The sequence below is a fragment of the Serpentinicella alkaliphila genome (assembly GCF_018141405.1).
GTDB classification, from domain to species: domain Bacteria; phylum Bacillota; class Clostridia; order Peptostreptococcales; family Natronincolaceae; genus Serpentinicella; species Serpentinicella alkaliphila.
This window is the reverse complement of the sequence record NZ_CP058648.1, coordinates 72,672-130,342: the sequence shown is the minus strand read 5'-3', so window position 1 is coordinate 130,342 and position 57,671 is coordinate 72,672. Positions and strand designations below refer to the sequence as shown.

The 57,671-nt window shown below is 31.7% G+C and carries 61 protein-coding genes, 1 pseudogene, 1 riboswitch and 2 other annotated features (2 of these 65 cut by a window edge); of the genes and pseudogenes, 50 read left to right on the top strand and 12 right to left on the bottom strand.

The annotated features are described in order from the left end of the window. A protein-coding gene (locus HZR23_RS00825) for a hypothetical protein (protein ID WP_165913628.1) crosses the window boundary here: on the bottom strand, positions 1-52 show its beginning. 119 nt of this gene lie to the left of the window's left edge; the window shows 52 of its 171 coding nt (coding positions 1-52); the start codon lies at positions 50-52; its stop codon lies off the left edge, out of view. Between the two features lie 45 nt (positions 53-97). On the opposite strand from HZR23_RS00825, the pseudogene HZR23_RS17940 reads away from it, so the two are divergent. Beyond that, a pseudogene (locus tag HZR23_RS17940) lies at positions 98-262 on the top strand (TetR/AcrR family transcriptional regulator); the annotation flags it as partial. Positions 263-308: 46 nt separating this feature from the next. Here the strand turns inward: HZR23_RS17940 and HZR23_RS00815 are convergent. Continuing rightward, positions 309-572, bottom strand: coding sequence for a hypothetical protein (locus HZR23_RS00815; protein WP_207667846.1), 264 nt, complete (start codon positions 570-572; stop codon positions 309-311). Between the two features lie 733 nt (positions 573-1,305). Between HZR23_RS00815 and HZR23_RS00810 the strand changes: the two genes are divergently transcribed. From HZR23_RS00810 to HZR23_RS00790, 5 genes are all read left to right on the top strand, one after another. Beyond that, on the top strand, positions 1,306-1,866 hold the full coding sequence (locus HZR23_RS00810) for a DUF6609 family protein (RefSeq protein ID WP_132847823.1): 561 nt from the start codon (positions 1,306-1,308) through the stop codon (positions 1,864-1,866). Positions 1,867-2,451: 585 nt separating this feature from the next. Then, a complete protein-coding gene (locus tag HZR23_RS00805) occupies positions 2,452-2,694 on the top strand; it encodes a hypothetical protein (RefSeq protein ID WP_207667847.1) in 243 nt (80 codons plus the stop codon). Between the two features lie 286 nt (positions 2,695-2,980). Next, on the top strand, positions 2,981-3,202 hold the full coding sequence (locus HZR23_RS00800) for a helix-turn-helix transcriptional regulator (RefSeq protein ID WP_330571388.1): 222 nt from the start codon (positions 2,981-2,983) through the stop codon (positions 3,200-3,202). Beyond that, positions 3,192-3,614 (top strand): hypothetical protein, encoded by a 423-nt coding sequence (locus tag HZR23_RS00795; protein WP_132847824.1) that lies wholly within the window; start codon positions 3,192-3,194, stop codon positions 3,612-3,614. The genes HZR23_RS00800 and HZR23_RS00795 overlap by 11 nt, the downstream gene beginning before the upstream one ends. A 120-nt stretch (positions 3,615-3,734) precedes the next feature. Next, a complete protein-coding gene (locus HZR23_RS00790; RefSeq protein ID WP_213050291.1) occupies positions 3,735-3,905 on the top strand; it encodes a hypothetical protein in 171 nt (56 codons plus the stop codon). A 233-nt stretch (positions 3,906-4,138) separates the two neighbouring features. Here the strand turns inward: HZR23_RS00790 and HZR23_RS00785 are convergent, their stop codons facing one another. Next, complete coding sequence (locus HZR23_RS00785) at positions 4,139-5,149, bottom strand: ABC transporter substrate-binding protein (RefSeq protein WP_132847825.1); 1,011 nt, start codon at positions 5,147-5,149, stop codon at positions 4,139-4,141. A 135-nt stretch (positions 5,150-5,284) separates the two neighbouring features. Here HZR23_RS00785 and HZR23_RS00780 point away from each other — a divergent pair, with 135 nt between their 5' ends. From HZR23_RS00780 to HZR23_RS00765, 4 genes are all read left to right on the top strand, one after another. Then, positions 5,285-5,605 carry a hypothetical protein gene (locus tag HZR23_RS00780; protein WP_132847826.1) on the top strand — a complete coding sequence of 107 codons (321 nt, stop codon included), beginning with the start codon at positions 5,285-5,287 and terminating at the stop codon, positions 5,603-5,605. A gap of 113 nt (positions 5,606-5,718) precedes the next feature. Then, positions 5,719-6,252 (top strand): CDP-alcohol phosphatidyltransferase family protein, encoded by a 534-nt coding sequence (locus HZR23_RS00775; protein ID WP_132847827.1) that lies wholly within the window; start codon positions 5,719-5,721, stop codon positions 6,250-6,252. A 40-nt stretch (positions 6,253-6,292) separates the two neighbouring features. Beyond that, on the top strand, positions 6,293-8,941 hold the full coding sequence (locus HZR23_RS00770; protein WP_132847828.1) for a valine--tRNA ligase: 2,649 nt from the start codon (positions 6,293-6,295) through the stop codon (positions 8,939-8,941). Positions 8,942-9,011: 70 nt separating this feature from the next. After that, complete coding sequence (locus HZR23_RS00765) at positions 9,012-10,316, top strand: bifunctional folylpolyglutamate synthase/dihydrofolate synthase (protein WP_132847829.1); 1,305 nt, start codon at positions 9,012-9,014, stop codon at positions 10,314-10,316. Position 10,317: 1 nt separating this feature from the next. Here the strand turns inward: HZR23_RS00765 and HZR23_RS00760 are convergent, their stop codons facing one another. After that, positions 10,318-10,860: a DUF4364 family protein gene (locus HZR23_RS00760; RefSeq protein ID WP_132847830.1), complete on the bottom strand. Its 543-nt coding sequence runs from the start codon at positions 10,858-10,860 to the stop codon at positions 10,318-10,320. A gap of 277 nt (positions 10,861-11,137) precedes the next feature. Here HZR23_RS00760 and HZR23_RS00755 point away from each other — a divergent pair, with 277 nt between their 5' ends. Beyond that, positions 11,138-12,745, top strand: coding sequence for a protease complex subunit PrcB family protein (locus HZR23_RS00755; RefSeq protein WP_132847831.1), 1,608 nt, complete (start codon positions 11,138-11,140; stop codon positions 12,743-12,745). Between the two features lie 62 nt (positions 12,746-12,807). Here the strand turns inward: HZR23_RS00755 and HZR23_RS00750 are convergent, their stop codons facing one another. Further along, positions 12,808-13,011, bottom strand: a complete 204-nt coding sequence (locus HZR23_RS00750) for an alpha/beta-type small acid-soluble spore protein (protein ID WP_132847832.1) — start codon at positions 13,009-13,011, stop codon at positions 12,808-12,810. 181 nt (positions 13,012-13,192) lie between these two features. Between HZR23_RS00750 and HZR23_RS00745 the strand changes: the two genes are divergently transcribed. Beyond that, on the top strand, positions 13,193-13,879 hold the full coding sequence (locus HZR23_RS00745) for a 4Fe-4S double cluster binding domain-containing protein (RefSeq protein WP_132847833.1): 687 nt from the start codon (positions 13,193-13,195) through the stop codon (positions 13,877-13,879). A gap of 10 nt (positions 13,880-13,889) precedes the next feature. Here HZR23_RS00745 and HZR23_RS00740 read toward each other — a convergent pair whose 3' ends face one another. Next, the gene (locus HZR23_RS00740) at positions 13,890-14,075 is read right to left on the bottom strand and encodes a hypothetical protein (RefSeq protein WP_132847834.1); all 186 of its coding nucleotides are present in this window, start codon (positions 14,073-14,075) and stop codon (positions 13,890-13,892) included. Positions 14,076-14,193: 118 nt separating this feature from the next. Continuing rightward, entirely contained in the window at positions 14,194-15,123 is a 930-nt protein-coding gene (locus tag HZR23_RS00735; protein ID WP_243098175.1) for a Na/Pi cotransporter family protein, read from the bottom strand. A gap of 172 nt (positions 15,124-15,295) precedes the next feature. Between HZR23_RS00735 and HZR23_RS00730 the strand changes: the two genes are divergently transcribed. The 3 genes from HZR23_RS00730 to HZR23_RS00720 all read left to right on the top strand — a co-directional run bounded on the left by HZR23_RS00730 (position 15,296) and on the right by HZR23_RS00720 (position 18,440). Further along, a complete protein-coding gene (locus tag HZR23_RS00730) occupies positions 15,296-16,063 on the top strand; it encodes a polysaccharide deacetylase family protein (protein ID WP_132847835.1) in 768 nt (255 codons plus the stop codon). A gap of 89 nt (positions 16,064-16,152) precedes the next feature. Further along, complete coding sequence (locus HZR23_RS00725) at positions 16,153-17,658, top strand: Mur ligase family protein (protein ID WP_132847836.1); 1,506 nt, start codon at positions 16,153-16,155, stop codon at positions 17,656-17,658. Between the two features lie 131 nt (positions 17,659-17,789). After that, the gene (locus HZR23_RS00720) at positions 17,790-18,440 is read left to right on the top strand and encodes a single-stranded DNA-binding protein (RefSeq protein ID WP_132847837.1); all 651 of its coding nucleotides are present in this window, start codon (positions 17,790-17,792) and stop codon (positions 18,438-18,440) included. 130 nt (positions 18,441-18,570) lie between these two features. Here HZR23_RS00720 and HZR23_RS00715 read toward each other — a convergent pair whose 3' ends face one another. Continuing rightward, positions 18,571-18,738 carry a hypothetical protein gene (locus HZR23_RS00715; protein WP_165913630.1) on the bottom strand — a complete coding sequence of 56 codons (168 nt, stop codon included), beginning with the start codon at positions 18,736-18,738 and terminating at the stop codon, positions 18,571-18,573. 209 nt (positions 18,739-18,947) lie between these two features. Between HZR23_RS00715 and HZR23_RS00710 the strand changes: the two genes are divergently transcribed. The 3 genes from HZR23_RS00710 (at position 18,948) to hpt (ending at position 21,693) form a co-directional block, all read left to right on the top strand. Beyond that, on the top strand, positions 18,948-20,921 hold the full coding sequence (locus HZR23_RS00710; RefSeq protein WP_165913631.1) for a sensor histidine kinase: 1,974 nt from the start codon (positions 18,948-18,950) through the stop codon (positions 20,919-20,921). 13 nt (positions 20,922-20,934) lie between these two features. After that, complete coding sequence (locus tag HZR23_RS00705; RefSeq protein ID WP_165913627.1) at positions 20,935-21,087, top strand: hypothetical protein; 153 nt, start codon at positions 20,935-20,937, stop codon at positions 21,085-21,087. 63 nt (positions 21,088-21,150) lie between these two features. After that, the gene (hpt, locus tag HZR23_RS00700) at positions 21,151-21,693 is read left to right on the top strand and encodes a hypoxanthine phosphoribosyltransferase (RefSeq protein ID WP_132847839.1); all 543 of its coding nucleotides are present in this window, start codon (positions 21,151-21,153) and stop codon (positions 21,691-21,693) included. A 56-nt stretch (positions 21,694-21,749) separates the two neighbouring features. Here hpt and dapD read toward each other — a convergent pair whose 3' ends face one another. Then, on the bottom strand, positions 21,750-22,460 hold the full coding sequence (gene dapD, locus HZR23_RS00695; protein ID WP_132847840.1) for a 2,3,4,5-tetrahydropyridine-2,6-dicarboxylate N-acetyltransferase: 711 nt from the start codon (positions 22,458-22,460) through the stop codon (positions 21,750-21,752). Positions 22,461-22,599: 139 nt separating this feature from the next. Here dapD and HZR23_RS00690 point away from each other — a divergent pair, with 139 nt between their 5' ends. From HZR23_RS00690 to HZR23_RS00620, 15 genes are all read left to right on the top strand, one after another. After that, complete coding sequence (locus HZR23_RS00690) at positions 22,600-23,823, top strand: M20 metallopeptidase family protein (protein WP_249536716.1); 1,224 nt, start codon at positions 22,600-22,602, stop codon at positions 23,821-23,823. A 37-nt stretch (positions 23,824-23,860) separates the two neighbouring features. Then, positions 23,861-24,841 (top strand): type II CAAX endopeptidase family protein, encoded by a 981-nt coding sequence (locus HZR23_RS00685; RefSeq protein WP_132847842.1) that lies wholly within the window; start codon positions 23,861-23,863, stop codon positions 24,839-24,841. A 54-nt stretch (positions 24,842-24,895) separates the two neighbouring features. Then, positions 24,896-25,072 carry a small, acid-soluble spore protein, alpha/beta type gene (locus HZR23_RS00680; protein WP_132847843.1) on the top strand — a complete coding sequence of 59 codons (177 nt, stop codon included), beginning with the start codon at positions 24,896-24,898 and terminating at the stop codon, positions 25,070-25,072. Positions 25,073-25,167: 95 nt separating this feature from the next. Continuing rightward, on the top strand, positions 25,168-25,368 hold the full coding sequence (locus HZR23_RS00675) for a cold-shock protein (protein WP_132847844.1): 201 nt from the start codon (positions 25,168-25,170) through the stop codon (positions 25,366-25,368). A gap of 296 nt (positions 25,369-25,664) precedes the next feature. After that, positions 25,665-26,540: an Hsp33 family molecular chaperone HslO gene (gene hslO / locus HZR23_RS00670; protein WP_132847845.1), complete on the top strand. Its 876-nt coding sequence runs from the start codon at positions 25,665-25,667 to the stop codon at positions 26,538-26,540. Between the two features lie 140 nt (positions 26,541-26,680). Then, positions 26,681-26,917, top strand: a binding site (T-box leader). 89 nt (positions 26,918-27,006) lie between these two features. Continuing rightward, complete coding sequence (gene ilvN / locus HZR23_RS00665) at positions 27,007-27,489, top strand: acetolactate synthase small subunit (protein ID WP_132847846.1); 483 nt, start codon at positions 27,007-27,009, stop codon at positions 27,487-27,489. A 26-nt stretch (positions 27,490-27,515) separates the two neighbouring features. Further along, on the top strand, positions 27,516-28,508 hold the full coding sequence (ilvC, locus tag HZR23_RS00660; RefSeq protein WP_132847847.1) for a ketol-acid reductoisomerase: 993 nt from the start codon (positions 27,516-27,518) through the stop codon (positions 28,506-28,508). A 15-nt stretch (positions 28,509-28,523) separates the two neighbouring features. Further along, positions 28,524-30,047, top strand: a complete 1,524-nt coding sequence (locus tag HZR23_RS00655; protein WP_132847848.1) for a 2-isopropylmalate synthase — start codon at positions 28,524-28,526, stop codon at positions 30,045-30,047. A gap of 4 nt (positions 30,048-30,051) precedes the next feature. Beyond that, entirely contained in the window at positions 30,052-31,644 is a 1,593-nt protein-coding gene (cimA, locus tag HZR23_RS00650; protein WP_132847849.1) for a citramalate synthase, read from the top strand. 49 nt (positions 31,645-31,693) lie between these two features. Further along, on the top strand, positions 31,694-32,767 hold the full coding sequence (leuB, locus tag HZR23_RS00645) for a 3-isopropylmalate dehydrogenase (RefSeq protein WP_132847850.1): 1,074 nt from the start codon (positions 31,694-31,696) through the stop codon (positions 32,765-32,767). A gap of 29 nt (positions 32,768-32,796) precedes the next feature. Further along, positions 32,797-34,458 carry a dihydroxy-acid dehydratase gene (ilvD, locus tag HZR23_RS00640; protein WP_132847851.1) on the top strand — a complete coding sequence of 554 codons (1,662 nt, stop codon included), beginning with the start codon at positions 32,797-32,799 and terminating at the stop codon, positions 34,456-34,458. A gap of 16 nt (positions 34,459-34,474) precedes the next feature. Beyond that, positions 34,475-36,142: a biosynthetic-type acetolactate synthase large subunit gene (gene ilvB / locus HZR23_RS00635; RefSeq protein ID WP_132847852.1), complete on the top strand. Its 1,668-nt coding sequence runs from the start codon at positions 34,475-34,477 to the stop codon at positions 36,140-36,142. A 109-nt stretch (positions 36,143-36,251) separates the two neighbouring features. Next, a complete protein-coding gene (locus HZR23_RS00630; RefSeq protein WP_132847853.1) occupies positions 36,252-36,464 on the top strand; it encodes a hypothetical protein in 213 nt (70 codons plus the stop codon). 127 nt (positions 36,465-36,591) lie between these two features. Continuing rightward, positions 36,592-38,232: a hydroxylamine reductase gene (gene hcp, locus HZR23_RS00625; protein ID WP_132847854.1), complete on the top strand. Its 1,641-nt coding sequence runs from the start codon at positions 36,592-36,594 to the stop codon at positions 38,230-38,232. 197 nt (positions 38,233-38,429) lie between these two features. Further along, the gene (locus HZR23_RS00620) at positions 38,430-39,002 is read left to right on the top strand and encodes a nitroreductase family protein (RefSeq protein ID WP_132847855.1); all 573 of its coding nucleotides are present in this window, start codon (positions 38,430-38,432) and stop codon (positions 39,000-39,002) included. A 107-nt stretch (positions 39,003-39,109) separates the two neighbouring features. Here the strand turns inward: HZR23_RS00620 and HZR23_RS00615 are convergent, their stop codons facing one another. Then, positions 39,110-39,556 (bottom strand): hypothetical protein, encoded by a 447-nt coding sequence (locus HZR23_RS00615; protein ID WP_132847856.1) that lies wholly within the window; start codon positions 39,554-39,556, stop codon positions 39,110-39,112. Positions 39,557-39,753: 197 nt separating this feature from the next. Between HZR23_RS00615 and HZR23_RS00610 the strand changes: the two genes are divergently transcribed. Together HZR23_RS00610 and HZR23_RS00605 are read left to right on the top strand one after the other, a co-directional pair. After that, positions 39,754-40,878 (top strand): ParM/StbA family protein, encoded by a 1,125-nt coding sequence (locus HZR23_RS00610; protein WP_132847857.1) that lies wholly within the window; start codon positions 39,754-39,756, stop codon positions 40,876-40,878. A gap of 15 nt (positions 40,879-40,893) precedes the next feature. Beyond that, complete coding sequence (locus tag HZR23_RS00605) at positions 40,894-41,715, top strand: PRC-barrel domain-containing protein (RefSeq protein WP_132847858.1); 822 nt, start codon at positions 40,894-40,896, stop codon at positions 41,713-41,715. A gap of 49 nt (positions 41,716-41,764) precedes the next feature. Here the strand turns inward: HZR23_RS00605 and HZR23_RS00600 are convergent, their stop codons facing one another. Together HZR23_RS00600 and HZR23_RS00595 are read right to left on the bottom strand one after the other, a co-directional pair. Then, on the bottom strand, positions 41,765-42,418 hold the full coding sequence (locus HZR23_RS00600) for an endonuclease III domain-containing protein (protein ID WP_132847859.1): 654 nt from the start codon (positions 42,416-42,418) through the stop codon (positions 41,765-41,767). Positions 42,419-42,435: 17 nt separating this feature from the next. Continuing rightward, positions 42,436-42,813, bottom strand: a complete 378-nt coding sequence (locus tag HZR23_RS00595; RefSeq protein ID WP_213050290.1) for an RrF2 family transcriptional regulator — start codon at positions 42,811-42,813, stop codon at positions 42,436-42,438. A gap of 180 nt (positions 42,814-42,993) precedes the next feature. Between HZR23_RS00595 and ytxC the strand changes: the two genes are divergently transcribed. The 15 genes from ytxC to thrS form a co-directional block, all read left to right on the top strand. Continuing rightward, a complete protein-coding gene (gene ytxC / locus HZR23_RS00590) occupies positions 42,994-43,887 on the top strand; it encodes a putative sporulation protein YtxC (RefSeq protein ID WP_165913632.1) in 894 nt (297 codons plus the stop codon). Between the two features lie 51 nt (positions 43,888-43,938). After that, positions 43,939-44,544 carry a DUF445 domain-containing protein gene (locus HZR23_RS00585; protein ID WP_132847862.1) on the top strand — a complete coding sequence of 202 codons (606 nt, stop codon included), beginning with the start codon at positions 43,939-43,941 and terminating at the stop codon, positions 44,542-44,544. Positions 44,545-44,607: 63 nt separating this feature from the next. Further along, positions 44,608-44,780, top strand: a riboswitch (cobalamin riboswitch). A gap of 113 nt (positions 44,781-44,893) precedes the next feature. Further along, a complete protein-coding gene (cobT, locus tag HZR23_RS00580) occupies positions 44,894-45,958 on the top strand; it encodes a nicotinate-nucleotide--dimethylbenzimidazole phosphoribosyltransferase (RefSeq protein ID WP_132847863.1) in 1,065 nt (354 codons plus the stop codon). Between the two features lie 6 nt (positions 45,959-45,964). Beyond that, positions 45,965-46,525 (top strand): bifunctional adenosylcobinamide kinase/adenosylcobinamide-phosphate guanylyltransferase, encoded by a 561-nt coding sequence (gene cobU / locus HZR23_RS00575; RefSeq protein WP_132847864.1) that lies wholly within the window; start codon positions 45,965-45,967, stop codon positions 46,523-46,525. A gap of 25 nt (positions 46,526-46,550) precedes the next feature. After that, positions 46,551-47,297, top strand: coding sequence for an adenosylcobinamide-GDP ribazoletransferase (gene cobS / locus HZR23_RS00570; RefSeq protein WP_132847865.1), 747 nt, complete (start codon positions 46,551-46,553; stop codon positions 47,295-47,297). Beyond that, positions 47,294-47,890: an alpha-ribazole phosphatase gene (gene cobC, locus HZR23_RS00565; RefSeq protein ID WP_132847866.1), complete on the top strand. Its 597-nt coding sequence runs from the start codon at positions 47,294-47,296 to the stop codon at positions 47,888-47,890. The genes cobS and cobC overlap by 4 nt, the downstream gene beginning before the upstream one ends. A gap of 11 nt (positions 47,891-47,901) precedes the next feature. After that, positions 47,902-49,407 carry a cobyric acid synthase gene (locus HZR23_RS00560; RefSeq protein WP_132847867.1) on the top strand — a complete coding sequence of 502 codons (1,506 nt, stop codon included), beginning with the start codon at positions 47,902-47,904 and terminating at the stop codon, positions 49,405-49,407. Further along, positions 49,407-50,354: an adenosylcobinamide-phosphate synthase CbiB gene (cbiB, locus tag HZR23_RS00555; protein WP_132847868.1), complete on the top strand. Its 948-nt coding sequence runs from the start codon at positions 49,407-49,409 to the stop codon at positions 50,352-50,354. Before HZR23_RS00560 ends, cbiB begins: the two co-directional genes overlap by 1 nt. A gap of 15 nt (positions 50,355-50,369) precedes the next feature. After that, on the top strand, positions 50,370-51,428 hold the full coding sequence (locus HZR23_RS00550) for a pyridoxal phosphate-dependent aminotransferase (protein ID WP_132847869.1): 1,059 nt from the start codon (positions 50,370-50,372) through the stop codon (positions 51,426-51,428). A gap of 20 nt (positions 51,429-51,448) precedes the next feature. Beyond that, positions 51,449-52,378: an ABC transporter substrate-binding protein gene (locus tag HZR23_RS00545; RefSeq protein WP_132847870.1), complete on the top strand. Its 930-nt coding sequence runs from the start codon at positions 51,449-51,451 to the stop codon at positions 52,376-52,378. Between the two features lie 79 nt (positions 52,379-52,457). After that, positions 52,458-53,423, top strand: coding sequence for a FecCD family ABC transporter permease (locus HZR23_RS00540; protein ID WP_330615935.1), 966 nt, complete (start codon positions 52,458-52,460; stop codon positions 53,421-53,423). Continuing rightward, positions 53,420-54,256 carry an ABC transporter ATP-binding protein gene (locus tag HZR23_RS00535; protein ID WP_132847872.1) on the top strand — a complete coding sequence of 279 codons (837 nt, stop codon included), beginning with the start codon at positions 53,420-53,422 and terminating at the stop codon, positions 54,254-54,256. Before HZR23_RS00540 ends, HZR23_RS00535 begins: the two co-directional genes overlap by 4 nt. Beyond that, positions 54,234-55,622 carry a cobyrinate a,c-diamide synthase gene (locus HZR23_RS00530; RefSeq protein ID WP_243098179.1) on the top strand — a complete coding sequence of 463 codons (1,389 nt, stop codon included), beginning with the start codon at positions 54,234-54,236 and terminating at the stop codon, positions 55,620-55,622. Before HZR23_RS00535 ends, HZR23_RS00530 begins: the two co-directional genes overlap by 23 nt. A gap of 1 nt (position 55,623) precedes the next feature. Further along, positions 55,624-56,151, top strand: coding sequence for a cob(I)yrinic acid a,c-diamide adenosyltransferase (locus HZR23_RS00525; protein ID WP_243098177.1), 528 nt, complete (start codon positions 55,624-55,626; stop codon positions 56,149-56,151). 56 nt (positions 56,152-56,207) lie between these two features. Next, positions 56,208-56,432 (top strand) — a binding site (T-box leader). A 54-nt stretch (positions 56,433-56,486) separates the two neighbouring features. Then, a protein-coding gene (gene thrS, locus HZR23_RS00520; protein WP_132847875.1) for a threonine--tRNA ligase crosses the window boundary here: on the top strand, positions 56,487-57,671 show its 5' portion. It continues 729 nt past the right edge of the window; 1,185 of the gene's 1,914 nt are visible here — the first part of the coding sequence; its start codon is at positions 56,487-56,489; the stop codon falls past the right edge of the window.

The window sequence follows — 57,671 nt, the reverse complement described above, 5'->3', positions numbered from 1 at the left end:
AAAAGTTTGTTGTATAATTGTTTTCTTCAAAGTATATAATTATATTCTTCATAAAGGAGCTCTACATTCTCATCTTTATACTTAACAAGGATATTCAGAAGCAAGTTTATCACAAATTGCTAAACAAGTTGAAATCAAAAAACGGTCTATATTTTCTCATTTTAAAAGTAAGGATGAGATCTTTATGGAAGTCTTAGACCAAATGATAAAGAAATTCGAAATCTATCTAGATTCTATTTTTATACAATTTGTTCTTGAGTAAAAAAACAACAATAGGAGTATGGTTCTACATACCCCTATTGTTGTTTTTATTTATATTTCATAGCTTTTTTAGCAAACTCAGTATTTACTATAACACTATGAGGTACTCTTTTCTCTAATACCCCAGCTTCTGTCATGATATCTTGAAGTCTAGTTAACCCTTCTTCGGTCAGAACTGGGTTTGGTGCCCATGTTCCAATTGATCTATATCTTTCTACTACGTTAGTTAAAATTCCTAGGTCTGCATCTGGGAAGTGTGGAGCTAAGGATTTAGCAACTTCCTCTGCACTATGATCTTCTACCCAAAGCATTGCTTTGTAGATAGCATTTGTAAAGCTTTGAATAATTTCAGGATTTTGTTCTAAATAGCTCTTTCTTGTAGAGTAAACTGTATAAGGAATATATCCACCTTCTGCTCCAACAGAAGCTACTACGAAGCCCTTACCTTCTTTTTCAAGAACTGATGCTGTAGGCTCAAATAATGTCGTATAGTCATCCTCTTTATACCACCTAAAAATACAAATGATAATCTTTTAAAAATACATATATTGAAGAAGATGTAGTTATGTGTATAATCAAAATCACGATATATATTTAGTTATTATGCACCAAGTTCTGTAAAAGTCAAATTACAATATATAGTATAATATAGTTAAAGTTGAAAACTAATGATGCTTTAACAATAGTTACTTATTTTTTGTTCTAGACTCAATCTAGGGACGTTATGTAGTGTTATAAGTATTAAAATCTACATTCAATGAGGGGAGTACAACTATTATCTGAGCATTCAAGCTAGGGTAATAAATGATACTAAGGTATATGAAGTTGTTAAGATGAATTTTTTAACTAGTAACGAGTTAAGTAAGAATAACTTAAGAGGGTAGCAAAATGAATAAATACGAGTATAAGTGTGTTTTGATTTTACGACTTGGAGAGAAAACGACCAGGGTATTAAACACCTAGGGCAAAGAGGGTTGGGAATTAGTAAGTGTATGTTGGGCATGTCATTATTTAAAAAGAGAAAAAAGAAGGAGAGATGATTAGATGCTAGAGAGATTAGGGTATGATAAAAATGTAAAGCTAGAATTTAATGCGAATCGCTTGAGCGGACTTTGGCTGCTCATTATTGGCTCAGTGATTATAATAGCTACAATAGTAGGTGGAAAATTTGTTTTAAATCCAATTATTTTTATGACTGGCTTTGGAGTTGGCTTTTATCTAACAAATTTCAATAAAGCGATAGTTTCCAAATTTATGGATGGCGAGCTTTCAAAGTTTCAAGAGAAAATGGCTAATATTGGGGTGCTATCTTTATTTCCACTAATTTTTGTTTTAGGAGGTTCTTTTATCCCAAGAAGCGATTGGAGAATGATGTGGCTTGGGGCATTACTTGCAACAGGTATTCATTTCTTGCCTTTTTATTTTTCACATGGAAAATCAATGATTTATCTTGCCACAATCTGTTCAGTCTTAGCGATCATTGGTATGTTTAATAAAGAAGTTCCCTTTATTTACTTTGGTGTAGCCGATGGGATTGTTAAGATTTTATTTGGAGTTAATTTATTATTTTTTCAAAAAAGGAATAGAGTTTATAAATTATGCTAAAGAAATATTAAAACATGAATTAAACTTATTACATGATTGTATTCAAACTCAATTGACCGAAGACTTATCATTTATAAAAAACAAACAGCCTTAGTTAGTTAATGCTTTGTATGAATATGAAAGTTAGTATGATAATGGGAGAAAAAGATTAAAAGTAATATCTTGGTATTTGTTTTGCATCACATTTTCTTTATAAGTGGTCACAGATGAAATGTGACGGAAATGAAGGAGGGGTAATAATACAACCAAAGGGAGTGAATTTCATTTAAAAAAGAAAGAAAACAAAGATAACCTACAAAAATGAGTGCGATTATGATAGTATTAAAATTAAAACATGGTAAATTATGTTTATAAAGGGTGATTTATATTATGATGCATATAAAAAACTTATAGATTTAGCCTTTGAAATCGGTGATGAGTTATTTTAGTAGTAAGAAGTAGTTGGATACTAGATAACACAGTTAATACTGTCATTGAAAGATTAACGCTTTCTCTAAAAAATGTTAAAGAGCAATATGAATGGGCAGGTATAATTTTTGGAGGTAGTGAGCCTGCTAAATTATATTATTATGGGTGCAACCCGAATTGACAGAGGATTTAAGTTTCATAAAAAATGGAACTGATTGGTTGGTGAATATAACTCATGAAAATGAGACATATATCAGAACTGATAGTAAAGAAGAATTGGATGCAATATACAAGATTAAGGGGCTGTTATTGATTAGGAAAAAAACTACCCCACTAGGGGAATTAATTAAAATGTTGCATGAAAATATTATAGGTTTGAAAAGTTTGTTCAGAATATTAATTATAGAAATACCAATGTGAGATTTGTAAAATTAACAATGTACATATGTTCCCTCAGAATAAGAGTTTGGGGGATTTGTTTTTATAGGGGTGAGGAAATTAAGCGGAATGTATGATTTGATAAATTGCAAATGTGTTCAGATGCTTAAATAGATTGGAAATATGACCATACTAAAGGTATTAAGCTATTTATAATTTCATAGAAGAAAGTAAAAATTACATTTATTTATGTTCTTTTTCTTGACTGAATGCAATATATATATTACGATAAAAAAGGAATATATATATTGCATTTTTATTGATTGAGGTGATATTTATAATTAAGAACAGTGTTAAGCAAAGCCGTAATGAGAATCAACTAACTCAAGAAGAACTTGCTGAGAAAGTAGGGGTAACAAGGCAAACAATAGGGCTTATAGAGAAAGAGAAATATAATCCCACCATAGCCTTAGGACTTAAGTTATGCCAAGTTCTAAATAAGTCTCTGGATCAACTATTTTGGTTAGAGGAGGATGTAGATGAAAAATGATGAAAGAGTAAACGCAGATGTTAAAATAGCAAAAAGTATTGGCTATACGATTTTTTGGTTTGGTATATTTGCAGTAATACTGTATAGGTGGTTTATTTTGAATCAAACTCTTATGGATACCTTAGATTTTTTCTTGGTCTGGTTTATTGCGTCATTAGCACAATTTTTTGCTTTAGCTATTAAAGGTATCCCCATCACCTATCCTGTTACAATGAATAAAAAAGAGCAGTTGTACTTTGTGTTTTTAGTTCCATTATCTACAGGAATACTATCAGCTCTTATTGTTTTTTTTAAGATAGGTTCGGATATTAGACGTTTATTATGCGGTTTTACAGTGAGTTTTTTCGGTACTCTTTTTCTATTTTTTCTATATAGGATTATTCTTCATATGTGGGAAAAAAGAAATACGTAGAACACCATGAATAAGAAATAAATATATGGATTTTTCCATTAAGGGTTGATTCTTTAACATATTATAACCATTTCAAATACATGTGTTTGGATATTTTTGCACTACAAATTAAAAAAAAGGATGATTTTCGTGTTAGGTGCTAGTGCATTGCTTATTTTGTTTTTGGTAGGACTTAAGCTTCAGGAAAAAGAACAGAAAAATGTTCAAACTGCAGGGATAGTTATTCAGGCAGGAGTTGTGATTTTATTTTTAATTCAAACTGCAATAAAATTAGGATATTTGCCGCTATAAAAAGCTTTTCATCCGTCTGTTGTGACATAACCAAATATATTTAGGATAAGCCCGTTTTAAGGAGAAATTAATGAGAGTGTATGTAAATTCGTGTTAAAATTGAGATGTAAGTATTTACAGATACATATTATTAAACCCTTCATTGTGCCATTAGTAAACATTTATTATAAAACCAAAATAAACAGCAATAGAAGTATGGCTAAACATATCCCTATTGCTGTTTTTGATTAACATTATTCCATAGCTCTCTTAGCAAACTCAGTGTTTACAATAGCTTCATGAGGCACTCTTTTTTCTAATACACCAGCTTCTGTCATGATATCTTGAAGTCTAGTTAATCCTTCCTCTGTTAAAACTGGGTTTGGTGCCCATGCTCCAATGGATCTATATCTTTCTACTACGTTAGTTAAAATTCCTAAGTCTGCATCTGGGAAGTGTGGAGCTAAGGACTTAGCAACTTCTTCTGCACTATGCTCTTCTACCCAAAGCATAGCTTTATAGATTGCATTAGTAAAGCTTTGAATAATTTCAGGATTTTGTTCTATATAACTTTTTCTAGCTGAGTAAACTGTATAAGGAATATATCCACCTTCTGCTCCAACAGAAGCTACTACGAAGCCCTTACCTTCTTTTTCAAGAACTGATGCTGTAGGCTCAAATAATGTCGTGTAGTCACCTTCTCCACCAACAAATGCCCCAGCCATTACTGCAAATTGAATATCTGTACGAACATCAATATCTGTCCCAGGTACTAAGCCTTTGTTTTTAAGTACGTATTCTAGTGTCATATTAGGCATTCCACCTTTTCTTCCACCTAGAATAGAAGTTCCTCTTAGGTCTTCAAAAGTGAAATCAGAATTAGGTTCTCTAGCAACGATGAAAGAACCATCCCTTTGAGTTAACTGTGCAAAGTTAATTGCATAGTCAGCAGCTCCTTGGTTATAGACATAAATTGAAGCTTCAGGACCCATAAAACCGATATCAACTTGATTACTAAGTAGAGCAGCCATAGTTTTATCAGCTCCGCCCCCGTCTGTAAGCTCTATTTCTAGACCTTCTTCCTCAAAAAAGCCTTCTGTAATTGCAATGTATTGTGGTGCGTAAAATACTGAATGTGTAACTTCCATAACTTTAATCTTAGTTAATTCAGCAGGCTTTGCAGGTTTAGTAGTACATGCACTTAAGGTTATTGTAGTAATTAAAAGTAAAGTAAGTAAAATAGATAACACCTTAAATCTTTTCATATATACCCCTCCATTTTTAATGTTGCATCAATTCATTATATTCTGAAAAGAAAAATGTGTGCTACAGTGAAAAATAAGTATAGCATTAATAAAATTAACATATGATGGGAATATAAACATAATGGAGGGGATAATATGTTATGTGATATTAAAATTAGTAGCAGTAAAAATAGATATGGATATATTAAAGGTCAAATTGACGAACTGAGTTGGTTTGCTTTAGTACACAAAACTGAGGTCGAGCACGGACTAAATCCATATAGCTTAAATGCTGGTACTGGGAAAGTATCACGTCTTTGCATATATAGAGATATACCTATGACAAATTATACAAAACGACTGATTTACGCTAACTATAAAAGACAATGGGATGTATTTAATTGTAGCTATGAAAAAATGGTAAAGGATTTAGTAAGCTATCTTGACAGAAGATATTCAATTAAACTTGTTAAATGAGTATTTGAAAGATATAAAATCTTTTTTTAATGGCTATTATATGGTAATATATATAGTTAGAATAGTTAGTATAGTTGTTGATTGAATAAATCACTTAAAGAGGGGTGCATTTTATGCATGTACCGAATATATTAACTGCTGTAAGGTTCCTATTAGCACCTTTATTTGTTTTTGTTTTCTTTTCATCCAATGACAATTATTTAAGGTTATCAGCATATGTATTTGTACTGGCTGGCATAACTGACGTGTTGGATGGATACATAGCAAGAAGGTTTAATCTAATAACTAAATGGGGACAAGCAATGGACCCATTAGCCGATAAAATAATGCAGCTTACAGTTCTAATATGTTTAACAATAAATAGATTAATTCCTATATGGGTTATAATTATTGTGGGTATAAAGGAAGCTCTTATGATAATAGGAGGAGTAGTTCTTTATACAAGAAGGAACCACGTGGTTATCCCTGCGCGAAATTATGGGAAGATTTCTACTATTTTATTTTATATGGCAGTTTTATTTATTTCCTTTGGCATTCCATTTGGAATCCATTTGTTATTTTTAGCAATTTTAGTTACTTTATATGCATTTACATGCTATTTTAAAGTAGGCATGAGTGAAATGAAAAAATATAAAGCAAGTCAGTAGCTTACATATAGAGAGCTTCAATACAAAGGAGGAATCATTAATGGACAATAATTTACCAAAAAATTATGATCCTAAGTCATTTGAAAAGAAAATATATGATTTGTGGATGGAGAAGGAATATTTCAAAGCTGAAGTCAATCCTGATAAAGACCCTTATTGCATAGTATTACCACCACCAAATATTACGGGGCAACTACATATTGGACATGCTTTAGATCATACATTACAGGATGTATTAATTAGATGGAAAAGAATGCAAGGTTTTGAAACACTATGGCAACCAGGGACAGATCATGCCAGTATTGCTACAGAAGTTAAGGTAGTAGAAAAAGTTAAAGAAGAAGAAGGTTTATCTAAACTTGATTTAGGAAGAGAAGGGTTCTTAGACAGAGCGTGGAAATGGCGTGACGAATATGGTAGAAAAATTGTAGAACAAATGAAAAAATTAGGTAATTCATGTGATTGGTCAAGGGAACGATTCACTATGGATGAGGGCTTAAGTAACGCTGTAACAGAAGTATTTATAAATTTATATGAAAAAGGTCTAATATATAGAGGAAATAGAATAATAAACTGGTGTCCTGACTGTAAAACTTCATTATCCGATGCAGAAGTAGAACATGAAGATAAGGCTGGTCATTTTTGGCATATAAATTATCCTGTTAAGGATTCTAATGAGTTTATAGAGGTTGCAACTACTAGGCCGGAGACTATGTTAGGAGATACTGCTATAGCGGTTAATCCAGAGGACCCTAGATATAAGCATTTAATTGGTAAATATGCTATATTACCTTTAATGAATAGAGAAATTCCAATAGTAGCTGATGATTATGTAGACCCTGAGTTTGGTACTGGAGCTGTTAAAATTACTCCTGCCCATGACCCTAACGATTTTGAACTTGGACTTAGACATAATCTTCCTCAAATTGTTGTTATGAAAGACGATGCTACTATTAACAACAATGGTGGAAAATATGCAGGTATGTATAGATATGATGCTAGAAAGCAAATTGTAGAGGACCTTAAAGAATTAGGATTACTTGTTAAGGTAAAAGATCATCAACATAGTGTGGGACAATGCTATAGATGTAGTACAATTGTTGAGCCATTAACTTCAGATCAATGGTTTGTGAAGATGGATGAATTAGCAAAGCCCGCTATTGAGGCTGTAGAGAGTGGAAAGATTAAATTCGTACCTGAGAGATTCTCTAAAATATATTTACATTGGTTAGAAAATATAAGAGATTGGTGTATTTCAAGACAGTTATGGTGGGGACATAGAATACCAGCTTATTACTGTGAAGACTGTAATGAAATAATTGTATCTAGAGAAATACCCGAAAGTTGTTCAAAATGTAATAGTACAAGCTTGAAACAAGATGAGGACGTTTTAGATACTTGGTTTAGCTCAGCCCTATGGCCATTCTCTACTTTAGGTTGGCCAGAAAAGACTAAAGAGCTTGAGTATTTCTATCCTACTGATGTTTTAGTTACAGGATATGACATAATTTTCTTCTGGGTTGTAAGAATGGCATTCTCAGGCTTAGAATGTATGAATGAAATTCCATTTAAATATGTATATATTCATGGTCTAGTTAGAGATTCAGAAGGAAGAAAAATGAGTAAGTCCTTAGGCAATGGTGTTGATCCATTAGAAGTAATTGATCAATATGGTGCTGATGCCCTTAGATTTACATTGGTTACAGGAAATTCCCCGGGAAATGACATACGTTTCCATATGGAAAGGTTAGAATCAAGTAGAAATTTCGCAAATAAATTATGGAATGCTACGCGTTTTGTACTTATGAATTTAGATGACGAAAATATTCAATATAGTGATGTGAAGAATAATCTAAATACTGCAGATAATTGGATAGTATCTAGACTTAATAGCGTTACAAAAGAAATTACAGATAACTTAGACAAATTTGAATTAGGTTTAGCAGCTCAAAAGGTTTATGACTTTATATGGAGTGAGTACTGTGACTGGTATATAGAGTTAGTTAAATCAAGATTATATGGAGATAATTTAGAAGAGAAAAGGTCAGCACAATATACTTTAATTTATGTTCTAGAAAATATATTAAAGTTATTACATCCATTCATGCCTTTCATTACTGAGGAAATATGGCAAAGCATACCTAACTTCAAAGAAAGTGTTATTATTTCAGAGTGGCCAAAATTTGAAGAGGGAAATGTAAATAGAGTAGCAGAACAAAAAATGGATTTAATAATGCAAGCAATCAAAAATATAAGAAATTTAAGAGCTGAAATGAATGTAGTCCCTTCTAGAAAAGCTAAGCTAATGATCCTCTCTAAAAATGAGGAGGCAAAGGAAACACTACAAGCAGGAAGAAAATATTTTATGTCCTTAGCTAGTGTATCTGAGCTTGAAGTTGTAGATAGCAAAGAAAATGTACCAGCAGATGCGGTTTCAACTGTAGTTGAAGGAGCAGAGTTATTCTTGCCTCTTGATGAACTAATTGATTTCGAAAAAGAAATAGAGAGACTAGAAAAAGAAAAGGCTAAGCTTGAAGGAGAAATAAAAAGAGTAGTGGGTAAGCTTTCAAATGAAGGATTTGTTAGTAAGGCCCCAGAGCATCTAATAGCTGAAGAAAAAGCTAAGCAAGTAAAATATCAGGAAATGCTAGATGTTGTAATAGAAAGAATTAATTCATTAAAAAAATAATTTTAAGAAGTTGATGGAAACATCAACTTCTTTTTAAAATGTTGTAATTACATACAAAGGAGAAAAAAGTATGGATTATATAGAGGCTATAGAGTTTATTAAGAATACTATGAAATTTGGTAGTAAATTAGGGTTAGACAATATGAATAAGTTATTAAATCTATTAGATAGTCCTCAAGATAAGTTAAATATAATACACGTTGCTGGAACAAATGGTAAGGGATCTACTTGTGCTTTTATACAAAGTATATTAAAGGAAAGTGGATTTAGGGTTGGATTATATACTTCTCCTAGCATTGATGGGTTTACTGGAAGAATCAAAATAAACGATAGTAATATTAGGGGGGATAGATTTGCTGATGTTGCTAATAAAGTTAAAGATAAAATAAAAATAATGCTTTCAGAAGGAATGGATCACCCAACTGAATTTGAAATTATTACTGCTATGGCACTTTTATATTATTATGAAGAAAATGTAGATTTTGTAGTTTTAGAGGTGGGTTTAGGTGGTAGACTTGACGCTACAAATATAGTTAAGAATCCTCTTTTATCAGTTATAACACCTATTGGTTATGACCATATGGACTATCTTGGTGATACATTAGGTAAAATTGCCTTTGAAAAGGCTGGAATAGTAAAGGAAAATAATTTTGTTGTTACAGCTAACCAGGAAAATGAGGCTTTAGAAGTAATAAATGAGGTGGCTAAAGAAAAAGATAGCAAGGTGTATACTGTAGATTTAAGTTCTTTGGATATACATATTAGCGAATTAAATGATCAGTTGTTTTCTATAAAAATATTTGATCAAAAGTATTGTAATATGAATATTAAATTAAATGGAGTGCATCAAATTGAAAATGCTTGTTTAGCTTTAACTGCTATTGAAGTGCTTAAAGACCAAAGAAATATTCGAATTGATAAAGAGAGCATATATAAAGGGTTATTAAATACAAAATGGCCAGGAAGATTTGAAGTAATAAGTGAAAATCCATATACAATAATTGACGGGGCCCATAATGTTCATGCAGCAATTAGATTAAAGGAGACTATTGAAAAGGTAATTCCAGGTAAATCCATAATATTAGTAATTGGTATGTTAGGAGATAAAGATGTTGACGGTGTATTAGACCTCCTTATACCCTTAAGTAAGGAAATTGTTATAGCAGAGCCTAGCAATAGTAGAGCCTTGTCTATAATAGAACTGGAATCTAAAATAAAAAGAATCAGTCTTAACACCCATACAAGTTCAAATGTTGAAGAGGCATTAAATATTGCCCATTCATTGGCTAAAAAGGGCGATGTAATATTAGTTGCAGGTTCTTTATATTTAATAGAAAATGTACGAAGGATACTTGTAAATAAAAATAGCGATTAGTTTAACTATCGCTATTTTTGTTAGTAAGAAGTTTAATTATACTTCCATATATATTTTCAGAGTGATTATTCCAATTATTACATATCTCTTTAGCCTGGTTAGCATTGGCTACGTTAATGTATAAGCCAATAATTTGAGTTTCCTTTTCAACGACAGATAGATTAACAATAAAATCATTTTCTGCATTTTTAGTATAGTAGGCTTTTACTTGAGTACTCTTTATAATATCATTTTTCTTTTCTTTTATAAGGTTATCTATTCTTTCCTTTGTTTCCTTAGGTATTCTATTAATAAAAAATTCTAAAGTACTTTTTCCTTTGTCAGTTATTACGAAAAGTTCTTGATTATCTTTATCTATTTCTTTTATAAATTCAACCTCTTTTAACTCACTTATATACTGTTGAAGCATAAAAAAATTCATTAAATCATTTCCTAAGATAAGTTCAGTTATTTGACTATTCGTTAATGGAAGATTGATTTTATGTAGTATATATAATAAGGAAAGTTTGTTTTCCGCCAGTTGTTCAGACGTATGAGCAAACATTTAGTTACCTCCTCTAGCAAAGTCATTAATATCATATATTATATCACATAAATATAACTTGTTTAACTAGTAGGAATATATCACTAGAAAAATATAATCAAAAAGTTCTAAAAATCTAAATTTCCATAATTATAACAAATTATGGAACATAACTCCAATTCAATCGTCTATGTATAAAAGGATAAAATATAATAGTAATTTTTGTAATTAAATTGTAAGAATGTTACAAAGATATTAGGGTATCTATAATATTAGATTATTAAGGAGGGTAAGCGAAATGCGAAAAATATTGAGGGTTTGTATATTACTAACATTATCCTTATTTTTAATTGCGTCTACGGCTTTTGCAAATGGGTCAAATAACAGACTTATATCAAATCATGAAGAGGTGACCTATTCTATTACTAACAATGTTATTACCATTAGTTGGGGAGAAAAACCTACAGGTGGTTACTCAATTGAAATAACAGATTTAAAACTAGACCAAAACAATAATTTGCTAGTATATTATAAAACAGAAAGTCCAAAAGAAGGGGATATGGTTACCCTTGCTATAACCTATCCGAAGGATAGTATGACAATACCAACGGCACTTAGGGGTTATAGAGCTGTTAGATTAGTAAGTGAAGAAACAACTGAAGAAGTTACTTATTCTATAGCAAACAATGTAATAACTGTTCATTGGGGAGAAAAGCCAACAGGTGGATACTCTATTAAAATAACTGAATTAAAATTGGATTCTAATAATAATCTACTAGTTTATTACAAAACTGAAAGCCCTAAAGATAGAGATAGTGTAACTCTTGCTATAACCTATCCAAGGGACAGTATGACAATACCAACGGCACTTAGGGGTTATAGAGTTGTTAAATTAGTACATGATCATAGAACTGAAGAGATTACTTATTCTATAGAAAATAATGTAATAACTATTAGTTGGGGTGAAAAGCCAACAGGTGGATACTTCATTGAGATAACTGATTTAAAACTAGATAAAAATACTTTGTTAGTTTATTATAAGACAGAAAGTCCTAAAGCAGGTGACTTTGTCACTCAAGTAATAACATATCCTAAAGATAGTAAAGTAATCCCTGTAACTTTAAGAAGTTTTAATGAAGTCAAATTAGTTCTAGATGTAACTAAGGATAAAATAGAAGATAAAGAAAAGAAAAATGATGATAATCACCACCCTGGAAAAGGTCCAAATATTGATCGTATAGTTCAAAAAAGGATTGATAAATCAATTAAGAAGATTGAAAAAATAAATGATCGAATTACAAAAAATGATAAACAAATGGAAAAATTTCAGGAGCAATTAATTAAAACAGTAAAAAAAACAAATGTTACAGTTGAGCATTTCTTAGGGAAACTTGATTTCTTTGCAGATAGGTATACTAAAGAACAATTAGTAACAATACAAGACAATATTAATAAAAGATTAAATGAAGTTGAAAGAATAAGTAAATTTACTACAAGTGAAAAAACACAGCTTAGAAATAGACCTTTAGAAGATAGATTGTATATTAGAGGTGAAAAGTTAATCTACGATGTACCACCGGTAACAGTTAATGGTAGAACTCTGGTGCCTGTTAGAATAATATCCGAGTATTTAGGAGCTATAGTTGAGTGGGATAACAAACTTCAAAAAGTAACAATTACAAAAAATGATAATGTTATTGAGCTATTTATTAATAATAAAGTTGCTTGGGTAAATGGAAAAAAAGTAGAACTAGATGTACCTGCTTATCAACTAAATGGAAGAACAATGGTGCCTATTAGATTTATATGTGATGCATTAGGTGAAAGTCTAGATTATATAAGTGAAACTGGAGATATCGATATCGGGAATGGAAATCTAGATGCTATTCTACTTATATTAAACTAATTTAAAAAAACTAAAAAAGGAGAAGCTTTTACGCATCTCCTTTTTTAGTTTTTGCTTTAAGACTATTTACCACTCATGTTTCTTTCAGCTTGCTCAACTAATCTCTTAGTCATATATCCACCAACATAACCATTTTGGCGAGAAGTTAAATTACCTTTATCAATTTGTTCATAGTTTGATAATCCTAGTTCACTTGCTATTTCAGCTTTCATTTGGTTTAACGCTTGTCTCGCTTCTGGGACTACTATTCTATTATTTGATGGCATTTTGTCTTCCTCCTCGGTTAGTTTTTTTTCAACACCCTTTGTGGATGTTGTAATATTATTTTTACCGATAATTAATTTAATATGATTAGTATGTTTTGTTTTAATTAATTAAATATGGTAAAAAGATTTCTGTGTTTGAACTTTTCTATTTTGTTATAATAAGCTTAGGAGGTTTTGCAAAATGAATCAAAAGCAATTAAATGACTATATATTAGAATTAGGAGTATCAAAGGTATCCTATTGTAATCTAGAAGAATTTTTACCGGAAAAATATAAGCACTTAAAGAGTGGTATTTCCTTTGCTATACATTTATCAGAACAAATTATTGACGAAATAGATAAATTAGATGGACCAACTCATACTTATTTTCATCATTACAGAACTGTAAATAGTTTTATCGATCAAATTTCACTAAAAATAATGATGATATTACAGCAACATGGTTTTCTAGCATTAGCAGTTCCTGCTTCACAAACTATTAACGAAGAAGGTTGGAACTTTAAAGGCGTATTTCCTCACAGAACAGCTGCTACTAGATCAGGCTTAGGTTGGATTGGTAAAAGTTGTTGCTTAATAACTGAAGAATTTGGCCCTAGAATAAGATTAGGAACTGTGCTGACTAATATGTCATTAGAATATAATAAACCAATAGATATTTCAAAATGTGGTGAATGTAATGAGTGTGTTAAAGCCTGTCCAGCAATTGCTCTTAAAGGTGCTACTTGGAATCCAGGTATGGAGCGAGAAGAAATAATTGATGCTAGGGCCTGTAGTAATTATATGAGTACTCATTATAAACATATTGGCAGAGGTTCAGTCTGTGGTATTTGTATTAAAGTTTGCCCAAAAGGTGGAAGAGTAGGGTAATTACCCTACTCTAAGTTAATTTGTTATCCATAGGTGTTTTAATGTTCTTTCTATAGCCAGCGTCATGATTTTGTAATTGAGCTTCCTGTGATTTTATTTCACGGTGAAAATGTCGATCTTCAAACTTATAGGTTCTTGAACTTAGCTCAACCCTATGACCATTAATGTTGGTCCATTGACTCTTTCTTATAGACATAAAATCACCTCAATTATATTATAACCAAAGTCTTAAAAATATCTTAGATAATACTATTAGAATTAATTTTAAAACTAAACAAATAAGGAATAGATTGTTAAGATAGCAACTCCTGTTGCTATTTTTTTATTATTTTACAGGCAAGTTTTACAAATAAGGTAATAAAAGGTAAGAAAATAATAGTTGATATTACATTAAATAAAGTATGGGCATGAGCAATTTGTTGGGACATATTTATTGGTGATAGCATCATTACAACATTACAAAGTAAATTTATAAATGGAAAAATCAATAATGCCCCTAAAAGGTTAAAAAGCAAGTGAATAAGTGCAGCTCTTTTACCAGAAATATTTAAAGCAATTGATGATAATAGAGTAGTAACACATGTTCCAATATTTAAACCGATTAATATGGCAATTGCAGATTTTAATGTTATTAGGCTATTGCTAGATAAAGACTGAAGTATTGCTATACCAGTACTACTGCTCTGTATAATAGCAGTAGTTAGAAAACCCATAAGCAAACCTAAAGAGGGAGAGTTTCTAAGTTCAGATAATATTTCTTGAAATCTAATTACATTTTGTAAAGGTTCAATTCCTACTCTCATATTATCTATTCCTATAAATATAAGGCTAAAACCTATTAGGGCAATTCCTAGAGAATAGTATTTTTTTCTAAAGCAAAAGATTAACACTAAGCCGAATATAATAACTAATGATAAATATCTAGAAATATCCAATGCAATAAGTTGTCCAGTGATTGTAGTGCCAATATTCGCTCCCATAATTATTGAGGTTGCTTGATAAAGATTAAGTACTTGAGCGTCAACCAAACCAACTACAATAACCGTTGTACCACTGCTGGATTGTAACAAGGCTGTACATAAACCGCCTATAATGATACCTAAAAGAGGGTTTAATTTATAATTATTAATAATATTTTTAAAGTGAAAAGTAGTAGTATTATGTAATCCAGTTGAAAGTTGATGCATACCTAAAATAAAAAGACAAAACCCTGTAATAAATGTTGTAATATCTTTTAGAGCCAAAATTTTTCACCCCCTTGTCTAAATATACGTATATTGTTTGATTAGTAAAACAAAATTTTTTATAAACAAGATACTAGGGCTTGTACAATATTAAAAATAAGAATTAAAGCATAATCTTATTTCTAAAGAATAAATTTTTATTAGGACATTTTGACAAAAAGGGGGATTTGATTTGAAGATCTTTATATTATCTAAGAAAACTGTATATGCAGTAGTAATAGTATTATTAGTAGTTATAGCTTTAGCTGTATTTGCCACAAATTACAAGCATGAGGTAGCTAGTGTATTTACTAATACTAAAAAACTGCCAATATATAGTGTAGATACAAACGAGAAAAAGGTATCTATAAGCTTCGATGCTGCTTGGGGTGATGAGTTTACTAATGATATTTTAGATACTTTAGATAAGTATAATGTTAAATCTACTTTCTTTCTAGTAGGATTCTGGGTAGATAAATATCCTGATATGGTACAAAAGATACATGAGAAAGGACATGAAATTGGTAATCACTCATCAACACATCCACATATGTCTAAACTAAGTAAAGAACAAATAATAACTGAATTGAAGACAACAAATGATAAAATTGAGGCTATTACCGGTTATCACCCAATAGTTTTTAGACCTCCCTTTGGAGATTATAATAACCTTTTAATAGAAACAGCTAAGGAATTAGGTATATACACAATTCAATGGGACGTAGATTCTCTAGATTGGAAGGAAATGGGTGTAAAACCTGTAGTAGATCGAGTTTCAAAAAATACTAAAAACGGGTCTATTGTACTATTCCACAATAATGCGAAGCATATTTCAGAATTTCTTCCATTGGTAATTGAGCAATTACAGGGCCAAGGCTTTGAAATTGTTCCTATTTCAGAGTTAATCTATAAAGATAATTATACAATTGATCACTCTGGTAAACAAAAAAAAATAAAGTAATTCAATCAAGTTACATAAATAACTCATCCTTAGCAAATTATAAATAAAGCAACTGTTCAGAAATATTGAACAAGAGGAGATGAGTTAAAATGTTCATTGACGGAGTACAAATAAAAGGTGTAACTTGTGACTCAAGAAAAGTAGAGGAAGGTTTTGCTTTTTTTGCTTGTAAAGGTGAAAAAACCGATGGGCATTTTTTTATTAACGAGGCAATAGAGAAGGGTGCCGCTATTATTTATACTGACAGAGAGGTAGAATTAGTAAAACATGATAAGGTGATTATTAAAAAAGTTGATAATACAAGAAAATTTTTATCTGAGGTTTGTCATGAATTCTATGGTTTTCCATCAGAGAAAATGAAAGTAGTAGGTGTTACCGGTACGAACGGTAAAACAACAACAACTCACCTTATATATAATGTTTTAAGAAGTCAGGGAATTTCTGTAGGCTTAATAGGCACCCTATACATTAAAATTAATGACAAAACTTTTGATACTAAACTTACTACACCTGACGCAGAAGATATTTGCTACTATATGGATTTAATGGTAAAAGAAAATGTACAAGTAGTAGTAATGGAAGTGTCTTCTCATGCCTTAGAGAGCTATAGAGCATGTGGTATTCAGTTTGATATTGCTGTCCATACTAATATAGATGTGGACCATTTGAATCATCATAAGACAATGGAGAACTACATTTCAAGTAAAAAGAAATTATTTGATCAGCTACCTAGTGGAAAAATAGCCTTAATTAATTTAGATGATGAACATGGATTAAAACTATTAGATAGTAACGATAAAATTGTTGTTATTACATATGGACTTAATTCAAAATCAACTATTACTGCATCAAGTTTCGATGTAGATTATAATGTTGCATTTACATACTGTTTGCAAAGGGGACTAACTACTCTTTCAGGATTAGAGATTGAGCCCTTTGAGTATCCAATAGCTACTAATTTATTAGGGAAACATAATATGTACAATTTATTAGCAGCAATTACATGTTGTTTATTATTGGACATCCCTATTGAGAATATTTCACAAAGCTTAAAAATCGCTATAAAAATATTTAGAAGGATGGAAATAGTATATAATAAGGATTTTGTCATTATTGATGATACATGTCATAACCCTTCAAGCTACGATACAGTATTTAATACAGTACAAAATATGCAATTCAAAAATTTACATATTGTTAATGCGATAAGGGGAAATAGGGGTGAAGATATCAATATCGAAAATGCCGAAGTTATATGTAATTGGGCAGGTATTTTGAATATAAAAAATATATTAATTACATCAAGTAAGGATTGTGTAACAAAAAAAGATACTGTGAGTAGCTCAGAATTAAATCGATTTATAAAGGTTTTTAATGATAATAATATAGTTTATGAGTATCATGATAAGCTATATGAAGCGATAGAAAAGGTAATAGATTATGTTGAAGAAGGGGATTTAATATTGTTGTTAGGTGCACAGGGTATGGATATGGGCACAAAGTTTGCCCTATCCTTAATAAACACCAATAATCAATTAAATTTCCATCATAGTAAAGAACAAATTGGAGGTGAAATAAATAATTACCTAACATGAAAATAAATGACATATTTAGCTCCTTGAATGAATAAATATTTTTATAGATTGTACTAGTAGGAAATATAAAAGTTGGTCCTTAAGTACTATCAATAAATATAAACATAAGAATAGAAGGGGGCGTTGGCTTTATGCCAGATAATGTTATTGAAAACAATGTTGTAACACTTTTAGGTAAGATAATAGGTGAAAAGGAATTTAGTCACGAAATTTATGGAGAGGGATTTTATAGCTATAATATAATGATCCCTAGATTAAGTAATATAAGTGATACATTACCTTTAACCATATCTGAAAGGCTTTTAGTTGATATTAATTTAAAAGAGGGAGATACTGTAAAGGTAGAAGGTCAATTGCGTTCCTATAACAAATTTGTAGATGGAAATAATAGATTAATTTTAACTATATTTGTAAGAGAAATAGAAGCAATTGATAATTTACAACAGGTGAAAAACCCTAATCAAATTATGTTAGAAGGTTACGTATGTAAACAGCCAGGCTATAGGGAGACTCCATTTGGAAGAGAAATTACAGATTTATTGGTCGCAGTAAATAGACCATATAACAAATCAGATTATATACCATGTATAGCATGGGGAAGAAATGCTAGATTTTCTTCAAAGCTTCAGGTAGGAGACCAGATTAGAACCTGGGGACGTATTCAGAGTAGACAATACCAAAAGAAATTTGCTGATGGTAAAGTAATAGATAAGGTAGCTTATGAAGTTTCCATATCTAAAATGGAAAGAGTAGAAGAAGGAAATAATAGTATTAATAAATAATTAGGCATATTGAAAAATATAAAATCATGCTTTTTGATGTGTATATTGCTTTACACTCAAAAGGGATGGTTTTTTGTTATAGAGGCAGAATTACTTTAGAATGGTCTAAAAGGATAGCTAAGCTATCCTTTTACTTTTTTGTAAAAAGCATATTTCTCCAAAGATTAAATAATTCTTTATCATTCATATTGTTAATTTCTTCTTTGGAGTAATTATGTTTATCTAAATTATCATTTAAACATTCCTTTAAGTCTTCGGATATAAATTTATCGTTTATATGATTTTGTTCATTATCCACAGAACCACCCCCTAGTAGAAATATATGATTCTAAAATAAATTCCATGAAGTATACTTGTGTAAAAGTGAAAATGTTAAAGATTGAACATAGTAGATAGAAAGATTAATACTAGGAGTTAGTATATTTTTATTTGTTAAAAAGAGGAAATTAGTTAAAAATATAGAATTCTTTTTTATATGTAAAATGGTAACCTATGGGGGGCATCACTTTGTCATCAAACTTATTAAAGGATGAATTAAGTGTTAAAAATCTATTTTTACTGTTAGTATTCTCAAGTATTATGTATTTTTTAAGCCGTATGAACCACGTTTTTTTTCATACTTTAATCGAATTTATTTGTATTATGATAGCATTTAATATGCTTATACTTTCGATTAATACATACAAACTAAATTCTAAATTTTATATAATATTTTTGGGCATTGCCTTTGGCTTTATTGGAATTTTAGATTTTTTACATATGATTACCTTTGAAGGGGTAAATATTTTACCTAAAGAAAGTATTGAAATGACAATGGTATTTTGGGTTGCTTATAGACTGATGGAAAGCATCTCTATTTTAATTGCTTGTTTTTTAATTAATAAAAAATTTAATAACAAACTAAAATATATTGTAATAACCTATTTAGCTATAACCTCATTAATAATTTGGTCGGTTTATGTGATGGGTATTTTTTCTCATACTATTGATTCAAAAAATTTGTACTCTTTTAGGATTGGAGTTGAAACAATTGCAATTCTAATACTGTTTATATCATTAATAAAACTAATAAAAATAAAGCCTTTAATTGATAATACAACATATTCCTATATTAAACTAAGCATTATACTAACTTTAATATCTGAATTTCTTATAATATTTTATTTAGGGTTGTATAATACATGTTTTGTTTTAGGTAATATTTTTAAACTCCTATCATTTTACTATTTATATAAGGCAATTGTTCAAAAAGGCCTTAAAATACCATATACTAAATTAAAAAAAAGTGAGACTAAATATAGGAAGCTAATAGAGGCTTCACCAGATGGTATAGTTATTTATAATGGAAGAAATATTGTTTATGAAAACCAAAGCTTTAGAGAAATTCTTAGGATACCAACGGATTCATATGTGGGTACTAGTGATATATATAAATATGTTCCGACTGAACTACTAGAAGTTTTTAAAAAGCTCGATAACTTAGATGACAATTACAGTGATACAGTTGAATTAAACAAAATACTTGTAAACAATGTTGAACTTTCTATAGAGGTTGTTACAACTTTAATAGAATTTGATGGTGAGATGGCTATACTAATAATTATTAGGGATATAAATGAAAGAGTGAGGGCTCAAGAACTTGAAAAAAATAGACAGGCATTAGAGCAAAGTAAACTTTATGATAAAATGAAGACAGAATTTATATCAAATATAGCCCATGATCTTAGAACACCTTTAAATATTATCCTAGGTGTAAGTCAGTTAATGAATACGAATGGCCAAGAATATGGCAGTTTAGATATTAGTAAACTTAGAAAGTATATACATATGATTAAACAAAATTCCTATAGATTATTAAAACTAATTAATAACTTGATTGATATGACAAAATTAGAAGATAGGTCATTAATAATGAATTATAAAAACTATAATATTATTGATGTAGTAGAAAATGTTACTCTATCAGTAGCCAGTTATGTTGAAAGTAAAGGAATTGAATTAACTTTTGACACATCTACAGAAGAAAGAGTCATTAAATGTGACGCAGATTTAATGGAAAGAGTAGTGCTTAACTTAATTTCAAATGCAGTTAAGTTTACACCAAAAGGTGGAAAAATTATCTTAAACATTTATGAAGAAGTAGAGGATATAGTTATTACAATAGAAGATACCGGAATTGGTATACCTAAAGATGTAAAAGACACTATATTTAATAGGTTTAGGCAGTTAGATACACCTCTACACAGACAGCATTTAGGTAGTGGTATAGGGCTTTCATTAGTTAAATCTATAGTTGAAGAGCATAAAGGAACTATTACTGTTGATAGTCAAGTAGGAGTAGGAAGTATTTTCTCTATAAGGCTGCCGATGGAAAACCAAGTTCAAAGTGAAGCTGTTTTTGAAGAAATTGCTATTACTAATAATACAAATATTGAACGTATTAATATAGAGTTTTCAGACATATATTCAAATAATAACTAAAGGAGAGATTATAGTGGCAAATAGTAATAATCTGATTGTAGTAATCGTCATTCTTTTCATTATATTGATTTCAATACAGTACTCCTTAAATAAGATTATTGTGTTATTAAGAGACATAAAAGGAATACTAATGCAGAATAATAGAAGAAATAACAATTCTAATTAAATTGACAAGTTTTCATATATAATTTAGAATTATACTTATATATTTTATAATTGGAGGCTCATCATGGATATAGAAAAAAAAGTTTGGGAAGTACTTTGTTCTGAGGAAGCAATAAAGCAAAGATTATCAGAATTAGGTAAAGAAATTACTGAGAAGTATGAGGGAAAAAAACTATATATTGTTTCTTTACTAAAGGGAAGTTTTATTTTCACTGCTGATTTAGTTAGGGAAATCAAAATACCTGTTAAAATAAATTTTATGACTACTTCAAGCTACGGTCATTCTGAAGAAACCAGTGGTAATGTTGAAATAGTAACGGATTTAGATGAAGATTTAACGGAGTATGATATTTTAATTGTTGATGACATAACAGATTCTGGATTAACAATGAAGTTTGTAAAAGAGCATCTTGAACGCAAAAATCCTAGAAGTGTTAATTGCTGTGTGCTTTTAGATAAGCCTGATAGAAGACAAGTTGAGTTAGTACCAACTTATATTGGTTTTACAATACCAGATAAATTTGTTGTTGGATACGGTTTAAACTATGGGGACTATTATAGAAATATACCATATGTATTTGTTGTTACTGACAAAGATAGAGAATAAGAAATATTATTTAAATATTAAAAGCTGCCTTGATTGGCAGCTTTTATAGTTATACATTACTTACGAAGATCTTCTAGCATTTTAACTTTTTCACAAGTTTTCGAGTCTTTATTTTTAATTACTTTAGCCGGAACCCCTGCTACGACTGTGTTCGGTGGAACATCTTTAGTCACTATGGAACCGGCTGCTATTACAGATCCTTTTCCTATAGTTACCCCTTCTAGTACAACAACATTAGCTCCAATAAATACATCATCCTCTATTACAACTGGAACACTACTAGGTGGTTCTAAAACTCCAGCAATAATGGACCCGGCACCAACATGAACATTTTTCCCAATAGTTCCCCTAGCACCTATAACACAGTTCATATCAATCATTGAGTTTTCTCCTATTGATGAACCAATGTTGATTACTGCCCCCATCATTATTACAGCATTTTTTTCAATAGTTACACCTTCTCTAATAATAGCTCCAGGTTCTATCCGGGCTTCTAAGTTTAATATATTTAAAAGAGGGATTGCTGAATTCCGTCTGTCATATTCCATATGATAATCAATAATTGTTTCCTTATTATCTTCTAAGACAACGGAAATATGTTTATATTCCCCGAATAAAATCCAAAAATTAGCTGACCCAAACACCCTTATATTATTATCTGTTATATTTTTTATAGACCCATTAATATATACTTTAACAGGGGTAGTTTTAGGAGAAGATCGTATAAATTTTGCAATGGCCAAAGGATCATTGAAATTTATGGTCATTTGTTATCATTCCTTTCAAAAATTGTTATAAATATATAATAAGTTCGTATTATTAAATAAAAAGCACCTATAATAACTTATGAGGAGTAAGTATTAAAAATCCTTATAAATATAAATTTTTTGGAAAATTTTTAAAAAGTTGAATAAAAATCTAAATAAATATAGAATAGAAATAGTAATGTCTGAAAGGATGATAATTTTGAAAATAAGTGACAAGGTTAAAAGTATTGAAGATATAATGATGAGAGCTAGGCAACAGCTACATATGATACCCGAAGTAGCTTACGAAGAATTTAAAACTGCAAAGTACATAGAGGGCTATTTAGAGGATTTAAATATAATGTACGAATCTGAAATTGCTGGCACTGGAATTGTAGCTTTTTTAAAAGGTAGTGAGTCTAAAAAAACTATTTGTTTTAGAGCAGATATGGATGCGTTAAATGTGCAGGAACAAAATGAAGTAGAATATAAATCCCAACATGAAAATAAAATGCATGCCTGTGGACATGATGGACATATGGCAATTCTATTAGGTCTAGCTAAATATTTGAAGGAAAATGAAAGTGATTTAATGGATAATGTACTATTATTATTCCAACCAGCTGAAGAAGGTCCTGGTGGGGCACTACCGATGATAGAAAGTGGCATATTTAAAAAATATAATGTTACTGAGGTCTATGGACTACATTTATTTCCTAATATTAATGAGGGGAAAATAGGTGTTAAATCTGGACCAATGATGTCTGGTACAGGTGAATTTGATATTAAAATAACTGGAAGAGGTGGCCATGGGGCAATGCCACATGAGGCCATAGATAGTGTATTAATTGCTAGCGACATGGTGTCTAGATTACAATCAATAATCAGTAGAGGAATTAATCCTATTCAACCGGCTGTCATAACAGTTGGTAAATTGGTTGCAGGTGAAATAAGAAATGTTATTGCTAAGAGTGCAGTACTAGAGGGGACTATAAGATCATTTAATGATGATGTTTATAATATTGTTAAGGAAAAGATGTATCATATTGCAAAGGGCCTCGAAATTACCTATGGCTGCTCTATAGATATAAGCATAAGAGATATGTATCCCGCAGTAATTAATGATGTAAAGCTAACGAAGTATTTTATTGAATCCCAAGATTCTGGAACTATAGAAATAATTGAACCTATTATGTTAGCAGAGGACTTTTCCTATTATCAAAAAGAAGTACCAGGGGTATTTTTCTTTTTAGGAACTAAGAATGAACAGAAAAACTATACCTTTGCACTTCATAATGGCTGCTTTAATTTTGATGAAAAGGTTTTAACTTGTGGACTACAAGCTTATGTCAATATACTTGTAAAAAGGGAGTCATTGAAGTAAAAGAAGTAAAAGAAAAAAATGAAATGGATGTGATGTATTGCGAGGTAAACTTAAGGTAATTGACGGGAATATCTTATACTTAATAAGTGCTTTAATATACTTTGCTATAGGGTTATTTGTGCATTTTGAAGATGAGAGACTATCTTTAATCGCAATTCAGTTTTTTGTTGTACTATTACCAACAATTATTTATATTAAGGTAAAAGGCGCAAGTCTTAAAGAGACCTTAAGATTAAAAAAAATAAGAGTTAAGCATTGCTTTCTAGTGGGCATAATTACGATACTTTTATATCCCTTAGCCATGCTCGGTAATATTATAATATTAATACTTTTAAGTCTTTTTGGTGAGCTACAACCACCACAAATACCAACTCCAAATAATGTTGTTGAATATTTTATACTAATATTGATAGTTTCCCTTGTAGCGGGTATATGTGAAGAAGTGTTATTTAGGGGGTTTATGTTAAGTGCATACGAAAAAATTGGGAAAACAAAGGCGATAATTATTACATCAATCCTATTTGGATTCTTTCACTTTAACCTATACAATTTATTTGGACCAATCGTCTTGGGGCTTGTATTTGGATATTTAGTCTTTTTAACAGATTCAATCTTTGCAGGAATTATTGGGCATATGGTCAACAACGGATTTGCCATGACCCTATCATTCTTAATTAACATAGTAACAGAGAAATTTCCAATAGATGAATTGCCTGCTGAACCAGACATGTCCATAACAACGTCACTTATGATGAGTTTTGTTTTTTTGGCTATAGTTTCTATTATTACAGGATTTATAGCCTATGTACTATTTGAACATATTAGAAAGGACATAAAAAAGTTAGAGGAAGTAATAATATATGAGGATGAAGTAAAATTCGAAGAAAATAATTTGGTAGAAGAAAGTAGTGAAATCTATATAACTAAATTTAGTGATTTTGTACCATTAATATTTATTGTCCCTTTATATGCTTTTGTAATTTTATTTCAAATAAAACAATTATTAGGCTTCGTATAACAATGAATAATCCTCTCATAATTTCACAATACTATATTATGGGAGGTATTTTTTATGGGAAAAACAAATAAGGAAAAAATAACCCCAGAGCTAAGACTAAAATATGAAATAGCTACGGAGTTAGATTTGATGGACAAAGTAATGAAATTTGGATGGGGTGGGTTAACTGCTAAGGAAACTGGCCGAATAGGCGGTATAATGACCGCGCGAAAAAAGAGCAAGAAGTCTTAGTGTATTGACATATAAGGGTTTTCGTGATACTCTTATATTTGATAAGAGAATTAACTCTTACTAATTATTAAAAAGTTTTAGGAGGAATTTGTAACATGGAAAAAGGTACAGTAAAATGGTTTAATGGTGAAAAAGGTTTTGGATTTATTTCAAGAGCAAACGGGGAAGACGTATTCGTACATTTCTCAGCTATCGTAATGGACGGGTTCAAAACTTTAGAAGAAGGTCAACAAGTTGAATTTGAAATTGTTCAAGGAGATAAAGGACCTCAAGCTACAAATGTAAGAAGAGCATAATTAATAAATATATTATTGTAGCTGTTTCCCGATAGGGATTTTATATAAAGATAAACTCTTTATTTACATAAACAAGTTAGCTTTCTAACTTGTTTTTTTTGCGTAATATAATAATGACAATAAATTTAAATAAACAATGCAAATAATACGTAGTTATTTGCTATAATGGGAAAGTACTATGGTAACATATTTCATTTAATGTAAATTATAGATTTACTATTCATAAATATTTTACATAGTTTCAACTAAAATTCTTACACTAAGTTGTGTAGGAAACTATAATGTGAGGTGTCCATATGAAAAATATAGTTTTAAGAGCTACAGCAAGCAATGATGATATAAGGGTATTTGTTGCTAATACAACACAAATGGTTGAAGAGGCCCGCAAGATTCATGATGCGTCACCTGTTGCCATTGCCGCATTAGGAAGAACTATGACTGCAACGTCTATTATGGGATTAATGTTAAAGAATGAAGGACAAATGGTAACTGTAAGGATAAATGGCAATGGTCCCTTAGGACCAATCGTAGTTGTAAGTGATCATAAAGGAATGGTTAAAGGGTATGTATCTAATCCCCATGTTGAAGGTTCGAATATTCGACCTGGTAAGCTTAATGTAGGAGAAGCTGTCGGAAGAGACGGAAAAATAACAGTAATTAGAGATTTAGGCTTAAAGGAACCCTACTCAGGTACATATGAGCTGGCAACCGGTGAGATTGCCGAAGACTTTGCTTCGTACTTTTTTTACTCTGAGCAACAACCATCCGTTGTGGCCCTCGGAGTATTAGTAGATACAGATTATACTGTAAAGGCTGCAGGGGGCTTTATAATACAAGTTTTACCAGGTGCTTCTGATGAAACCATAGATAAATTAGAAAAGAAAATAGAAACCTTTGAGCCAATTACAAAGCTTATGGAAAGAGGGTTTGCAGAAGAAGATATTTTAAATTATATTCTAGGAGAGTTCGATGTAAGGATACTAGATAGGAATGAAGTTGGTTTTGTATGTGATTGTAGTATAGAGAGGTTCGAAAGGGCATTGATAAGTTTAGGAAGAAGAGATTTAGAGGAAATCATTAGAGAAGATAAAGGTGCTGAGTTACATTGTCACTTCTGTAACCATAAATATTTTTTCAATGAGGACCATCTTTTAAGTCTTATTCAAAAATAAAAATTAGATGAGTTTAGCGAATAAGCTAACTCATTTTTTTTGACCACTTAAAACTTTTTAGAATTTTCAAAAAAATCCAAAAAGTATATTGACATTATGTACTTTGACTGATAAAATCTTTAAATATAATAAATATTCTGAAAAAAGCGCAGACGGAGAAGGGTATTCTACAATACAGTTTAAGAGAGTCAGTGGTTGGTGCAAACTGATAGCTGTAGTATTATACAGATCACTCCCGAGCTATATCTCTGAATTAAAGTAAGAGATAATCGGTGGCAACGTTATAGCTAAGACTTTTAAAGCCTACAGAGAAGCTTTTGTTATTTTTAACAAAAGAATTAGGGTGGTAACGCGTGGAAAAATTCCTCGTCCCTGCTATTTTATTCGCAGGGGCTTTTTTATTACCTTTCTCTAAGAGTAAGAGAATGTTTATTGAAGTATCAATTATCTGTAAAGGGGGAATGTTATGCAGAAGCATATACTTTCAGTTTTAGTTGAAAATCAACCGGGGGTACTTAGTAGAGTGGCGGGACTCTTCAGTAGAAGAGGATACAATATTGACAGTTTATCCGTTGGAGAAACGGAGAATCCAGCATACTCAAGAATGACAATAGTCGTACACGGAGATGATTTGACCTTAGAACAGATTAAAAAGCAATTAGCTAAACTAGTAGATGTTATTAAGGTGGTTGAACTTAAGGAAGAGGATGCAGTACAAAGAGAGTTAGCTTTAATAAAGGTAAAAGCAGACTCAAAGGCAAGAACATCTGTAATTGAGGTAGTTGCAGTATTTAGAGCAAAAATAATCGATGTTGCTACAGAGAGCTTAACCGTAGAAATCACAGGTGATAAACAAAAAATTGCAGCGTTTATAGAAATAATGAAGACTTATGAGATTAAAGAAATTGTTCGCACCGGCCTCACGGCAATAGGGCGCTCATATATTTAAATATTAAAAAATAGGAGGAATTAAAAATGGCGAAATTATATTATGAGAAGGATTGTAACTTAAATTTATTAAATGGGAAAACTGTAGCAGTTATAGGGTATGGAAGTCAAGGTCATGCCCATGCATTAAACTTACATGAGTCTGGAGTAAACGTTGTAGTAGGATTATATGAAGGAAGTAAGTCTTGGGCAAAGGCAGAAGAGGCTGGATTAAAAGTAGCTGTAGCATCTGAGGCAGCAGCACAAGCAGACGTTATCATTATATTAGTTAATGACGAAAAACAGGCTAAACTATATAAAGAAAGTATTGAACCTAATTTAAAAGCAGGAAAATCTTTAGTATTTGCTCATGGTTTTAATATTCACTATGGACAAATAGTGCCACCAGCAGATGTTAACGTATTCATGGTTGCTCCAAAGGGACCAGGACACACTGTTAGAAGTCAATTCCAAGAAGGAAAAGGGGTTCCATGCTTAATCGCAGTATACCAAGATGTAACTGGAGATACAAAGGATTTAGCCTTAGCTTATGCAGCAGGAGTAGGTGGAGCAAGAGCAGGAATTCTTGAGACAACATTTAAAGAAGAAACAGAAACAGATTTATTTGGAGAGCAAGCAGTACTTTGTGGTGGAGTTTCTGAATTAATTAAAGCAGGCTTTGAAGTTCTTGTAGAGGCTGGATACCAACCAGAAAGTGCATACTTTGAATGTTTACATGAAATGAAGCTAATCGTTGATATGATTAACGAGGGCGGTTTAGAATATATGAGATACTCAATCAGTGATACTGCTGAATACGGGGATTACTCAGTTGGAAAGAGAATAGTTACTGATGAAACTAAAAAAGAAATGAAAAAGGTTTTATCTGAAGTACAAGATGGAACATTTGCAAGAAATTGGATCCTAGAAAACCAAACAAATAGACCAGGATTTAATGCTAGAAGAAGATTAGAAGCTGATCATCAAATAGAGACAGTAGGAAAAGAATTAAGAAAAATGATGAGCTGGGCAAAAAGATAAGGTTAGGTGATATATATGGCGAGGGCAATTAAAATATTTGATACTACTTTAAGAGATGGTGAACAGTCTCCAGGATGTAGCATGAATATAAAGGAAAAAATTGAGATTGCAAAGCAGCTGGAGAAAATGGGAGTAGATGTAATAGAAGCAGGATTTGCTATTGTATCCCCAGGGGATTTTGCATCTGTCAAAGCTGTCGCAAAAACTATAAAAAATGCAGCCGTAGCCAGTTTATGCAGAGCCATGCCAAAGGATATAGATAGAGCATATGAGGCATTAAAATATGCACAGCAACCAAGAATACACACTTTTATAGCGACTTCTGATATCCATATGAAATATAAATTAAGAGCTAGTGAAGATGAAGTATTAGAAACAGCTATTAATATGGTAAAGTATGCTAAAAAGTATTGTAGCGATGTGGAATTCTCTGCTGAGGATGCTTCTAGAAGTAACCCAGAGTTTTTATTCAAAGTATTTGAAGGGGTTATAAAGGCTGGGGCTACAGTAATAAATGTGCCAGATACTGTAGGATATACAGTACCAGACGAATATTATAACTTAATTAGAAGTATAAGAGAAAACGTTTCTAATATTGACAAGGCAGAAATATCAGTTCACTGCCACAATGACTTAGGTATGGCAGTAGCAAATACCCTAGCAGCAGCTAGAGCTGGAGCTACACAGCTTGAGTGTACAATCAATGGTATTGGTGAGAGAGCGGGTAATGCTGCGATGGAAGAGATTGTAATGGCCTTAAATACAAGAAAAGACTTTTATGGTCTTGCGTCAAAGGTTGATACTACACAGATTTATGCAGCAAGTCAACTTTTAACTAAGATTACTGGTATGAAGGTTCAGCATAATAAGGCTATAGTTGGGAAAAATGCTTTTGCCCATGAGGCTGGAATTCATCAACATGGAGTTCTAGCTAACTCTAGCACTTATGAAATTATGACTCCAGAATCAATTGGATTAACAACAAATAGTCTTGTACTTGGTAAACATTCAGGACGACATGCTTTTGAAAGTAGACTAAACGAGCTTGGGTATACTCTATCCCAAGAACAATTAGATAAAATCTTCGAAAACTTTAAAGAGTTAACTGACAAAAAGAAAGTAATCTATGATAAAGATTTAGAGGCGTTAATTCAAGAGAAGGCAATTGAAGTGATAGAAACATGTAAGTTAAATCAATTTACAATTAATTGCGGTAATACCATAACTTCAACAGCAACAGTTAACATTACTAAAAACAATCAAGAGTTTGAAGAGGTTTCCTTAGGTCATGGACCAATTGATGCTGCATTTAAAGCTATTGAAAAAATTGTAGATGATAGATTTGATTTAGAAGACTATTCATTAAACTCAATTACTGAAGGTGAAGATGCCCAGGGTGAGGCAATAGTTAAAATTAGAAGGTATGGTAGACTTTATACTGGTCGTGGTATAAGTACAGATGTTATTGAGGCAAGTATAAAAGCTTACATTAATGCAATTAATAAAATGTTAAACGATTCGGAACAACAGGAGGTGTAATATCATGCCTAAAAAGATTGAAATTTTTGACTCTACACTAAGAGACGGCGCACAAGCAGAAGGGATTTCCTTTTCTGTGGAAGATAAAATAAAAATAGTTAAGGCATTAGATTCTCTAAATATAACCTACATTGAGGCAGGTAACCCAGGTTCTAACCCAAAGGATTTAGAATTTTTTAGAAGGATGAAAAGTCAAAATCTAAAGAATAGTAAACTAACAGCCTTTGGGAGTACTAGAAGACCAGGTATTACAGCCGAAGAAGACATAAATATTCAATCTTTACTAGAGGCAGATACTCCTGTAGTTGCAGTATTCGGTAAGAGTTGGGATTTTCATGTAACTGAAATTATTAAGACTACTTTAGATGAGAATTTAAATATGCTTAGGGATACAATACAGTTTCTTAAAAGTAAAGGAAAAGAAGTTATGTTTGATGCAGAACACTTCTTTGATGGATATAAGGCTAACTCTGAATACGCAATGGAAACCTTAAGGGCAGCTAAAGAAGGTGGAGCGGATTGGTTAGTATTATGCGAAACTAATGGTGGAGCATTCCCAGATGAAATTTACAGAATTACAAAAGAAGTTGTAGATACCTTTAATATAAAAGTAGGAATACACTGCCATAACGACTGTGGTATGGCAGTGGCTAATTCTATAATGGCTGTCGAAGCTGGAGCTACACAAATACAAGGGACTTATCTCGGATTTGGTGAACGTTGTGGTAACGCGAACTTAAGTACACTTATAGGAAATTTACAGGTTAAAAAGGGTTTAGAATGTATACCTAAAAATCAAATTGTTAATTTGACACCTGTTGCTAGATATATTGCTGAAATTACTAATATTTCGATAAATGAAAGAGAACCATATATAGGAAACACAGCCTTTGCGCATAAAGGTGGTATGCATATCGATGGAGTTAGTAAAGCTACCCACTCATTTGAGCATATTAATCCTGAAACTGTAGGTAATAAAAGAAGATTCTTAATGTCAGAGGTTTCTGGTAAAAGTACAATATTAAATAAAATACAAAGAATTAATCCTAGTATTACAAAGGATTCTCCAGAGACTCAGGCTATTATTGATAGGCTGAAGGAACTTGAACATATGGGATATCAGTTCGAAGGTGCAGAAAGTACTTTTGAGTTAATTATAAGGAAGCAATTAGGAAAATATAGACCTTTCTTTGAACTTATACATTATAAGATAATGGGCGAACAACCGGCAGCGGACCCGGAAACAAGCTCATCGGTATTAGTTAAGATAAATGTAGATGGTCAAGAGGAGTTAACTGTTGCAGAAGGAAATGGACCGGTTAACGCATTGGATAAGGCACTTAGAAAAGCACTAGAGGTGTTTTATCCTTCAATTAGAGATGTTCACCTTACTGACTATAAGGTTAGGGTGTTAGATACAAAAACAGCAACGGCTGCTAAAGTTAGGGTATTAATCGAATCTTCCGATGGGCATAATGTTTGGAGTACTGTCGGAGTGTCTTCTGATATAATTGAGGCCAGCTGGATTGCCTTAGTTGACTCAATGGAATATAAGTTGATTAAGGATATCGAGGAAAAAGTTAAAGCGTATATATAAGAGTTAAAAGAGGTAACAGATACTAATAGGAAAAAATGAGGTGGATGGAATGAAATTTAAGATAGCAACTATACCCGGTGATGGAATCGGACCAGATATAATAGAGCAAACCATATTAGTTTTAGAGAAGATTGGTGCAAAATATGGACATCAATTTGAGTTTCAAGAAGTGTTAGCAGGAGGATGTGCCATTGATGCAGTTGGTGAGCCTCTACCTCAAGAAACTATAGAAGTATGTAAAAAAAGCGACTCTGTACTTCTAGGAGCTGTAGGGGGACCTAAATGGGATAACCTACCTGGCAATGGAAGACCTGAACAAGCCCTTTTAGGCTTAAGAAGTGCTTTAGGTCTATATGCTAACCTAAGACCAGCAGTTCTTCATGAAGCACTTAAGGATGCCTGTCCATTAAAACCTGAAATAATCGGGGATGGTTTGGATATATGTGTTGTTAGAGAATTAACTGGTGGTATTTACTTCGGGGATAGAGGGAGAAGACCTGAAGGTAAGCTAGGTGAAGAAGCCTATGATACAGAAGCCTACAGTGTTGGAGAAGTTGAAAGAATAGCAAAGACTGCCTTTGATATAGCAATGAAGAGAAATAAAAAGGTTACAAGTGTAGATAAGGCTAATATATTAGAGAGTTCAAGATTATGGCGTTCAGTTGTAAACGAAGTTGCAAAGCAGTATCCTGAGGTTACTTTAGAGCATATGTATGTTGATAATGCAGCTATGCAACTTGTAAGAGACCCTAAGCAATTTGATGTAATGGTTACAACAAATATGTTTGGAGATATTTTATCAGATGAAGCAAGTATGATTACGGGTTCAATAGGTATGCTTCCATCAGCTAGTTTAGGTGAGGGCGGATTAGGAATGTATGAGCCAATTCATGGATCAGCTCCAGACATAGCTGGTCAAGATAAGGCAAACCCAATTGCAACAGTTCTATCTGCCGCAATGATGCTTAGATATTCCTTTGGTTTAGAGGAAGAAGCTAATACTATAGAGGAAGCAGTAACAAAAGTTCTTAATCTAGGATATAGAACAGGGGATATAATGAGTGCAGGAATGAAACTTGTAGGAACTAAAGGGATGGGTAAATTACTAATTGATGCTATATAGATAATGTTGTTACTAGAAGGAGTGATATAATGAGAAGCCATAGTGTTACAAAAGGAGTAGAGAGGGCCCCACATCGTTCTTTATTTAAGGCAATGGGCTTTAGTGATGAAGAACTAAATCAGCCTTTAATTGGAGTTGTAAATGCGAAAAATGAAATCGTCCCAGGACATATTTATTTAGATAAAATTGCAGAAGCAGTAAAGACAGGAATTAGATTAAAGGGTGGAACTCCAATTGAATTCCCTGCTATTGGAGTTTGTGACGGTATTTCAATGGGTCATATAGGAATGAAATATTCCTTAGCATCTAGAGAACTTATTGCTGACTCTATAGAAGCTATGGCAATGGCTCATGGATTTGATGCCCTAGTAATGATACCAAACTGCGATAAAATTGTTCCAGCGATGCTTATGGCAGCTGGAAGAGTTAATATACCTACTATATTAGTTAGCGGTGGACCAATGCTAGCTGGAAAAGTTAACAATGTTAGTGTAAGCTTATCCAATGTTTTTGAAGCAGTGGGGTCAGTAAAAGCTGGGAAAATGACTGAAGATGAATTATTACAGTTTGAAAATAAAGCCTGTCCTAGTTGTGGGTCTTGTTCAGGTATGTTTACGGCAAACAGTATGAACTGTTTAACTGAGGTTCTAGGTATGGGGCTTCCTGGTAATGGAACTATACCAGCTGTTTATGCTGAAAGAATAAGACTTGCTAAAAAAGCAGGTATGACTATAATGGATTTACTAGAAAAGGATATAAGACCTAGAGATATAATGACTCAAAAAGCCTTTGATAATGCTTTAACAGTTGATATGGCATTAGGATGTAGTACTAATAGTATGCTTCATTTACCTGCTATAGCTCATGAAGTAGGAATTGAACTAGATTTAGAGTTAGCTAACGTTATTAGTGCAAGAACTCCAAATCTTTGTAAATTAAGTCCAGCAGGACCGGACCATATTGAAGATCTATATGCTGCTGGTGGAGTATCAGCCGTAATGAAGGAGCTTTCTAAAAAGAATTTACTTCATTTAGACATTCCAACTGTAACAGGAAACGATGTTGAAGGTAATATTAAAAATGCTGTTAATTTGAATCCAAATGTAATTAGACCAGTAGAAAAACCATATAGTGAGACAGGTGGAATCGCAGTATTAAAGGGTAATCTAGCACCTAATGGGTGTGTAGTAAAACGTTCAGCAGTGGCACCTGAGATGTTAAAGCATCAAGGACCAGCAAAAGTTTTTGAGTCAGAGGAAGAAGTAATTGAAGCTATCCTAGGTGGTAAAGTTAATAAAGGAGAAGTTTTAGTTATAAGGTACGAGGGGCCAAAAGGTGGTCCAGGAATGAGAGAGATGTTAGCTCCAACCTCTGCCTTAGCGGGAATGGGACTAGATAAGGATGTTGCTTTAATAACCGACGGTAGATTTAGCGGTGCTACAAGAGGTGCATCTATAGGCCATGTGTCACCAGAGGCTGCAGAAGGCGGCACAATTGCATTAGTTAAAGAAGGCGATATAATCTCTATAGATATAAACAAAGGAACTATTTATTTAGACGTAAGTGAAGAAGAGTTAGCTGAGAGGAAACAATTATGGAAAGCGCCGGAAGCAAAAATCAAAACTGGTTATTTAGCTAGATATGCGAAATTAGTAACCTCTGCAAGTACAGGTGCGGTGCTTAAGGTATAAAAAGGGGGCGAAACAAATGCAACTTACAGGGGCTGAAATTTTATTAGAATGCTTAATAGAGCAAGGTGTGGATACAATTTTTGGTTATCCGGGTGGAGCTGTATTAAATATTTATGATGCTTTATATAAGTATGAACAAATGATTAGGCATGTCCTAACTGCCCATGAACAAGGGGCATCTCATGCGGCTGATGGATATGCTAGAGCAACGGGTAAAGTAGGAGTTTGCTTAGCAACTTCAGGCCCTGGGGCTACAAACTTAGTAACTGGAATAGCTACTGCATATATGGATTCTGTCCCTATGGTTGCAATAACTGGTAATGTAGCTTTACCACTTCTAGGTAAGGATAGCTTCCAAGAGGTGGATATAACAGGGATAACTATGCCTATTACTAAACATAATTTTATTGTTAAAAATATAAATGAACTGGCATCTATAGTCAGAAAGGCTTTTTATATTGCTCAAGAGGGAAGACCTGGCCCAGTTTTAATAGACATACCTAAGGATATTACTGCTCAGTTAGGTGAATATAAATATGAGAAGCCTAGGGTAGTAGATAAATCTCTGAATGAATTGGATGAAGTTAGTGTAGCAAATGCTATAGGTCTAATAAGCGGGGCTAAAAAGCCATACCTATATATAGGTGGCGGAGTTATCACTGCTGAAGCTACTGAGGAGCTGAAAACATTTGCAGAGAAAATCCAAGCACCGGTCTCTTCAAGTTTAATGGGTCTAGGGGGCTTTACTTCAGATCACCCATTATTTACGGGAATGATTGGTATGCATGGAACTAGAACATCTAACGCTGCAGTTTCAGAGTGTGATTTATTAATTGCAGTAGGCGCAAGATTTAGTGATAGAGTTATAGGTAAGGTATCGGAATTTGCTAATAGTGCGCAAATTCTGCATATAGATGTGGATCCTGCTGAAATCAATAAAAATATAGTTACAACTCACCATTTAGTTGGGGATATAAAAGAGGTTTTAAAAGTATTAAACTCAAAGATTAATAATCAGGAAAGACCTGAATGGACTAAAAAGATTAAAGAATGGAAAGAGAAGTACCCTCTATCATATTGTGAAGATGATTCATTGAAACCACAGTATATTATTGAAAAAATCTCTGAAATTACTAATGGTGATGCTATAATAACTACTGAAGTAGGTCAAAACCAAATGTGGACTGCTCAATATTATCAATTCAAGAAACCTAGGACCTTTGTTTCCTCTGGGGGACTTGGAACTATGGGCTTTGGTTTAGGTGCATCTATGGGTGCTCAAGTTGCCTGTCCTGATAAAACGGTTTTTAACATATCTGGTGATGGATGTTTCAGAATGAACTGTAATGAGCTTGCTACTGCAGTAGAGTATAATATACCTGTAATAATAGTTATATTAAACAACCATGTATTAGGAATGGTAAGGCAGTGGCAGAACATATTCTATGGTGGTAGATTTTCAGCTACAAATCTAGAAGGAAGAACAACTGATTTTGTTAAGTTAGCAGAGGCTTATGGGGCTGTAGCATACAATATAACTAAAAAAGAAGAAGTTGAAGATACAATAAGAAGGGCTATAGCTGTAAAAAAGCCTGTAGTAATAAACTGTGAGATAGATAAGGATGAAAAGGTGTTGCCTATGGTTCCGCCTGGGGCACCGCTTAGTCACCTAATATTAGAGTAATAAAATAACCTACATGAAAAATGAGTTACGTATAAACTTAACTCATTTTATTTTTTTTTTTGCATATATTGTATACGGTATAAGATAAATGTTTTGAGGGGGAGAAAGCATGTTAGGGGAAGATTATATAAATAAAATAAGGGATAGCTTTAATATAGGAGATAAACTAAATTTGGAAAACTACTGTAAGCGCAAGGAAGAGGGAAAGATTGTACAAAAAACCGAGCATTTTGTAGTAATACAATTTATGCACTGGAAAGAGTGTTTTAATTGGTTTGAGCTTTACATAAGGGCTGCGGAAGTTAAAAAGATATTAAAGTAAAAAATAAATTTAAATATTTTTATACTTGTGATATTTCTCACATACATTTAGGTATTTAAACACTAAAATACTATTATAAGCAATTGAAAATACTTAAAAACATAAAATTAAATGGAGGGATATTATTATGAGTATGTTTTGTTATCAATGTCAAGAAGCAGCAAAGGGAACTGGTTGTACAGTAAGAGGAGTCTGTGGAAAAACTGAAGATGTATCAAATTTTCAAGATTTATTAATTTATGTACTTAAAGGGATTTCAATTTACAACCTTAAGGCTAAAGAGGTTAGTTTATATAATGAAAAAGCAGATAAGTTTATTATGGAGGGATTATTCTCTACAATAACTAATGCAAACTTTAATGACGAATTTTTCGTAGGAAGAATTAGAGTTGGTTTACAATTAAGAAATGAAATTAGAGATGAGCTTCAAAAAACAGGTAATGCTGTAGAAAGCAATGTTGATGCTGCCGTATGGTTTGGGGATACAGTTAAAGAATTTGAGGATAAAGCTAGAGAAGTAGGTATCTTATCAACAGAGAATGAAGATGTTAGGTCCCTAAGAGAGCTAATCACATATGGTATTAAAGGTATGGCTGCATATGCTAAGCATGCATTTGTACTAGATTACAAAGACAAAGATATTTTCGAGTTTATGCAAAAAGCTTTAATAGCTACATTAGATGATAGTCTAACAGCAGATGAACTTGTAGCATTAACGATGGAAACTGGTAAATATGGTGTTAATGTAATGGCCTTATTAGATAGTGCAAACACAACAACTTATGGAAATCCAGAGATAACCAAAGTAAGTATTGGTGTAAGGAATAATCCTGGTATTTTAGTAAGTGGTCATGATTTAAAGGATTTTGAAGAGTTATTAAAACAAACAGAAGGGACTGGAGTAGATGTATATACTCACAGTGAGATGTTACCAGCAAACTATTATCCTGCATTTAAAAAGTATAATCACTTTGTAGGAAACTATGGAAATGCATGGTGGCAACAAGATAAAGAGTTTGAACTGTTTAATGGACCAATTTTAATGACAACTAACTGTTTAGTACCTCCTAAGGACTCATATAAAGATAGAGTATTTACAACTGGAGTAGTTGGATTTAAAGGATTAAAGCATATTGAAGCAGAGGAAGGAAAAGCTAAAGACTTCTCTGAAATTATAGAATTAGCTAAAAAGTCACAGGCACCTACTGAAATAGAAAAAGGAGAAATTGTCGGTGGATTCGCACACAATGCTGTACTAAGTCTAGCAGATAAAGTAGTAGATGCAGTTAAATCTGGAGCAATTAAAAAGTTTGTAGTTATGGCAGGTTGTGATGGTAGAGTTAAAGGAAGATCATATTATACAGATTTTGCAAATGAATTACCACAAGACTCAGTTATTTTAACCGCTGGTTGTGCTAAATATAGATATAACAAACTTGAGTTAGGAGATATTGGTGGAATACCAAGAGTTTTAGATGCAGGTCAATGTAATGATTCATATTCATTAGCAGTAATAGCATTAAAACTAAAAGAAGTATTTGGTTTAGAAGATATTAATGAACTACCTATCGCATACAATATCGCATGGTATGAGCAAAAAGCTGTTATCGTTTTATTAGCCCTATTGTATCTAGGAGTAAAAAACATTCATCTAGGACCAACACTACCAGCTTTCTTATCACCAAATGTTGCTAAAGTATTAGTTGAAAACTTTGGTATTGGTGGAATTACAAACGTACAAGATGACATCAAAAAAATGGTTTTATAAGAAATAAATAAAATTTCAAAAGAGGGAATTCTTTAATAAGGAATTCTCTTTTTTATTTTGTATCATAACTTATATGGAAGTTGAAATATCATATAGTTAATGATAATATATGGAATATATTAGATTTTCTGAAGAATAATTAATAATAATTAAAGATGAAGAATGCTAATAAAAACTAATTGAGTGGAGGGGTTTAAATGATTAGGGAACTTGTTTTGAAAAATAGGAGTTATAGAAGGTTTTATCAAGAGGTAGAAATCGAAAGAGGTGTACTTGAAGAGCTGATTGATTTAGCTAGGCTATCTTCCTCAGGGGCAAATTTACAATCATTAAAATATATTATTTCAAATGCCCCTAATAAAAACAATGAGATTTTTATGCATTTAAAATGGGCAGGTTACTTAACGGATTGGGACGGTCCTCAAGAAGGAGAAAAACCTGCGGCGTACATAATCATGCTAGGGGATAAGGATATAAGTAGCAACTATTTTTGGGATCATGGACTTGCTTGTCAAAGTATTCTTTTAGGGGCCTGTGAAAAGGGATTAGGCGGCTGTATGTTTGGAGCGATTGATAGACAAGGATTAAAGGATTCACTTAGTATTCCAGATAAATATGAAATCTTATTAGTTATTGCCCTTGGAAAGCCAAAAGAAATAGTAGTACTAGACGAATTATCAGATAAGGGCGATATAAAATATTGGAGAGATGAGAACGGGATTCATCATGTACCAAAAAGAAAGCTACAGGATATAATACTGAACTTATAAGCTTAATGTTGAATAAATAAGGTAAAGAGAAAGACTATTCATCTGAAAAGAGATTGAATAGTCTTTTTTTTAATAGTATATTTAAGCATAGGGGACTAGGCGTATACTCAGTTAATAAGGGCTTTAAGTTTACTTAAAAATGGTACCTTTAGTGATTCAATTTTTTCAGTAGAAGGTGTACCCATATCTAAATTGATAATGTTATATTTGCTCAGTCTCATTAGAAGCTTCATACATTCCGTAATATCTTCATTTTGTGTTCCGTTGTTCTTTACAATTTTAATACAAATTTCAGGATTTAGAGGTAGAATATAGTTTAGTAGGTTAAATAATATTTCTTTTATATGCTTATCTCTTAAATCAATAACAATAAAATATTTATTAGCCTTAGATATATTTTGTATATTATCAACGCTCATGCAGCTATATAGTAAGGCATCATTTTTATCATCACTTTGAATATTGCGATTGAAGAATTTTAATGATGAGATACCTGTCGTTATAAAACATTTTTGAAACTTATTTTTTTCATTTTCAATTATATAGCTACTCATTCCGAAACCCCTCCATAAACTATCAATTTACTACTTTGAAAATATCACTAAATAATACAAATTTCAACTATATTATGGAAAATAAGACCAATTTCCTATATGCCTAGACATATATATGGGATATATTTTACATTAGAATAGTTGAATAGTGTCGAAATATTCAAAAAATCGATATTTTATTAAAGGGGGAACATTTCATGCATCAAAGGTTAAGGGTGTTTGCTGATGGTGGTAATAGATTAACAAAAATTATGGAGGAGTCCAAGAAACCATTTAGTTTTCCTACGATAATCTCAGAGCCTGGAGTAGAGTTAAATTATGACGTAAATTTCAATCTTTTTGATTTAGATCCTGAGGTTAGTAAGCTTGAAAAAGATTCAATACTAGTGGAAGTCATTAAGGATGGAAAATCACTAGGAAAGAAATTAGTTGGTAAGGCTGCTGAAAATAAAGGGGTTATAATTAAAGATAAAAATAGATATAAAAATAAGTCTGAAGACGAAGTTATTTATTATTCTATTTTAGTAGGGGTTGCGTACAACCTAGTTAAGAACGGAAAAACAGATGTAGCTGTTGATTTAACAGTTAATCAGCCTTTAGTAGAATATGTGGCTAATAATAGAGAGTATATAAATAAATATGCAAACGAACTTAAAGGTAATGTTAAGGTGTCTTTCTTTAACTTATTTAACATAAATGAAGAAATTGAGAAAGTGGCATTTAATATTGAAGCTATTACATTTTGTCCAGAGGCTATTGCAACATATTTTCAATATGCAGTTAATGAAGATGGTTCATTAAATAATAGATCTAGCAAGAAGACTATAGTTTGTGATATTGGATCGGGACAAATCAATATTGCTGCCTTCGATAGTTTAAAGACAGCCGGAGTGAATACATTTGAGAAAGGTATGCTAGACTGTTATGAAAAAATATCAATGATTCTATATAATAATTATAGAAATCAGTTAGATAGAAAACCCTTTACTTATGATGTAGATAATATGATAAGGTTTGAAGACAAAAAACTTAAGGTAAAAAAAGGTATTGATATCGATGTTAGTGATATAGTACACAATGTATTTGATGGATTCGCTTATGAGTTAAATAAAGACTTCAGAGAATTTGTTAAATCCAAATTTATTGGTAACTGTGATGAAGTTATTTTCTGTGGGGGCGGTAGCGAAATACTATTGCCTTACTTAATTAAATATTTAGATGAGGATTTTGTTTGTACTAAAAATGAAACAAAAGAGTATCACAATGTTATAGGTAGTATGTATTACAGAATCTATAAAGATAATGCAAAAAAAAGCATTTAGAAAGTTGGTGGAGCTATGTTGTTAAGAGTGGATGAACTACCTATTATTATAGAATCTAGAGGTGTGGTTGGTAAACTTGAGGGATTTGTTTACGAGGGACTAAGTATTGTTGCTTTATATTGTAAAATAGATATGATAAACTACCACATACCAATAAATGAAGTTATTATTGGAAAGGATTCCATTATATTAAAAGATAGCTATGGCTTAAAGTATTTAAATGTTAATAATTTAAAATATGTGTATGACATAAGTGGGGAAAAGATAGGTACTCTACAACAGATTGAATTAGACGAGGAATATAATATATCTTCAATTATAGTGGATGATACTAAAATCCTTGCTGAGCATTTAGTGGCTATAGACCCAACTATTGTTATCAATTTAAATTTAAATAAGCAAGCTATAGAAGTAGATATAGTAGAGGAAAAAGAAGAAGTAGATTCGGATGTTGTTGAAATTGAGCAGACTTTTGAAGAAGATAAAAAACTTGAATTAGAAGTAGAAGAAGATATTAGTGTTCAAGATGCCATAGTCGTTAGTTTAAAAAGTAATGATGAAATTATTGATACCGAAGGAGATGTACAAGTGGATGATGAATCAAACACATTATATATAAATGAGGATCACTGTATTTTTAATTCACCTATTGAAACTATAATGACTAGTAATGGTATTATTTCAAAGTATGAGTATTTGAACAATAAAAAATTAGAAGAACCTATTACTATTAATAGGGAGAATTATATCAAGGGTCATATTATAGATTATTTACTAATAGAAAAAGCAATTTATTCTAATGAAATAGTTAAATTAGTTATGGCAGCTGAAGAATAATAAGAGTCAAAAATAACCAAAGTTAAGTTATAACTAAACTTTGGTTATTTTATTTATTTTTGTAGAAATTACAACAGTTATTTAAAAAGCAATTTTCACATCTTCCTATACTCTTACAAAAGGTTTTACAGTGAATTACAATAAGGGCATGGTATTCATTAAAAAGGTACGTATTAGTCTCTAGGGAGCTATGAAATAGTTCTTGAATTGAATCATAGTCCTTAGGAATCTCAAAGCCTATACGTTCAAATAGTCTTTTGGTATAGGCATCAACTACGAAAATAGGCTTATCTACGGCATATAAAATAATAGAGTCAGCAGTCTCCCTACCTATTCCATTAACACTAAGTAATTCATCTCTTAAATCTTGAGTTTTCATTTCTCTTAAAACATTTACTGAAAAACCTTTCTGTTCATACCATCCTAGGAAATTCTTTATTCTCTTCGTTTTTACGTTAAAAAAGCCACTTGGTTTTATAAGCACACTTAGAATATTTTCATCCATTTTGCTAATGCTATAGGGGTCTAAGTAAGGCTTTAAATTTAGTATAGCTTTCTCAACGTTTTCCCATGATGTGTTTTGAGTTAGGATCGCCCCAAGCATAATTTCAAAGTCAGTATCTCCTGGCCACCAGTTTTGAGGCCCATAATAATTAAATAGTTTATCGTATATTTCCATTAAAGTTAATTCTGTATTGTTCATATAGATCCTCGCATTCATTAACGAAGAAATTCGTTTAATTTTTGTGTTTGTAAAAACTGTATAAGCTCATCATTTAATTTTTCTAAAACATTTGCGAAAATACAGGATTGAAAGGCACAGTTATTACAACTTATAGGGCACTTTTTTATATTAACAGGTCCTTCTAGGGCAGTATATATATCATAGAAGGAAATGTTTTCAGGTTCCATTGCTAATGTAAAACCACCTTTTGGACCTCTAACTGACTTTATAAAGCCTTTTTTCACTAATATTTGTAATACCTTAGATAGATGAAACTCAGATGAGTTTGTACTAAATGCAATTTCTTTAACGCTTAGCAGTGGTTTTTCTTTATTTGCAATTAATACCATACTATGAAGACCTAATGTTACCATTTCCGACAAATTGATAATTCCGGACATAATTTCACCTCGATTTTTAAAATTAAAAATATATTTATATTATGGTAAAAGACGGTACAATCTATAAAATTTAATAGTTTTTAATATAGCTATATTTAGAATATGATTAATAATTAAACATATACTACTAATACAATGAAGGGAGTGAAAAAGTTGCAAATTGTAACTATTGTTGCTGATAAACATGCAAATGACTTAACATTAGCTATAAATAGACATATTAAGACCTTTAGCGATGAAGGCATTTTAATAGAGAATCAATTTGAACCAAGCACTAACACAATTATATATATAATGGATGGAAAAACAATAAACAATTATACAATAAATGATTTTATTAGTCTTTTTAAACGTACTGCTAGTGAAGGAATTTATGAATATATAAAAACAATTGAACAACCAAACATTATTAAAGAGCTTATTAATCAAGAATACAATTATTTTAACATAGATGAGAGAAAAGAAATACTGCAACGGGCATTAGATTCTGTAAATAAATTAAAAATTGACAAAAATGATGCTTTAGGACAAAAATCTATAATCGTAGAAGAACTAGTAAATTATTTCGAGTCAAATAGTAAAATAAATATAAAGGGGTTTATTACCTTTAGATTAAAGGACTATGTTGAGGAATTAAAGATTGTTATTGATGAGGCAGTCGAAGATTTTTTGATGGATAAAGAGTACAATGAATTTATTAAACTTTTAAGGTACTTTGTAGATATACAGGAACCAAAGGTAGACATTGTACACATATATATGAAAGAAGAAAATAATTACAGCTTGTTTGATAATTACGGAAAAGAGATAAATGATGAATATTTAAGACTAATTGCAGCTGAAATGAAGGAAAATGATATAAGCTATGATGATTTATTAATAAGTTCCCTAATAACAATTGCACCAAATAATATTATAATTCACAAAACTGGTAATAATAATTTCAAGTATATTATCAATACGATTAAGCGTATTTTTAATCAAAAGGTAGAATTGTGTAATAACTGTGATTGGTGTATAATTAAATCAAATGTTAAAAAAGACTAATTAAACTCCAGTGATAACTGGAGTTTTTTATACAAAAGAAGGGTGAAAAAATTGGATTTCTTAATAATTATTACAATGTGCTTAATCGGAGCTATAATAGGATGGATTACTAACCTAATTGCAATAAAACTATTGTTTAAACCCTATGAACCATTTAGAATTCCTATTGTAAATTTTGATATTCACGGTTTAATACCAAAGAGAAAAGGTGAAATAGCTAAAAGTATTGGTAATATAGTGGAACAAGAGTTATTATCAGTAAATGACATTTTAATACATATGTTAGAAAGCGACAAAAAAGTTGCTTTATTGGCCATTATAAAATTTAAAATAAAGGAGACAATACAGAAAAAGATTCCAAGTATAATTCCGTCGGGATTTATTGGATTGATTTTAAACTATATAGATGAAATTATTGAACAAGAAGGGGAAAAAGTTATTTCTGAAATTATGCAAAATATAGTTCAGGATGCTGGTTCTATGATTAATATTTCTAAAATTGTCGAAGATAAGGTGAATGAATTTTCAATGGAAAAACTAGAAGATGTTGTTTTGCAAATTGCAAAAAAGGAATTAAAGCATATAGAAATTTTAGGTGGAATTTTAGGCGGAATAATAGGTATTATACAAGGTTTAATAGTAATGTTATTACAATAGCTAATTATATTTTGTTGACTTATATATTTTTTAAACTATAATTATTCTAATAGTAATTATAGAAACTAAATAAAAGTATATGGTGCCTTGCAAAAGGTTAAAAGGGAAAGTAGTTCAAATCTACTGCAGCCCCCGCTACTGTAAATGGTGATTAACCCAAAGTCATTGGGAAACTGAGAAGACCGGGTATAAAGATGATCCATAGCCAGGAAACCTGCCATACATAATTAATAACTACTTTCGGTGGGAAAGGAGGATTATAGAATCGATTTTTTATAGAACAAAAATCGTTTATTTTCCGTGCCCAAGTGTACGGTTTTTTTATGTCTAAAAATAAAGGAAGGTATAAATGAATTTAAATCAAATTTTAGAAGGTATAAAGCCACTGGATGAGAGTGCTAAGATAAAAGCCTCTGCCAGATTGGATTCACTAATCAAGCCTATTGGCAGTTTAGGGAAATTAGAGGATATAGCAATACAGATAGCTGGCATAACTGGTGAGACTATCAATAGCGTAGAAAAAAAATGTACTATTATTATGGCTGCAGATAATGGGGTTGTTGATGAAGGGGTTAGTACAGCACCCAAGGAAATAACTGCTATACAAACAATTAACATATTAAAAGGTTTAGCAGGCATAAGTGTGCTATCAAGACAGGCAAAGGCTGATTTTAAGGTTATAGATATGGGAATAAGTAGTAATATACAGCACAAAGACTTAATTTCCAAAAAAATAAAGCTTGGAACTGAAAATATTACCAAAGGTCCTGCTATGACGGTGGAAGAAGCTATTAATGCTATTAAAGTAGGCTTTGATACTGTTGAGGAATTAAAAAACCGAGGGTATAACTTATTAGGTACTGGTGAAATGGGAATAGGTAATACAACTACTTCGAGTGCCATACTAATGGCTTTGACTGGTTCTAATGTAGATGAATCTGTTGGTAAAGGGGCTGGTATGACAGATGAAGGCTTAGAAAATAAGAAGAGGGTTATATTGAAGGCACTTGAAATAAATGAACCGGATAAAAATGACCCCATAGACGTTCTTTCGAAAGTAGGGGGACTAGATATTGCTGGTCTTGTAGGTTGTTTTTTAGGTGCAGCCTATTATAGATTACCTATTGTAATTGATGGGGTGATTTCATCTGCAGCAGCTCTAGTTGCATATAGGATGAATCCTCTAACTAAAGAATATATGATACCTTCACACTTTTCGAAGGAGTTAGCATACAAACATATAATGGATGCATTGGGATTAGAGTCAAGTCTTAATTTAAATATGAGATTAGGGGAAGGCACAGGCTGTCCATTAATGTTTCATATAGTAGAGTCTGCAGCTGCTATTATTAAGGAAATGGCTACTTTTGATGAACTAAGTATGGATAGCGATTTTTTAGTAGATATAAGGTAGGTAATTATGGGAAAAGTGATATTAGTAACCGGCGGAGTAAGAAGTGGCAAAAGTTTATTTGCTGAAGAACTAGCAAAAAAGATCGGAGAAAATATTTTATACATTGCAACGGCAATACCCTACGATGATGAAATGAGAGAAAGAATAGATGTTCATAAAATGTTTAGACCTGTTAGCTGGACAACCTATGAAGTATATAAAGATTTGCATGAGGTTATAGATAGTATTGATAATAAGCAGGATGGGATATTACTAGATTGTGTAACAATTATGATAACAAACCTTATGTTTGATTATCCTTCATTTGATGAAAACAATATAGGACAGTCTATTATTAAGGAAATAAATGAGTATATAATAGATGAATTTTGTAAACTCTTAAACTTCCTTAAGAAGAGAGATATTAATATTATAATGGTTACTAACGAAATAGGTTGGGGCTTAGTACCTGAATCGAAGCTGGGTAGAGTCTTTAGAGACATATCAGGAAAAATTAATCAGCTTTTAGCAAGAGAAGCAGAAGAGGTATATTTATTGGTATCTGGTATTCCAATGAAAATAAAATAAGACTTTTCTGTGAGAGGAACATCCTATGAAAATATTTATTTTAATGGTTCAGTTTTTAACTCGTATTCCAATTAATCTGGAGTTAAGTGTAAGTAAAGAAGATTTTCCAAAGGGGGTTGCCTACTTTCCAATTGTAGGTTTAATAATAGGAATTATTAATGCTCTAGTATATTTCCTTTTATCAAAAGTTGCTCAGGAAATGGTGCCTTTAATAGCTATTGTAATAAGCAACGCATTAGTTACAGGGGCTCTGCACTTAGACGGTTTAGCCGATAGCTGTGATGCCTTGTTTTCAGCTAGAAAAAAGGATCGGATGCTAGAAATCATGCGTGATAGTAGAATTGGGACTAATGGTGTACTTGCATTAATATTGACAATCTTATTAAAGATTGCCTTATTAGATATTACCCCAAAGAGTATAATTATTCCTACAATTATTTTAATACCTGTTATAGGAAGGGCTACAATGTCAATTATATTATATGGCTCAACCTATGCCAGAGAAGAGGGCTTAGGTGATTTGTTTATAGGTAAAACCTCTTTAAATAGAGCCGGTGTATCAATAATTATTACTATTTTTTTAGTATTCGTTGTTCTAAATTTAATTGGAATCATAGCATTATTAGTGTCTATAATTGTAGCATATTTATTACGTCATTATTTTAATAGTAAGCTAGGTGGATTAACAGGCGATTTACTAGGGGCAGTTAATGAAGTGGTAGAACTGATATTTTCCTTTGTTATAGTTGTACTTTGGGGGTATATAGGATGACAACATATCTATACTTAGTCCGCCACGGTGAAACAATATTAAATGAATCGAAGGTTTATTACGGGTCCACAGATTGTCCGTTGAATAGTAGAGGGATTATTCAGGCAGAAGAATTAGGTAAAACATTTAAGAACAATTTTGACGTTGTCATTTCCAGTCCTTTAAGTAGAGCAATTGATACGGCAAAGCTTTTAAGTGGGTTAAATACTAGAGACATGGTTATAGATGAAGGACTAAAGGAGATAAATTTCGGTCTATGGGAAGGACTTCATTATAAAGATATTAGCATTAAGTTTGAAAATGAATGGAATGAATGGATAAATGATTGGAAAAACGTAGCTCCCCCTATGGGAGAGAGCTTCTTAAATCAATATAACCGAGTAAGTAATTCACTTAATCATATAATTGAACGTTTTAAGGATAAAAGAGTAGTTATTGTATCACACCAGGGTTGTTTAAGAATTATAGCCTCAATTCTTCTAAAGATGGAAGATAGAGGGTTTTGGAGTTTTACATTTGACCCTGGGACATACAGTTTGTTTGAAATTAGTGACACCAATGTTACTATTCGCAAAATAAATAGTAAAGGCTAAAGGTGAACTGAATGAAAAAGAGCATTATGCTGCAAGGTACAGCTTCATCTGTTGGAAAAAGTATAATAACAACAGCTTTATGTAGAATATTTACTCAGGACGGATACAATGTATCACCCTTTAAATCTCAAAACATGTCCTTAAACTCATATATTACATATGAGGGCCATGAAATAGGCAGGGCTCAAGCAATGCAGGCTGAGGCCTCTAGAAAGGCTCCTAGCTTTAGAATGAATCCTATTTTGATTAAGCCTACTAGTGATTGTAGATCCCAGATTATAGTTGAAGGTGTAGTAAAAGAGAATATGGAAGCTACAGAGTATTATAAATACAAAAGTAAGTTAAAAGAAATGATAAAATCAAATTTTGATGAACTTTTGAAGGAAAGTGATATTGTCGTTATAGAGGGTGCTGGCAGTCCTGCGGAAATTAACTTAAAAAAAGATGATATAGTTAATATGGGTGTAGCTAAAATGACTAAATCCCCTGTTGTTTTAATTGGAGATATTGATAGGGGTGGGGTATTTGCCTCTATATACGGTACTATTATGCTACTTGAAGAAGAAGAGAGAAAATTGATTAAGGGTATTATAATTAATAAGTTTAGAGGGAGCCTTGAGCTTCTAAAACCGGGTATTAAAATGCTTGAAGACTTGGTAAATATACCCGTAATAGGGGTAATCCCCTACTTTACTCATAACCTTGAGGATGAGGACAGTGCTACGGACTGGGATAAATATAATGGCAATCCAGAGGGTGATTTAGAGGTAGTAGTAATTAAGCTCCCTAGGATTTCTAACTTTACAGATTTTAATACATTTAAACTTCATAGGGATGTTAAATTTAGATTTGTAAACCTAAATGAGGACATAGGTAATCCAGATTTGATTATTTTACCTGGTAGTAAGAGTACAATTGATGATTTAATTTTACTCAAGGAAAGGGGAATGGATAAACAAATTTTGGAGGCACACAGCAATGGAAGTTATGTCTTTGGGGTTTGTGGTGGATATCAAATGCTCGGAAACAAAGTTAAAGATCCTTTAAATGCAGAGTCATCCATTAAAGAAGTAGAAGGTCTCTCATTACTACCTGTTGAAACAACTTTTAGGCAGACTAAAACTACAACCTTATCTAAAGGATATGATAATGTTTTTAATTGTAACATAAAAGGATATGAGATTCATATGGGTAAAACAGAATTAGTTGAGCAGAATTATTTACCTTTAATAAAAATAGATATGAGAAATGGATTAAACTATTATGAAGTAGATGATGGTGCTGTTAATAAGGATAGGACCGTATTTGGCACGTATTTTCATGGTATTTTTGATAATACTGAATTCACTAGAAATTTATTAAACAAAATAAGGGAGTCTAGGGGCAAGAGTAGGTTTAATGAGGAAATTTTAGATTATTCAAAGTATAAGGAAGAGCAATATGATAATTTAGCAAAGATAGTACGGGAAAATATTGACCTTAAAGCTATTTACGCTATTATGGAGGAAGTTTTATAATGATTTCCTTTTACTGGATTGCCTATGGCATCGACCTAATTATTGGTGACCCCTATTGGTTTCCTCACCCAATTAGGGCAATTGGTAAGCTTATAAGTTTTATGGAAAATATTATTAGAAAGATAACCTCTTCACCTCTGGGGCTAAAGACTGGGGGGGTTATACTTACATTTACAACAGTTTTAATCACGTATTTCACTACGTACTTTATACTAGCTTTCGTAAAGGATATTCATATTAACCTGTTTTACCTCATAAATATAGTACTTCTTTGGACTACGATTGCTACTAAATGTTTAAAAGAAGAAAGTAGTAAAGTATATAATGCCCTTAAAAACAAAGATATTTTATTAGGGAGAAAGCTATTATCTTATATCGTTGGTAGGGACACAACACATTTGAATAGCAGTCAAATTACAAAGGCTGTAATTGAAACTATTGCAGAAAACACATCAGATGGGGTAGTGGCACCAATCTTCTATATGTTTATAGGCGGGGCACCCTTAGCCTTAGCATATAAAGCAATTAATACTTTAGATTCTATGGTGGGGTATAAAAATGAAAAGTATTTATATTTAGGCTATGCTTCTGCAAAGCTAGATGATATAGCTAATTTTATTCCTGCCAGAATCACAGGAATAATGTTAGTTATCGCAGCAGTAATACTAAGATTAAATATGGATCAAAGCTTGAAAATACTAATAAGGGATAGAAAAAATCATTCAAGTCCTAATTGTGCTTATCCAGAGGCTGCAGTAGCTGGGGCGCTAGGTGTACAGTTAGGTGGAAGTCACTACTATTTTGGCAAGCTTGTTCATAAGCCAACAATAGGAGATGCGAGTAGAGAAGTGGAAATAGAAAATATTATAGATACAATTAAACTAATGTATGTAACTTCAATGCTAGCCCTGTTATTATTTACTTTTATTCATTGGTTTATATACTAACTAAAGGAGAAGTCTATGAACTTTCATGGTGGAGATATTTATAATTTAAATAGGGAACTGTTAGACTTTAGCTCTAATATAAATCCATTAGGTGTACCACTTTCATATAGGAAAGCTTTAATTGACAATATTGATGATTTTATAAAATATCCTGATATTAAATATACTGAATTAAGAAAATCCATTGCTAAATATTTAGGGATTGAAAATATTGATTATATTGTTCCTGGTAATGGGGCTGTTGAAATAATATATAAAGTAGTAGATGCATTAAAAATTAGAGAGGTTATAATTGCGGCTCCAACTTTTTCTGAATACAGAAGGGCAGCTTACGTAAAAGGCTTATGCTATGAAGAAATTGAAGTCTATAATGAAAAGGGCAGCCTTATGTTAGATAAATTTTTTACCAAATTAAAATCAAACTCTCTATATGTTATATGTAATCCAAATAATCCAACAGGAACATTAACTAATGTTGAAAAACTAAGTTCATTTGCAAAGCAGCTATATGAATTAGATAGCTATCTATTAGTTGATGAAGCATTTATTGAGTTTACAGATGAGTATCCAAATAACAGTACTGTTTCAAAGCTCTATGAACATCCAAATGTAATTGTCGTTAGGGCAGCTACAAAATTCTTTGGGATGCCTGGTATTCGTTTAGGATATGGCATTAGTTTTAATGAGGATTTAATTTCAGCGATGAAAAATAGATTGGAGCCATGGAATATTAATACTTCTGGGGTTATTGCAGAATGTATATTTAGAGATCAAGACTATATATCAAGATCAAGAGAATGGATAAGTAAGGAAAGAGGGTGGTTGTATAATGAACTTAAAGGCATTAGAGGTTTATCAACTTATCCTACTTCAGCTAACTTCTTTTTAATTAAAATTTTAAAAGATAATTTTGATGGAGAAAAGTTTAAAGAAATGATGATAAAAAAGGACATATTAATCAGAACGTCCGAAGGGTTTACACATTTGAGCCCTTTTCATATAAGAGTTGCTATAAAGAATAGGAAATCAAATGAGAGACTAATTTTAGCATTAAAAGACTGTGTAGATATTTAGACTAGAGGAGATGTTTAAAAATGAAAAATAAAATTATAAAAATAATCGTAAGTGTATTAATAATTAATATGATTATGACAGGCTGTAATAGTTTAGGGCAAGCAGATAATACAGGAAATAACAATATGGATATATACCCATTGACTATTATAGATTCCTATGAAAATGAAGTAATAATTGAAGAAATGCCCAATAGGGTTATATCAATTGCACCAAGTATTACTGAAATTATCTTTAATTTAGGTTTAGAGGATAAATTAGTTGGAAGAACAGATTTCTGTAATTTCCCATTAGAAGCAGAAAGTATAGAGAGTATAGGTAGTCTTACATCTCCTAATATAGAGAAAATAATTGAACTTGAACCAGATTTAATAATAGCATCAACTCATTTTCAAAAAGAGGTTTATGATAAATTATCAGAATTACAAATAAAGCTACTAGTTCTAGATTCTAAAGGTAGTTTTGACGGGGTATATATGACTATTGAAAAAATAGGGAAAGTATTTAATGTAAATAATAAGGCACTTGAACTTATACGTCATATGAAGTCTACAGTAGAAGAAGTTTTAGATAAGTTAAAGGATGAGCCGAAACCTACCGTATACTATGTAGTAGGATTTGGAGAATATGGAGATTTTACTGCAGGAGGGGATACATTTATAAATGACATGTTAGAGATGGCAGGGGCTATAAATATTGCAAGTGAAGTTACTGGGTGGAAGTATAGTCTTGAGAGGATTATTGAACAAGATCCACATATGTTAATAGTTTCAAAGTATTACAATACAAAGGATGAGATTATGGTGGCTAATGGATACAGTGAACTTACTGCAATAAAGGAAGGCAGAGTTTATGAAATAGATAATAATTTACTTGATAGACAAGGACCAAGAATTGCATTAGGTTTAAAAGAGTTAGCTAAAATAGTACATCCAAATTTATTCGAATAGGGAAGAAATTATGAGTTATTTTGAAAAGAGAAGCTTTTTTAAAACTATTTTCTCGTGCTGTTTTATTTTACTAGTTGTTATGATTGTTTTTGTTAGTACTCTTGGGGTCGCAAACATTACATTTGTTAATAGTTTAAAAATAATAGCTGAAAAGATTCCATTAATTAATAAATATATTGATATGAAGGATGTTATTAATACACATCGTACTATTATTTGGCAAATAAGATTACCTCGTATATTATTAGCAGGTATTGTGGGAATGGGATTATCTGTAGTTGGAGTAACTTTTCAAAGTATGTTTAAAAATCCTATGGCAGATCCTTACATACTAGGAGTTTCATCAGGAGCAGCTTTAGGTGCCACTCTGTCGATAGTATTAGGGTTACCCTTTATTAATATATGGGCATTTTGTGGTGCTATACTAACTGTATTATTTGTATTTCAAATAGCTAAGATTGGTTCAAAAGTGCAAAGTATAACTTTGCTCCTAGCTGGTATAGCAATTAGTTCAATGATGTCTTCAATTATATCTGTGCTTATGATATTTAACAGAGATAAAATAGAAATGATTATTTTCTGGATAATGGGTAGTGTTTCTGCCGCAAGCTGGAAACATGTTAGTATTTTATTCCCGGTTACATTATTAGGGACAATGGTTATAATGCTTTTTTCCAGGGAGCTTAATGTATTTTTAGTTGGAGATGATAGTGCAAAAAGTTTAGGTGTTGAAACTGATAAAGTTAAAAAGCTTTTATTAGTAATTTCATCTGTAATTATGGCTTTTACTGTTTCTGTTAGTGGAATAATTGGATTTGTTGGATTAATAATACCTCATGCAATTAGATTAATTATAGGCCCAGACCACAGAGCTTTAGTTCCATTCTCGGCCTTAGGCGGAGCTATATTTATGATTTTATGCGATACAATCGCTAGAACAATAATTCCACCTACTGAAATACCTGTGGGTGCAGTAACAGCAATTTTCGGATCCCCATATTTTATTTATCTTCTATACAGAAGCAAAAAGAAGGTGTTAGGTTGAAAAAGAATAATACGGTTACTATTAGGATTAAAGATTTAAACTGGAAATACGGAAATACAGCCATATTGGAAAATATAAATATAGATATAAAAAGGGGTAAGTTTTACTCAATTATTGGGCCAAATGGGTCTGGCAAGACAACTTTACTTAAAAATATACTTCGGCATTTAGAACCAAAAAAAAATACACTATTTATCGAGGATTTAGATATTTCTTCCTTATCCTATAGGGAAATAGCTAAAAAAATGGCGTGTGTACCCCAAAATACTATGGTAGATTATGAATTTTCTGCTTTAGACATAGTTATGATGGGAAGAACCCCACACCTCAAACGCTTTGAAACTGAAAGCGAGAAAGACCTTAATATTTGCAAAGAAGCTATGATTATGACAGATACCTGGAGATTTAAAGATAAATTGATACAAAATCTAAGTGGTGGAGAAAGGCAAAGAGTAATAGTTGCTAGAGCAATTGCACAAAAACCAGATATTCTCCTATTGGACGAGCCTATTTCACATTTAGATATCCAGCATCAAATAGAACTTTTAGATACTATTGCATATATTAACAAAAAAAGTGGAACAACAGTTATTGTAGTATTGCACGATTTGAACTTAGCAACTCAATATAGTGACGATATATTTCTTTTAAATGACGGAAAAGTATTATCCTATGGAAGTCCAACGGAAGTTATAACTGAAGATATAATAAAAGAGGTATATAAAACTAAAGTATGTATAATACCACATCCTGTTAGTGGTAAGCCCCATGTAATTCCAATTAGAACCGAAAGGGAGGTGGGGGCCATTGATGCAACAAAACAAATTACCTAGAATTGTAATAGCAGCCCCATATAGTGGTGCAGGGAAAACTACAATTAGTATAGGTATTATGGCTGCATTGACAAAGCGAGGGGTTAATGTTCAACCATTTAAAATCGGCCCGGATTATATTGATCCTGCATTTCATACGGATGTTACTAAAAGGAATAGTATAAACTTAGATAGCTGGTTATTTGATGAAGAAACAGTTATAGAACTATTTCAAAAATATGCTCTAAATTCTGATATATCAATTATCGAAGGGGTTATGGGACTTTATGACGGTATTGGTAGCGATCCTATGCTAGGAAGTACTGCTGGTATGGCACATATATTAAAGGCACCAGTAATCCTAGTATTACCAGCCCAGGGTATGTCTACGACTATAGCCGCAGTTATAAAAGGGTTAAAAGAATTTAGGGAAATTAATATAGTTGGGGTTATATTAAATAAAGTTTCTACAGAAAAATATTATGACCTTTTAAAAGAAACTATAGAAACCAACACGGACGTAAAGGTCTTAGGAAGACTTCCAATAGCAGATGATATAAAAATAAAGAGTAGGCATTTAGGTCTAGTTCAAAATTGTGAATTGCTTAATAAGGAGTTAATGATTGATAAACTAATAGCGCTGATTGAGGAATATGTTGATTTAGATCAGATTATTAGCTTAGGACAAAATGCTGAAGTTTTTAAAATAGAATTAACTGAAGAAAAAGAATTAAAAAAGGAGTATGTAAATGTTGCAGTAGCCTATGATGAGGCCTTTCAATTCTATTATTATGATAATATAAAAGCTTTAGAAGAATTAGGTGCAACTATTACATATTTCAGTCCTCTAAAAGACCCTAAGCTACCAGAAAATATTGATGGTATTTATATAGGTGGCGGTTATCCAGAGCTATATGCTAAAGAACTAGAACAAAACATTTCAATGTGTAAAGCAATTAAGGATAAATCAGAAATAGGAATGCCCATATATGCTGAATGCGGCGGGTATATGTATTTAAATAAGAAAATTAAGACTTTAGAAAATGATGAGTATAATATGGTTGGAGTATTTGACGGGGATGTCATTATGACTAAGCAGTTACAAAACTTTGGATACGCAGAATTAACTGCTGAAAAATGTAGTTGTATATTTAAAGTTGGTGATAAAATAAAGTGTCATGAATTTCATACGTCATATATTGGGCATAATAATGAGAAATTGGTTTTAACTGAAAAATACAGAAATAAAGAAAAAGTTAGTTGGTACTCAGGATCTAAAAAAAATAATACATTTGGTATGTATCCACATATACATTTTCTTTCAAATATTAATATTGCTAAAAATTTTATTGAATCCTGTTTAAACTATAAAGAATTGGGTGATTAATATGGATAAAGGATATGTTCAGATTTACACAGGTGATGGAAAGGGTAAGACAACTGCTGCTTTGGGAGTAGGACTAAGGGCTACAGGCCGTGGATTCAAGGTGCTTATGATACAGTTTCTGAAGGGGGCCTTTAGTGGTGAGCATGAAAGTGTGAAAAGATTAGAAGGATTTACTATACTACCTATAGGTGGAATAGATAAATTTACTTGGCAATTAGATGAACAGGAAACAAAGGAGCTTAAAGATAATATTCAAGCTAATTTCACTAAAATAATTGGTGAATTAGATAAAGTTTCTGTGGACATATTAATTTTAGATGAAGTTATGGCAGCTATAAGTTGTGGATTTATAGAAGTAGAACAAATATGTGAAATTATTGATAATAAGCCTGAAGGAATGGAAATAATACTTACGGGTAGAAATACTCCTAAGGAGTTAGCTGATAGGGCGGATTTAATTACTGAGATGAAGCCAATTAAGCATTATATGAATAACGGAGTTATGGCTAGAAATGGTATTGAAAGATAGCTATAATCTACTTGACAAAATATAAATATATATCTATAATTTAGCTAATATTATATGTAAATGCGATAATTAGAGAAGAGTAAGCTATACACAGTACCTAGAGAGAAAACACCTTGGCTGAAAGTGTTTTTGTATATGAATAACTGAAAACTAACTCTATAGCAGTTTTTTAGTAGCCTAAAGCGAAAAGAAAACCGGTAGCAACGTTATAGCTTTAAAGTTGGATTATTTTAAAATAATCAATTTAGGTGGAACCGCGAGCATATACTCTCGTCCTAAGCTTTTTAGGATGGGAGTTTTTTTATACTTAATTTTAATATATGAGGAGGATAAAAATGGATAAGATTATTATTAAACTTAAAGATGGCTCACAGAGAGAGGTTGCTAAAGGAACGTCTATTTTAGATATAGCTACAGAAATAAGTGAAGGTTTAGCTAGAGTAGCTGTTGGAGCAGAAGTTAATGGAAAAAAAGTTGATCTAACATACAAAGTAGAAGAAGATTGCGAATTGAATATTTTAAGATTTGAGGATGAGGGTGGTAAGGAGTTTTTAAGACATACTAGTTCTCATATTTTAGCTCAAGCTGTAAAGAGATTATTTCCTAATACAAAACTTGCAATCGGTCCTGCTATCGATAATGGCTACTATTATGACTTTGATTCTGATCACAAGTTCACGCCAGAGGATTTAGAAAAAATCGAAGCAGAAATGAAAAAGATCGTAAAAGAAAAATTGGAATTAGAAAAATTTGAGCTTCCAAGAGACGAAGCTATTAAGCTTATGAAAGAGCACGGGGAAGATTATAAGGTTGAATTAATCACTGATTTACCGGAAGATGCAAAAATATCATTCTACAAGCAAGGAGATTTTGTTGACCTTTGTGCTGGACCACATGTTCCATCAACTGGTAAGGTTAAGGCTCTTAAGCTTTTAAGTGTTGCTGGAGCGTATTGGCGTGGAGATGAGAAAAATAAAATGCTTCAAAGAATTTATGGTACTTCCTTTGAGAAAAATAAAGATTTAGAAGAATATCTACATCGTTTAGAAGAAGCTAAAAAGAGAGACCATAGAAAAATTGGTAAGGAGTTAGATTTGTTTAGCTTACAAGAAGAGGGTCCTGGTTTTCCATTTTTCCATCCAAAGGGAATGGTAATTAGAAATATACTAGAGAGCTTTTGGAGAGAAGAGCATGTTAAGAGAGGCTATGATGAAATAAAAACTCCAATTATTTTAAATGAGTCCCTATGGCATCAATCAGGTCACTGGAATCACTATAAAGAAAATATGTATTTCACAAATATTGATGAAGAAAACTATGCAGTAAAGCCAATGAACTGTCCTGGTTCAATATTAATGTATAAGAGAAAGATGTATAGCTATAGAGATCTACCAATTAGAATGGGTGAGCTTGGGTTAGTTCATAGACATGAATTATCTGGAGCCCTTCACGGGTTAATGAGAGTAAGATGCTTCACTCAAGACGATGCCCATATATTTATGTTACCTGAGCAAATTAAA

Bases quoted from the DNA above. Each gene is read 5' to 3' on its own strand.
- HZR23_RS00815 (WP_207667846.1), bottom strand. From the start codon at position 572: ATGCTTTGGGTAGAAGATCATAGTGCAGAGGAAGTTGCTAAATCCTTA.
- HZR23_RS00810 (WP_132847823.1), top strand. From the start codon at position 1,306: ATGCTAGAGAGATTAGGGTATGATAAAAATGTAAAGCTAGAATTTAAT.
- HZR23_RS00795 (WP_132847824.1), top strand. From the start codon at position 3,192: ATGAAAAATGATGAAAGAGTAAACGCAGATGTTAAAATAGCAAAAAGT.
- HZR23_RS00790 (WP_213050291.1), top strand. From the start codon at position 3,735: ATGATTTTCGTGTTAGGTGCTAGTGCATTGCTTATTTTGTTTTTGGTA.
- HZR23_RS00785 (WP_132847825.1), bottom strand. From the start codon at position 5,149: ATGAAAAGATTTAAGGTGTTATCTATTTTACTTACTTTACTTTTAATT.
- HZR23_RS00780 (WP_132847826.1), top strand. From the start codon at position 5,285: ATGTTATGTGATATTAAAATTAGTAGCAGTAAAAATAGATATGGATAT.
- HZR23_RS00775 (WP_132847827.1), top strand. From the start codon at position 5,719: ATGCATGTACCGAATATATTAACTGCTGTAAGGTTCCTATTAGCACCT.
- HZR23_RS00770 (WP_132847828.1), top strand. From the start codon at position 6,293: ATGGACAATAATTTACCAAAAAATTATGATCCTAAGTCATTTGAAAAG.
- HZR23_RS00765 (WP_132847829.1), top strand. From the start codon at position 9,012: ATGGATTATATAGAGGCTATAGAGTTTATTAAGAATACTATGAAATTT.
- HZR23_RS00760 (WP_132847830.1), bottom strand. From the start codon at position 10,860: ATGTTTGCTCATACGTCTGAACAACTGGCGGAAAACAAACTTTCCTTA.
- HZR23_RS00755 (WP_132847831.1), top strand. From the start codon at position 11,138: ATGCGAAAAATATTGAGGGTTTGTATATTACTAACATTATCCTTATTT.
- HZR23_RS00750 (WP_132847832.1), bottom strand. From the start codon at position 13,011: ATGCCATCAAATAATAGAATAGTAGTCCCAGAAGCGAGACAAGCGTTA.
- HZR23_RS00745 (WP_132847833.1), top strand. From the start codon at position 13,193: ATGAATCAAAAGCAATTAAATGACTATATATTAGAATTAGGAGTATCA.
- HZR23_RS00740 (WP_132847834.1), bottom strand. From the start codon at position 14,075: ATGTCTATAAGAAAGAGTCAATGGACCAACATTAATGGTCATAGGGTT.
- HZR23_RS00725 (WP_132847836.1), top strand. From the start codon at position 16,153: ATGTTCATTGACGGAGTACAAATAAAAGGTGTAACTTGTGACTCAAGA.
- HZR23_RS00720 (WP_132847837.1), top strand. From the start codon at position 17,790: ATGCCAGATAATGTTATTGAAAACAATGTTGTAACACTTTTAGGTAAG.
- hpt (WP_132847839.1), top strand. From the start codon at position 21,151: ATGGATATAGAAAAAAAAGTTTGGGAAGTACTTTGTTCTGAGGAAGCA.
- dapD (WP_132847840.1), bottom strand. From the start codon at position 22,460: ATGACCATAAATTTCAATGATCCTTTGGCCATTGCAAAATTTATACGA.
- HZR23_RS00680 (WP_132847843.1), top strand. From the start codon at position 24,896: ATGGGAAAAACAAATAAGGAAAAAATAACCCCAGAGCTAAGACTAAAA.
- HZR23_RS00675 (WP_132847844.1), top strand. From the start codon at position 25,168: ATGGAAAAAGGTACAGTAAAATGGTTTAATGGTGAAAAAGGTTTTGGA.
- hslO (WP_132847845.1), top strand. From the start codon at position 25,665: ATGAAAAATATAGTTTTAAGAGCTACAGCAAGCAATGATGATATAAGG.
- ilvN (WP_132847846.1), top strand. From the start codon at position 27,007: ATGCAGAAGCATATACTTTCAGTTTTAGTTGAAAATCAACCGGGGGTA.
- ilvC (WP_132847847.1), top strand. From the start codon at position 27,516: ATGGCGAAATTATATTATGAGAAGGATTGTAACTTAAATTTATTAAAT.
- HZR23_RS00655 (WP_132847848.1), top strand. From the start codon at position 28,524: ATGGCGAGGGCAATTAAAATATTTGATACTACTTTAAGAGATGGTGAA.
- cimA (WP_132847849.1), top strand. From the start codon at position 30,052: ATGCCTAAAAAGATTGAAATTTTTGACTCTACACTAAGAGACGGCGCA.
- leuB (WP_132847850.1), top strand. From the start codon at position 31,694: ATGAAATTTAAGATAGCAACTATACCCGGTGATGGAATCGGACCAGAT.
- ilvD (WP_132847851.1), top strand. From the start codon at position 32,797: ATGAGAAGCCATAGTGTTACAAAAGGAGTAGAGAGGGCCCCACATCGT.
- ilvB (WP_132847852.1), top strand. From the start codon at position 34,475: ATGCAACTTACAGGGGCTGAAATTTTATTAGAATGCTTAATAGAGCAA.
- HZR23_RS00630 (WP_132847853.1), top strand. From the start codon at position 36,252: ATGTTAGGGGAAGATTATATAAATAAAATAAGGGATAGCTTTAATATA.
- hcp (WP_132847854.1), top strand. From the start codon at position 36,592: ATGAGTATGTTTTGTTATCAATGTCAAGAAGCAGCAAAGGGAACTGGT.
- HZR23_RS00620 (WP_132847855.1), top strand. From the start codon at position 38,430: ATGATTAGGGAACTTGTTTTGAAAAATAGGAGTTATAGAAGGTTTTAT.
- HZR23_RS00615 (WP_132847856.1), bottom strand. From the start codon at position 39,556: ATGAGTAGCTATATAATTGAAAATGAAAAAAATAAGTTTCAAAAATGT.
- HZR23_RS00610 (WP_132847857.1), top strand. From the start codon at position 39,754: ATGCATCAAAGGTTAAGGGTGTTTGCTGATGGTGGTAATAGATTAACA.
- HZR23_RS00605 (WP_132847858.1), top strand. From the start codon at position 40,894: ATGTTGTTAAGAGTGGATGAACTACCTATTATTATAGAATCTAGAGGT.
- HZR23_RS00600 (WP_132847859.1), bottom strand. From the start codon at position 42,418: ATGAACAATACAGAATTAACTTTAATGGAAATATACGATAAACTATTT.
- HZR23_RS00595 (WP_213050290.1), bottom strand. From the start codon at position 42,813: ATGGTAACATTAGGTCTTCATAGTATGGTATTAATTGCAAATAAAGAA.
- cobT (WP_132847863.1), top strand. From the start codon at position 44,894: ATGAATTTAAATCAAATTTTAGAAGGTATAAAGCCACTGGATGAGAGT.
- cobU (WP_132847864.1), top strand. From the start codon at position 45,965: ATGGGAAAAGTGATATTAGTAACCGGCGGAGTAAGAAGTGGCAAAAGT.
- cobS (WP_132847865.1), top strand. From the start codon at position 46,551: ATGAAAATATTTATTTTAATGGTTCAGTTTTTAACTCGTATTCCAATT.
- cobC (WP_132847866.1), top strand. From the start codon at position 47,294: ATGACAACATATCTATACTTAGTCCGCCACGGTGAAACAATATTAAAT.
- HZR23_RS00560 (WP_132847867.1), top strand. From the start codon at position 47,902: ATGAAAAAGAGCATTATGCTGCAAGGTACAGCTTCATCTGTTGGAAAA.
- cbiB (WP_132847868.1), top strand. From the start codon at position 49,407: ATGATTTCCTTTTACTGGATTGCCTATGGCATCGACCTAATTATTGGT.
- HZR23_RS00550 (WP_132847869.1), top strand. From the start codon at position 50,370: ATGAACTTTCATGGTGGAGATATTTATAATTTAAATAGGGAACTGTTA.
- HZR23_RS00545 (WP_132847870.1), top strand. From the start codon at position 51,449: ATGAAAAATAAAATTATAAAAATAATCGTAAGTGTATTAATAATTAAT.
- HZR23_RS00540 (WP_330615935.1), top strand. From the start codon at position 52,458: ATGATTGTTTTTGTTAGTACTCTTGGGGTCGCAAACATTACATTTGTT.
- HZR23_RS00530 (WP_243098179.1), top strand. From the start codon at position 54,234: ATGCAACAAAACAAATTACCTAGAATTGTAATAGCAGCCCCATATAGT.
- HZR23_RS00525 (WP_243098177.1), top strand. From the start codon at position 55,624: ATGGATAAAGGATATGTTCAGATTTACACAGGTGATGGAAAGGGTAAG.